The sequence below is a fragment of the Streptomyces sp. ID05-26A genome (assembly GCF_033794685.1).
Taxonomy (GTDB): domain Bacteria; phylum Actinomycetota; class Actinomycetes; order Mycobacteriales; family Pseudonocardiaceae; genus Lentzea.
In genome coordinates this window covers 284,506-342,176 of sequence record NZ_JARAYZ010000007.1, presented here as the reverse complement: position 1 = coordinate 342,176, position 57,671 = coordinate 284,506, and the positions used below count along the sequence as shown (strand labels likewise).

Sequence of the window (57,671 nt, the reverse complement as noted above, 5' to 3'; positions counted from 1 at the left end):
GTGAGCACGGCCGGGACGCCGGGGGCACCGAGGATCTCGTCGTGCGGCCGTTTGGTGCCGAAGTAGAACCAGGTCTTCGTCAGGCCGAAGTCCGAGTCGAACGAGCACGAGTGGCGCGTCCTGCCGTCGTACAACCCGCCCCATGCCCGTGCCAGTGGGAGCAGAGGGTGATCAGCGGGCAGAAGGCCTGCGGCGAGGGCGCGTTCGGTGGTGTCGATCGGTGACGTGGGAAAGATCCGGTAGGACAGCGGGGCCTGTGCCTGATCGGTGCTGCGCCACAGAACCGAACCGGAGAGAAACGGCTCGGGAAACGCGGTGAAGACGTCCGACGCCGTGTGCGGGTCGCAGGGAGCGCCGATCGCGGCGGCGGTCCTGCTGACGTCCCGCTGGAAGTCCTCGGCGGTGAAGTCGTGAAGATCGGACATGCGGCTCCTGTCGACGTACGTGCTTCAGCACGCGCTGAAACAGCATCACCAAGCGGGAAGGGAGAACGGAGACGCCGACACGTCGGATGTTCGAGAGTGCGACATTCGCGTGCGGACAGATCAAGTACCTACGCCCATGCTCCCGGAGAATCAAGGCTGCATCAACCAAACCTCAGCTTGACGTCAGAAGGTCTGTTGAGTGCGAACGATTTCGTCGATGTGTTGCGGTGGCGGCAGAAGTGCCTGCTCCGATGGGCTTGAGGTGCGGAGGCGGACAGCGAGCGTACGTACGCTGTGCTGGCGACGTATCTCGTTTGAGAGGGCGCGAGGGGAGCTCACGAGCTGTACGAAGTGTGCCCGAATTGTTCCCGGTGTTGCCTTTGTTGTCCGCCGATGGCGGCGATGTCATTGCTGAGCGAAGCCATGGGGCAACGCGTTGTGCTGCCTGCTGAGCTTGTGTGGTCCGGAGGATTCCGAGGCGGAGGGCTCGCCCGGGTCGGGTTTGGATTGCTGGGGTAGGGCGGCGTGAGGCTGTGGCGGCCCTTTGAATCGGGGAACTGGTGTCGCGCCCCGCTGACGTGGACCTGCGTGCCCGAGCTGACGGGACTTGAGCCCGGAAGAGTCTTCTGATCAGCGCGTTGAGTCCTCCGGTCCGCGTCTTAAGAAGGTCTGGAGAACCTGATCGCAGTCTTGGACCTGTCAGCCAGGCCAGACAGGCGAAGCTCAACCAGGTGAGGGAGGCGGCCGTGAAGGAAGTCCGCGTCAGAGTTCGCGCAGCCGATCCGGTCAGTGAAGCCGGTCTGGCCAGCATGTTGCGGACGCAACAGGCGATCCACGTGCTGGAGACCGATCGGCCGGGTGACGAAGCCGCTGATGTGCTGGTGCTTTCGGCAGATCGCCTGAAGCCGGACCTGGTGCTGTCGCTGAGGCGTGCGGCCCAGACCGGTGGTACACCGGTGGTGCTGGTGATCAAGGAGATCACGCAGGAGGAGCTGTTCACCGTCGTCGAGTGCGGGGTGATGGCGATCGTGCCCTGCCAGACCGTGACGGGTGAGCGGCTGGGCGACGCGGTGAGGGCCGCGGTGGGCGGGGCCGGCGCCCTTCCCTCGCGACTGCAGGGTGCGTTGATCAAGCACCTCGGGAAGCTGCAGCGGGAGGTTCTCGCTCCGCTGGGCCTCAACTCGGCCGGGCTCACGCCACGGGAGATCGACGTGCTTCGACTGATGGCGGATGGCCTGACCACCGAAGAGATCGCCGACAAGCTCTGCTATTCGGAGCGGACGATGAAGAACGTGGTTCACGGAGTGACCAGCAGGCTCAAACTGCGTAACCGCGCTCACGCGGTGGCGTACGCGATGCGAGCGGGACTCATCTGAGTCAGGTGCGGTTCGGTCAGTCGGATACTGCTGCGGCGAGAGGTTCGTGACATGAGTGAAGCGTGCGAAAGCGGGAATGACGGTCTGATCGACTCTTGGTTCTTGGCTGATCTTGGTGTGCTGATGGGCGGGGATGGCGCCGAGCAGGAGCCGGCCTCCCAGGAGTGACAGTGTGTACCGGCGCCGCGGCCAGGCGCAGTGGGTGCGGGTGGGCACCATGCCGGTCGAACGACACGCGACGGCTTCCGACTTCCGTGGATGATCGAGAAATGAGGTGGCTGCGCGAGAGAAAGTGACGAAGGCGAATTGGTCATCAGGGTGAAGTGAGTTACATCAGCAAGTGCAAGTACAGCAGGGGTGATTGAGAAATACGCCGCCGCGCTCGGCCTGAAAGGGTTGGGCGCGGCGGCGTGCTGGTGTGCTCCCACGACGAGCCGCGCCGATCGGACGGCGCCGCGTGGACGGTCTGCGTCGGCGGTTCGTCCGGCCGCGACGGGTGATGGCCCGTGCGTGCTCGGTGATGGGCGGCGCTGCCGTCCCCGGCGTTGGAAACACTCTGCTCGTGATCCTCGATAACGAGGCACTGGATCAGTAGTCTCCAGTGGAGCAGAAACGTGAGGACGCTTATGTCCGTGCGCGCGGTGAAGCGTGGGTTGTTGTCGCAGGTGCAGGTGTTCGGACCGGTGCGGGCGTGGCGGGGAAGTCAGGAGGTCGCGCTCGGTTCCGGTCAGGCCCAGGCGATCTTCGCCATGCTCGCGCTCCGCGCGGGCAGAGTCGTGCAGACCGACGAACTCGTCGCCGGGCTCTGGGGAGACGTGGCGCCGGTGTCGGGCCGGGGCATTCTGCACACCCACATCTCGGCGTTGAGACGGGCGCTGGAGCCGCAGCGCGATCGCAACGCGTCGACTCTGCTGCTGTCGGAGGGCGCGGGCTACCTGCTGCGCCTGAACCACGATCAGGTCGACGCTTTCCGGTTCGTGGACGCCGAGGCTCTCGTCAGGACCCAGCTCGCGAACGAGTCGCCGGCGGCAGCTTTGGAGACAGTGGACGCGGCACTGGCCTTGTGGAGGGGCGAGCCGTTGTCCGGTGTCCCCGGCCCCTGGGCCGAGCACGAGCGCGGCAGGCTGGTCGAGGCGCATCGTTCGATGGTGGAGCACCGCGCGGAGGCGCTGCTGGCCATCGGCTGGTGGGATCAGGCGGTACACGAGCTCACCGCGTTCGTCACGGCGAACCCGTTCCGCGACAAGCCGCGGGAGATGCTGCTGCGGGCGTTGTACGAGGGCGGAAGGATCGCGGACGCACTGGAGTTCTTCCGCTCCACGCGCACCTTCTACATCAGCGAACTGGGCGTCGAGCCGGACGCTTCGTTGCGCGAGCTTCACGAGCGCATCCTGTCCGACGACCGCGATCTCGCGATCCCGCACGCGCCGTCGGAGGCGGAAGACGACAACGAGTCTCTCGCGTTGTTCGGTCGCGTGGAGGAACTCGCGGCCGTGAGAGCGGCGGTGTGGGACGTCGCGGAAGGAACCGGATCGGCCATTTGGGTAGAGGGCGAGATGGGGATCGGCAAGTCCGCGCTGCTGAGCGCGGCACTCTCACTCGCCGCGGCGAGGTCGTGCCAACGCGCGCAGGCCGTCGCGGACGAGCTGGGACAACGGTTTCCGCTGAATCTCGCGTTCGACTGCTTCGGGATCGACGCGCACACCTCGAACGAGCACAAGCTGGCCATCTGGCGGTCGGTGCACGACGACGCGCAGAGCGTGTCCCTCGGCGGCGGGCTGCCGATCTTCGGCACCATCGACAAGATCATCGGCTTGGCCGAGAACCTCTGCGCCAGAGGCCCGCTCGTGATCGTCCTGGACGACGTCCAGTGGGCGGACGAGGCGAGCCTGGAGGTGGCGCATCGCTTGTGCTCGCTGACCACGCATCTGCCACTGCTGGTGATCTGCGCCGCTCGCCCACTTCCTGCCAGGGCCGAGGTGACTCAGCTGCGCCTGGCCATGACGTCGGCGGGTGGCACGGTGCTCGACCTCGCGCCGCTGACCGAGCAGGCCGTCGACACCATGATCGGCGACCTCGTCGGCGCGCGTCCTGGCGCGGAGCTCAGCAGGATCGTCGAACGTGCGGCGGGCAACCCGCTGTTCCTGCGGGAGATGGCGGACATCCTGCTCCGTGACGAGGCCGTGCGGATCGAGTCAGGCACCGCGGAGGTGAGTTCGGCGACCTTCGAGCACGTGCCGGTCTCGTTGGTCGCCGCCGTCTCCATGCGCCTCGACTTCCTGTCGTCTCAGACCCGTGACGTGCTGAGCTGGGCCGCGTTGCTGGGAACCGAGTTCAGCGTCACCGATCTCGCGACGGTCAGCGAGCGCGGGGTGTCCGCGTTGTTGCCCGCCATCGAGGAGGCGTTCGCGGGCAGCGTGCTGCGCGAGGCGGGAAACCGGCTCGCCTTCCGGCACCCGCTCATCAGGCAGGCGATCTACGAGCGGATGCCGCTGGGGCTGCGGATCGGACTTCATCACCAGGCAGCCGAGATGCTCGCCAGATCCGGTGCCACCTCAAGCTTCGTGGCGGAGCAGGTGCTCGCGTCCGGCGAGACGAGCGAGTGGGTGGTCGAATGGCTTTCCGGAGCCGCGCCCGCCCTGACCTACCAGGCTCCTGTGGTCTGCATCGAGTTGCTGCGCCGTGCCCTTGATGCGGACGACACTTCCGAGGTCCACCGCGGAGTGCTGGCCGCACAGCTGAGCAGCGCGCTGTTCCGCGTCGGCCGCGACACCGAAGCCGAACAGCGCGCACGCCTGGCACTCAGACTGCTGGACGACCCGCACCAGGCGGCTGAGATGCGATGGATTCTCGCCTATCTGCCTTACCGCGCGTCGCGCGCTGCGGAAGCGATCACGGAGATCGAAACCGCACTCGCGGAGCCGGCACTGCCCGATCCTTGGAGAGGAAGGCTGCTGTCCCTGCTTTCGCTGGTGCAGCGGGCAGGACTCGGTGACCTGGACAAGTCGGTCGTCAGCGCGCGGGAGAGCATCTCGGAGGGCGAACGAGCGGACGATCCGTTCTCGATCGGGCAGTCCCTTGAGGTGCTCTGGCAAGTCGATGCGGTACGCCGTGACTACGGTCGCGCCGTGGGACACCTCGACCGGGCGCTGGCGGTGATCGGGACCGACGTGGGCCTGACCGACCTTCGTCTCGTCGTACTGGACAACCGCCTGTTCACCTTGCAGTGTCTCGATCGGCTGGACGACGCCAGCGAGACGCTGCGCCTCGCGTTCGAGATCGCCGCTCAAAGGGGTGCTCCGGACGCGGGACTGCACGTCGCTGCGGCGGTGCACCATTTCTGGCTCGGCGACTGGAGTGAGTGCGCGGCCAGGCTCGGTCGGGTCATCGGCGGTTCCACCTTCACCGGGTTCGGACTGAGAGAAGGCGGTCCCGTGCTCCTCATGCACGGCGTGGGAGCGTTGATCGCGGTGCACCAGGATGACGATGCTGCGCTGAACGGGCACCTCGAAGCCGGTTTGAACCTACCGCTGGTGACGGCCGCCGATCGCGAGAACTGCGACTTCCTCATGGCCGCTCGCGCTCTGGCATCTGTGCGGTCGGGTGATCCGCACGCCGGAATCGCCGTGCTGGCGACGATCCTCGACACCAAGTACGCGCAGATGATGCTGAGGCATCAGTGGTTGCCCGACCTCGTACGGCTTTCCCTCGAAGTCGGCGACACGAAGACCGCGCTGGCGGCGGTGGAGGCCTGCGAGGCGGAGGCGACGATGGAACCGACGCCGGCACGTGCCTCCGCCGCCGCACGGCGTTGCCGCGCGCTGGTGGACTCCGACGCGCGGGAGCTCGCGTCCGTGGCGAAGCACTACCGGCAGGTGGGCAGAAAGGTGGAGCTGGGGTACACGCTTGAGGATCTCGCGGTGGTTCATCAGGCGATGGGGAACGCGGACGAATGCCGGACCGCCGCGCGGCAGGCCGCCGTCATTTACGGTGAGCTGCATGCCAGATGGGATCTCAAACGTATGCGGACCCGGCTTAACGGTGTGACGACGGCATGAGTCCGGTCATCACCTTGCCGGGGAACTGTCGTCGGTGTGGGCGTCGGCGCCTGCCGGACCTGCTGCCGCCTGCTGAACCCGCGCACGCGCCCGACTGATATCCCATGTCGCGCCGAGCTCCTCGTAGGCGGAAATCGCCTGGTGTAGCGCGGCCATCGCCTCCTGCGGCTCATCGACCTCAGCCAGGACGACCGCGATGTCCTCCGTTGCCTCGGCCGCATCGAGCCACCGGCCGGCGCCTTGGCAGTGGTCGATCGCAGTACGGAGCAGTGCGGCATCACGGTCGACAAGACCGCGGCATCGCGCGTGAGCGACGAATGCTCCGGCGGGAACCACTTCTTTCGAGGCCTCCACGTCACAAAGTTCCAGGACACGGCGGCTCACGTCGGCGGCGCCGAGGTCGAGCGCGAGTCGGAGAACGAGCGGCAGCCACTGCGCGCGGGCGACCGGCGTCTCCTCCTGGTCGAGAAGGGACCGCAGCGTGGTGAGCGCGTCCTCCTTGCTGCCCTCGAGTTCGTGCACAAGAGCCAGGGCCACCGTGGGGATGCCGTGGTGTTCCAAGACGGCCGCCGATCTCGGCCCCCGCGCGGTCGCGATGTTCAAATGGTGCAAGGCGGCAGCGTGATCGTTGCGCCGCACGGAGATGATGGACGCCATTGCGTGCGGTGTCACTGTGAATCCCGGCGCCCTCAGCTCGAGTGAACCGGACGAGGTGTCCGCGAAGTCGAACACGCGACGCCAGCGACCAGTCTGGTAGTCATGGACGATGTCTGCGGCACCAGGATCACGTTCGAGGTTGAGCAGGGAGAACCGTTGACTCTCCGCGAGACCGGCCTTCAGGTGGTTCGCGTTGCCGAGTCGATCTGCGGCGGCCAGGGCCCGTTCGATGTGGGACAGCGACGTCAGGTGGTCGCGCTGGACTGTGCGAACACACCACATCGCGTGCTCGGCGAAGACGGTCGCACGGTCGTCGGAGGCGTGCTGGATCGCGGAGGCGGCCGAGTCGAGCGCGACGGGAAGATCGCCGGCGTCGGCCGCGATCGTGGCCTTCTTGGCATGGAGCAACGCCGGCCAGGATGTTGTCTGATCCGCCTCGTCGAAGGCCTCCGTGATGAGACCGGTCGCGGCATCGAGGTCGCCGTCATGGTGACGTTCCTGGGCGAGCACCCACAGCATCTCGACTGTGAGGGCAGCGTCATGGGTGCGGGCGAGTACTTGCTGGGCGGCATCTCCGGCGGGGCGGCCGAGCTGGAACAAGGCTCGCGCGAGCACCAGCGTGAAGCTCTCCCGTTCGCCACCCTCGAGAGCCGCACTGGCAAGTAGCCTCGTCAGCAGTTCGGCGAGCACCTCAGCTGAGCATTCGAGCAGTTTCTCCGCGTTCCTCATGAGCCACGGGACCACCACCACGTTCGGCATCGTGGTAGTCGCGACGATGTGGCTGGCGATCTTGTGAGGTGGTGCGCCCATCCGCAGCAGGGCGGTCGCCGCGTCGTGATGCATGGCCTCTCGCACCGATGACGGCGTCGACTCGCGCAGACACAGCTGGACGATCGGATGCCGGAAGGCGAGATTGATTCCCGCGCTCGTCAGCAAACCCACTGCACAGGCCTCGTCGATCGCCTCCATCAGGGTGCTCATCGGGCGGGTCATCACCAGGGCTGCTTCCTTGATGGAGAACTCCGCCCCCAGAAGAGACGCGTGGCGGAGGACCTCAACGGTGCCCGGTGAGAGCGTGTCGAGGTGTCTGGTGAGGGAGGCCGTCAAGGACTGGGGCAGCCGGATCGGCGCATCGCGGGCGATCTCGCCGCCGCGAACCCCTGCCCAGGTGGGGTCGGCAAGCAGGCACCGGACCACCTCTTCGAGGTAGTGGGGGTTACCTCCGGCGAGGGTGATCGCTCGGCCCAGCCCCATGCCTTCCGTTCCCGCGATTCCGCTCGCGAGTTCCGCAATGGCGTCAGGCGAGAGTGGGCCGAGAGTGATGTGATCGCCGCCGGCGGCAGTGAACGCACGGCGCAGCCGGATGCACAGCCGTTCCCCGTGAACGAGCCTTGAGGCACACAACAACAGTATTGGCCGTTGCCCGGTCAGCCGCACAAGGCGGTGCAACACCAGCACGCTGGCCTCGTCGGCCCAGTGCACGTCGTCGATCACCAAGGCGAGTGGCTGATCCGCGCAGAGTTGGTCGACGAGATCGACGAGGCGATCGACGGCCACGAGTTCGGCGTCGGAGGCGCCGCCAGGAGAAGGAACGTTGTGGAGGGTGTCCAGGTCCCGTGCTGCCGCGACGCAACGTGGATCGGTCGATGTGGCGCTCACTCCGAGACACCGCAGGATCAAGCGGAACGCGAAGCGGTGCCCCAGTTCGTCGCCGGTCGCCGACAGCACACGAATCCCAGCGATGTCGGTAGCGGAGGTCAGGAGAGCCGTCTTACCGATGCCGGGTTCCCCATCGAGCCAGACGCATCCACCCCGTCCGCCGCGCAACCTCTCCATCGCGTCCAGCACCGGTCGGACCTCCGTGGCCCTGCCGACGAGCATCGGCCTCGTCGCAGCGATTTCGGTGGACTGCCGTGGCGGTGGAAGGCCGTTTTCGGAGCGAATCCGTTCGTAGAGGCTGGTGAGTTCCGCCCCTGGCTCGATTCCGAGCTCTTCGACGAGGTGCGACCGTGCTTGCGCGAACGTCGCCAACGCCTCGTCACGCCTGTCCAGTTGGTACAGCGCGGTCATGAACAGCGCCGTGATGTCCTCGCGTGCCGGGTGTTCGCGCACGAGCATGTCGAGGTCGGGCACAGCGTGCTCGGCCAACCCCGCGTCGAGCATGAGCTCAGCCCGCTTCTGCCGGGCCGCGAGCCGCAGGTCAAGCAGATGGACGCGGTAGACATCGGCGAACGGGCACGCGATGCCGTCGAGCGGTTCGCCTTCCCACAAGGCCAAAGCCCTGTCCAGTTCGGCGAGCGCGCCGTTCGCCTCCATGCGGTACGCGCTGTCGACGGATGTTTCGAATCGATGCGCGTCGATATCGTTTCGATCGATTCGGAGGGCATAGCCCGAACCAGCAGAAGCCAGCACAGTTGGGTCGGAACGCCGGGTGCGGTCCGGTTCGAGCACTCTGCGCAGCGACGACACGTAGGTGTAGATCGCGCTGTCGACACTGGCAGGAGCGGTGTCGCCCCACAACCCGTCAATGATCTCGTTGCGTGACACCACCTGCTCCGCGCGTGCTGCAAGCAGTGAGAGCATCGCGCGCATCCGAGGGGCGCCGAGGTCGACTGGCTCGTTGTCCCTGAACGCTCGTACCGGCCCGAGCAGCTTGATCGACAGATGCGCCACGCGTGTCAACACCTCGCCGGGGGAGAGCTTGGCGTCCAGGCCCGTCTGGCCCGACACCTGTTCCTCACCTGAAGCAGCGCCTCCAGTGACGCCCACTGGAGATAGCCACGTGTTGAGACGCTAGCCCGCTGTTCTGCGCGAATCAGGTGTCCGTGATCAGATGAACACGAACATTGCCCGAACAGTCAAGAATGGACATGGCCGGTTCTCTCGGGCCGAAACTATTGTTGGCTGTTCACCAGGTTGATGATTAGTTCGTCGATGTCTACCTGTTCGGAGCCGGGGCGGACCAGGGCGTACGTCTTGGCCAGGAAAAGAAGAAGATCCTCGGCGCGCGCGTGAAGCAATGCGTGCCCGTTGGGTGGTAGCAGCTCGACGGAGATGATCCCACGCGATAGCGGTTGCAGCCGGAAGTCACCGGCTCCTGCTGGTTCGAGCATGCCTTCAGTGAGCAGTGACCGTGCGACCAGCCACTTCACTGGTCGCAGCCGCTGAAGCGTCAACGTGAGCTCGACCGCGAAGGGGTCGCTCGCACGGTAGGCCATGTCGACGGTGATCGGTCTGGCGCCACCGTGTTCGTCCAGGAGCGTGAACTCCGCGCGATGGGTGCAAGTTTTGTCCATGAGACGCCGTTCGTCAGAGTTCAAGTACCAGTTCGGCAGCTCGGGCCGGTGAGCAGGGCCATTCGTCTCCGCACTCGTCGCACACGTCGCGGGGAGGAAGGCAGCAGTGATCGGACATCGTGGCTGCGGCAGTTCGGCGCCAACGAGCGATTCGAGCTTCCCACTCGTTGTCAGAAGACGGATGGTCCATCGTGCTCACACCTTCCGGATCGGCGGAACCGGCCCGGCGAGGTTGCTGGCCAGTCGGGTTCGGCTCTGGTGGTGACGTTCACCCCATCACCATGCGCCTTGGGTCTCCAGAGTTTCTAAAATCCGAAACTTAGGCATTCGGGCAGGTGGGAAGGCATGTCCTGGGGCCGCGGACTGCTGAGGGTGTACGAGGAAGACCGAGCTTGTGTGCTGTCAACCTTGAGGGGTCGTTGCCTGGCGCAGCGGCTCCGCGACCGCAGCACCGGCGGCTCGTCGCCGATCAGGCGCAGTTGGTTGGCAATGAATCGTTCGAGGATGTCCAGGGACAGCTGGGTGCAGCGATATGTTCGCTGCACCGTCGACTTGTCCTGGCGCTCGCCTGCGTACCGGGTTTGAGCCCGCCCGAGGCGAGGTTCGCTCGCATTGGTCTCGCCGGGCAGTGCGCTTCTCGCACCGATTGTCCGGTTCTCGGTCAAGGACGTGCTGGAGCACGCACGGGCGTTGCCACAGCCGCAGGCTGGCTTGAGCGAAGTGAGTGGTGCGGTCTGGCCGGACGTGTCTGCAGGAGGTTGTGCCGGGCAGAACGACCCAGCTGAACGGGATCTGCCAGGGCTGACCGTCGATCTGCTGCGCGGCGGCGAGATCGTGGTAAAGGTGATGACCGGTGACGACGGCCTATTCACCGCTTCGGGCCTGGCTTCCGGCCAGTACTCGGTGCGGTTGCCGGCAGATGACTTCGCGCTACCGTTCGAGGTTTGTCCTGATCGGGCCTGCGCTGATCACGCCGGTAGTCATCTCTTCGTGAAACTGGATCATGACCGGATTCGCGATCACGTTCATCGCCTCGGGGCGACGGAGTGGCAAGTGTTCAAGCGCGATATCGTGCCGCTGCTGGACCCGGTGCTGCTCACCGTGTTCATGACACTGTTGATCAATCTGTTGAAGATCTTCGAGCTGATCGCTTCGGGTTCGGTGCAGAAGGAGGCGAATGTGCTGGCGGTCGGTGCTCAACATCGAGGGGCGTGGCTTGTCGTCAGCGCGGCAGTCGTCGCGGCCTCTATGGCGTGGCAACGAGGCTGGACATGGCGATCCGGAAGGAGTAGCCGCAGCAGGAGGATCTGGTTCTGACTTGTTGCCGAAAGCGGCAGCAAGTTGAAGATCGCGATTGCGATCAGGGCCGAACGTCCAATGTGCCCGGCGATCGTCATCCTGCGCAGGCGGTTCGCACTGTTGGCCATCTTGTGGCTATCTCCGGCGACTTCCGTGAAGCGAGACCGGTCGCCACGGTCGGGGGAGGGGGTTCGTAGCGACCGGTCTCCAGGAAGGCTCGAGGCACTGTTTGGAAGAGGCGAGTGCCTGAGCTGCGAACGCGTCAAGAATATCGATTCGGCGTCGCGGCTTGCAAGGGCACATTCGCGCACATTTTTCTGTGTTAATCGCTTGAGTGGTTCGTCCGGGCATTATTGCTGGTGCGATCGGGTAGTTTTTCGTCAAAACTGGCTCGATCGTGGTTAGGGTGAGATCCCTGTGTGAGAAATTTTCGTGGAGGATGAGCGATGTTGAGCGCAGAGGGCTCGGCCGACCGATCCGTTGGCGAACTTATTTGCCGGGTCGCTCTGCTGATTGCGGTGGCAACAATCCCGGCGTTCGCTACGGTCGCAATCCTTGGATGGAGCGGGCTGCTGCTTTCCGTCCCCGCCGTGGTCGCGACGGCGACCATAGTGGAGATGCTCGGCGGCCTTGTGCGGAAACGGTCGTGAAGGTTGGTGCTGCAGGCAGGAAACGGCCCTGTTCGCTGAGATAGTGGCGCAGATCGTCTTTTGGTGCTCCTCGCGATGGTTGATCAGGCTGCGTGGATTCGCGTCGTCGGTATTCATGCGGCTGGGCGCAGGTCTATGCGTCTGCTTCTGGACTAAGGTTTTGTGATTCGCCATGCGTTTATGTGGGCAGGGCCATCCGCCATCGAATCATTGCCTCGTAGTGGTGTAGTCGTTCGTAGTCCTGGATATGGGGGAAGCGGTTGGTTATCCGTGCCGGAATCCGTTCCGCTACTCACCGCCTTGGTGGCACTGTGAGTCCGGTCATTTCAGTGGTTGTCTCTCGATCGAGCCATGCCGCTGCTTCGTGTTGCGAAACGAACGGGCTGTCGGCAGGCGTCGGGTTGACAGTCGGGAAGAACCACTGGCCAGCCGCAATGCCAACGCCCAGGACGTGGACGTACAAAGCCTTGCGCATCTGGTCAGCCTTCTGGTCCTGCGCGAGGCACTCGCGGGCGAAGAGTCTGATCAGGTCATGGAACTGCAGGCGTTGCGGTTCAGGCGTCACTGTCAGCAGTGACGCGCTCACCTGTTCGTGCAGCGCCGCGCCGATCTCCAGTGGTGACACGTCTGCCGCGACAGCGGCGAGGTCAGGGCCAAGGGTCGCACCGGGTATGAGCGCAAGACGCCGGAATACGCGCTGCGCAAGCGGGGGTCAGCCTGGGCAGCGACACCTCGAACGCCGACCGCAGGTGCAGGTCCCCCACAGACAACGAGTCCAGACGCACCCGTTCGTTGCGCAGTTGCCGCACCAGGTACGTGAGAGACCACGTTCGCCTGGTAGCGAGGCGGTTGCCGACGATCCGCAGCGCGAGCGGTAGGTTTCCGCACAGCGTTACGATTTCGCGGGCTGCCGTAGGATCTGCGCGCACGACCTCTGTGCCGACGATGGATGCCAGTAACTCCTCCGAGTCTTCTTCTGGCAGGACGTTCAGTGTGAGCCTGCGCGTGTTCTCGAGCCCCGCCAACACACGCCGACAGGTCACGATCGTCAAGCCGTGCTCGTCGGTGCAGATCAGCGGCCGCACCTGCTCCTCGTCGGCGGCATTGTCCAACAGCACAAGCATTCGCCGATCCCGCAGCAGCGTCCGGAGGAGCGACGCACGTTCGGTGAGTTTGGCAGGCAGCCGGTCGGGGATCACGCCGAGCGCGGTCAACATCCTTTCCAGCGCAGTGGCGGCGGCGACCGGTTGCTCGTCGACTCCGCGCAGGTCGAGTGCCAGGCAGCCGTCAGGAAAGCGGTCGGCGAGTCGATCGGAAGCCGCAACAGATCATTGGAACAGCCGCGCTGGTGATCCGCATCTGCACGCAGCGCTGGGCGTCCGCGCTCAACAAGGATCGCAACGGCGGCCGCACCAGCCACGACGTTGGCCCCGGTAGTGCAGCTGCGTATGGCACCGCCGTGCCCGCCGGCCTCACCTACAAGGTCAAGTCGGGTTGTCCTGACCTGCTGAAGCCCGAACCGCTCGCAGCTATTACCAAGGGTTCGTGGTCTCGGAGGTGAACTCCGTCGAGACCAACGGCCGCCATGTCTTCGTTTCGAGCGGAGGCAAGGCGCTCAGCGTGGGCATCGTTGCCTACGCGAGCGAAGAGGTGTCGGAGCGGCTGCCGCCGATGCTCTGCACCGGCGGCAAGCTGGATGTCGAGACCAAGGCAGGCGCGGCTGGCACAGTCGAGGATCAGACGTACTCGCTGCACGCCGTGGCGGGGCGGCGGAATGTGCGGAGTCGGTATTCGAAGTTGTTGTGGGACGGAGCCTTCGCGGCGTGCCGCGTTTCAGGACCAGCGCCATCGGAAGCCGACGACTGTGTTCTCAATAGACGGCAGGTATTTACGGATGAAGCCGTTCTGGACCAACACCCGTTCCTCATGGACCGGTTCCCCCTCGAACTGGTCCGCCCAGACGCACCACCACGCCGACGCGGGGGCAGGACCGGTGAACTCGACGGAGATGTCCACGTTCTCGCAGCGGGCGAACGCGGTTCGGCGCACCTCGGTGGCTTCAGCGTGAGTGTCGAGGTCCAGACCAGATATCGCCAACGGCACGGCGGCGGACAAGACACATGACACGGCGGCCAAGGCGAAGAACCGACCTGACGGTGTCGATGCGGTGTCGGGTTACGAAGGAAACAAGTGATGGGCTGGCAAAACGGTAGAGTTGCCTGGTGGGGCATATCAGGAGCGGGATGTGAAAGTGATGGTGGGCGGCCTGTTGTCGCCACTGAGCGATGCCGATGCCTTGGTTGGTCGAGAGTTCTTCCCGTTGCTCGTTTCGCTGCTCTGTGAAGCTGCCGAGCGAGCCAACCTGATCCGCGTTCAGGCTTGCGGCCGGCGGCCGCAAGCCTGGCGAAGCGCTCGGGGACGTTCATCGATCTCGTCGAGGGATGCCGTCGTGCGTCAGGACGTCCGCACGATCAGGCCGGTGTGCGGCCCGCCAGATGGTGCGCGGCCAGGTAGGCGGCGGTGAGGGCCGGTCCCAGGGTTGCCCCCGGCCCCGCGTACCCCCACGGGACCGCCGCCGCCGCGACGTTGCCCACGGCGTACAGGCCTGGCACCGGAGCGCCGGTCGCCGCCGAGAGGACCCGTGCCGTGGTGTCGACGTGCAGTCCACCCTTGGTGCCCAGGGCGCCGGGGTGCAGGCGGACGGCGTAGAACGGCGGCTTCTCCAGCGTTCCCAACGAAGGGTTGGGGCCGTGGCCGGGGTCGCCCCACTCCCGGTCCCAGCTCGTCGATCCCCGGCCGAAGTCCTCGTCGACCCCCGTGGTGGCGAAGTGGTTGAACCGCGTCACGGTCTCGCCGAGGGCGTCTGCGGGGACGCCGATGGCCTCCGCCAGTTCCTCCAGGCTCGCCGCCTGGACGAGCCAGGACGGGTCGGGTTCCGCGAGGCCGTCGGACGCCGTGCCCACCAACGGGTAGGTGTCGCGGAAGCACTGGTCCAGCACCAGCCACGCGGGCAGGTTGGGGGCGCCGTTGCTGTGCGTGCCGAAGGTCTCGGGCAGGTCGTAGTAGTTGAGTGCCTCGTTGGCGAACCTGCGGCCGTGCGCGTTCACGATGATCGCGTGCGGCAGGCCGCGCTCGACACGGCACATGATGTGTTTCGTGCCGCCGCCGCGCGGGGACTCGTGGCCACCGAGGTCGATGGCCGGGGTCCACCAGGCGTCGGCGAGACCGCGCACGTCGGCACCGGCGGCCTGGCCGGCCAGCAGTCCGTCGCCGTCGGCCACCGGCGCGCTGACCGGGTGGGTCAGCGGGCGGTCGAGGTGCTTGCGCTTGAGTTCCTCGTTCCACTCGAAGCCGCCGGTGGCGAGCACCACGCCCCGCCGTGCGCGGACCCGGCCGACGGACGCGGCGCGCACGCCCGTGACCGCGCCGGAGACGACGACGAGTGCTTCCAGGCCGCTGTTCACCCTGACGTCCGCGCGGGCTTCGAGGCAGCACGCGAGCAGCGCTCCGACCAGCGCGGCTCCCGCGCCGACCACGCCGTCGGCCAGGGGACGCAGGGCACTGCCCGCCTCCGGCCGCTTCAGATAGGCGCGGTTCCGGTAGAACGCCTTCTTGTCGGTGACCCAGGCCGCGGTGGTGCCCTGGCGCAGCGAGCCGGCCCAGGCGCCCAAGCGGGACAGTTCGAACGGTTCGGGGGTCAGCGAACGCCCGCCGTGCTTGGCTCCCGGCGCGGTGAAACGGTAGTCGAGAGTCGGGCCGACCGACGGGAACGGCTCGAACCGCAGCCCCTCCTCCCGTTCCAGGAAGGCGATCATCCGGTGGCCGTGTTCGGCGACCATGTCGAGCAACGCCGGGTCGCCGAGACCACGGGAGACGGCGTCGAGGTAGGCGCGGGTCTCCTCGACCGAGTCGTCCACCCCCGCCTCCGGCATGTGGTGGTTGGCCCCGATCCACAGGGTTCCCCCCGACACCGCCGACGTGCCACCCACCAGTTCCGTCTTCTCCAGCACGAGAACCGACAGGCCGGCCCGCGCCGAGACCAGGGCCGCGGTCAGTCCGGCCGCGCCGGTGCCCGCCACCACCACGTCGTACTCCGCGTCCCAGGCGGCGGGCGCGGTGTGCTCCACCCGTTCGACCATCACAAGGCTCCTCTCAGCGAGCGGACTGCCACATCACGAACGCCCCCGCCGTCGCGGCCACCGCGACGGCCAGCCAGGCGGCGCGGAAGCCGCTCTGCTCGACCAGCAGGCCGAACAGCAGCGGACCGGCCGACGCCCCCACCCCGGTGCCGAACTGGATCAGTCCCGTCGCCGCGCCGGAACCGGCCGGCCGCAGCGCGACCACGCCGACCAGCAGCAACGCGGGCCAGCCCCACACTCCCGCCGCGCTGAGCATCGCCCCCGCGATCCCGGTGGCCGGACTGCCTGCCGACAGCAGCACCAGTCCCGCCACTCCGGCGAGCAGCAGCACCGCCGCCGCGCGCAACGGCGGAAGCCCTCTCGCGTCCACCAGCCAGCCCGCGCCGACCCGTGCCAGCACGGCCGACCCGCCCGCCAGCGCGAGCACCAGGCCCGCTGCGCCGGCGGAGAGTCCCGACTCGGTGAGCGTGCGGACCGAGAACGTGGTCAGCGCACCGGTCGCGAGCGTCGCGAGGCTGGCCGCCGCCATCAGCGCGGCCATCCGCCGGGAACCGCCCGCCCGTCCCGCCGGCGCCGTGGGCACCGCCGTTCCGGTCGTCCTGCCCGCCGCGCCCGCCGCCAGCAGGACGGGCAGTGCCGCGAGGACGTACACCCAGCGCCACCCCGCCGTCAGCGCGACCAGCGGGACGGCGATCCCGGCGAGCACCGAGGCCACCGGGGACGACGACTGCTTGAGCCCGAACGCCAGCGCGTGCCGTGCGGGCCGCACCTCGTGAGCCAGCGCCAGGTTCGAGGCGGGAGACGCGAAGGCGTAGACGATCCCGCCGAGCGCGAGCCACACCAGCAGCTGCCCGTAGGACTCCGTCCACGCCGCCGTGGCGAGCAGGCAGGTCGCCGCCGCGAGACCGCCCCAGCGGGTCGCCGTCCGCCAGCCGAGCCGGTCGGCCAGGCGCCCGGCCAGCGGAGCGCTGACGGCGGTGGCGGCCCAGAACAGTGCCGCCGCCGCGCCCAGATCCCGGTCGCCGTACCCCAGCTCGCGCTGCATCGGCACGGCGAGCGCGCCGAGCAGCAACGGGACGAGGACCGCGCCGCCGAGCAGGGCGCTGGCGGCCAGCATCGCCCGCAGCTCGGCCCTGGTCACCAGCCTGTGCCGCCGGCCGTCTTCTCCGACTTCCAGGACAGCAGCTTGCGTTCCAGCCAGTGCACGACGGCGGTGAGCACGAGGGCCAGCGCCATCAGCACCGCGATGCCGCCGAACACACCCGCGGTGTTGAACTGCCCGGACGCGCGGATGATCAGGTACCCCATGCCCCGGTTGGAGGCGACCATCTCACCGGTCACCGCCGCCACGAGCGCGTAGGGCACCGACACGTGCAGGCCGGCGATGATCCAGGTCATGGCGGACGGGATGGTGACCTTGGTGTGGACCTGCCAGCGGCTCGCCTTCATCACCTTCAGCACGCCGACCAGTTCCTGGTCCACGTCCCGCACACCGCTGTGGGTGTTGTAGAAGACCAGGAAGAACACGACGGTGATCACCAGGGCCAGCTTGGAGCCGAAGCCCAGACCGAACCACAGCATGAACAGCGGGATCAGGGCCAGCCGGGGAATCGCGTAGAGCGCGGCCAGGATCGGGCTGAGGATGTCGCTCAGAGTGCGGCTGGTACCCAGCACGAACCCCACGACCAGGCCGAGCGCGGCGCCGATCACGAACCCGACGAGGGTCTCCTGGAGCGTGACCGAGATGCTCGACAGCAGTACGCCCTGCTCGATCCTGTGCTTGCCGAAAATGCCGTCCGTGCAGGTCAAGCAGCATGGTGGTACTCGTTGAGGATGCCGCCCAGTCGCTGGTGTCGGCGGATGTCGAGCTGGGTGACTGCTGTCTGATCGGTGGTCGGATGTGGGAGCGCGTGTAGGGGTCGGGCGTTAGCGATGCCCTGGTGGGGTCGATGCGTGTTGTGGAACTGTTCGTACTCCCGCAGGGCGTGGAGCAGATGCTGTTGGTTCCAGACGAGGGTGCGGTCGAGGAGTTCGCGGCGGCAGCTCTGGATCCAGCGTTCCATGATCGCGTTCATCCGCGGAATGCGGACTCCGCTGAGGACAACCTGGATATCCGCATCGACGAAGATGGCATCGAATAGGGCAGGGAATTTCCCATCGCGGTCTCGGATCAGGAACCGTGCGGAGCTGCCCGCGTCTTCGAGGTCCATCACGAGGTTCTTCGCTGCCTGGGCGACCCACGCTGCGGTCGGGTGCGCCGTGGCGCCCAGAACGCGTATCCGGCGACTGCTGTGTTCGATGACCGCGAGCACGTACAGGCGGGTGCCGCTCAAGGTCGCGACTTCGAAGAAGTCACAGGCCAGCAGGGCTTCGGCCTGGGAATGGAGAAAGTCTGCCCAGGTGGTGGAGGTGCGATCGGGTGCCGGGTCGATGCCAGCGTCCTTGAGGATCTGCCACACCGTGGATGCGGCGATCTTGATGCCGAGTACGAGCAGTTCGCCGTGGATACGGCGGTAGCCCCAGGTGGAGTTCTCCCGTGCCAGACGCAATACCAGGAGCCGGATCGAGCGCACGGTCGGTGGACGGCCGGGGCGTTTGGGGCGAGATCTGGCCGCGTGGCTGCGGGCGAGCAGGTTTCGATGCCAGCGCAGCACCGTTTCCGGGCGTACCGGCAACTTGAACTGACGAAGCACTTTCGCCGGGAGCCGGTGCAGCAACGCCGCGAGGAACGCTCGATCGGCGGGGGAGAACCGAAGTTGAGTTTTGCCCAGTTGGCGTTCCAGGACGGTGATCTGGTGCCGTAGCACGAGGATCTCCATGTCCTTGTCCTGGTCGCTTATGGGTAGCAGGCGCAGTAGGGCGAACGCGTTGGTCACGCTGAGGTAGGCCAGTCGAGGCAGCATGGCTGGTCATCATGCCGTGCTCATCCGCAGCGGCATGATCACGACTGCATCCGCGCATGGGTCTCTGTGGACCCTCTGTCACCTGCATGGATGAGGTTTTCGGCAGGCACAGCGTCCCGCAGCGAGCTCACGGCGAGGTGGTTGGCGGTTCGGCGGCGCTGCCGAAAACGAGTCGGTCGTGTCGTCGGCACAGGAGTCAGGCCTTGTGTCGACGGCCGGGAGTTTCTCACCGGCTACCGCTGATCCGCGGCACAGCCAGCACTATCCGCCGGACGCGGACACCCGCACGACTCCTACCTGCACCTTTTCGCTGGCGCAGTGTCCCAGCGCGAAGCGAGATTCGCTCGGCGATGGCGGGTGCTTGCGGACCGGTGTAGCACCCTGGACAAGGTTGTGCGATGCTCGGAACAAGGTCCGGCCCGCACCCCCCCAGGCGCGCCGGACCTTCCTATGTCGGGCCTACGGTGAGCCCCATGTGGTGGTGGCGACGGAACCGGCTCGGCGGCGACGACATGGGCAACGAGCAGGAAGTTCAACGGCCTGGGCTGCCGCAGTTGTCCGCGCGGGCGATGGCGGAAGACTGGCTGCGGGCGCTGACGATCACCCACGAACCTGGGATCGACCCGAAGCAGGCGATGGAGGCGGTAGCGCAGGTCAACCAGCCGGAAACCTTGCGCCTGACGATCCGCACCCCGTTGCCGGCGGCGGACCGGCAGGTCCTGGACGACATGCTGGCCTGGGACACCGAGGCGCGCAGCCGCCAAGCCGGTGTGCATCTGCTGCTCGACGGCATCCTGATCGACATGGTGGCCGGGGCTACCGGTCAGGACCGCGCCGCGGTCATCCAGCGCCTGGCAATCGCCGTCGAACGCCTGTTGCCACCGGAATAGCCGCGCGGTTCATCTGCTCGTTTCCAGGTGCAGACAAAGGCCAGAGACGAGGCGATTATTCACCTGTTCGTGTGGGAGCCGCTGGTGGTGATGGCGGAGGCTGAACTTGACCTACCCGCCCGGCGAACGTACTGAGCTCAGGTGACTGATCAGTTCAGCGTGTTGGTCGCCGTGGTCGTGGGGTCGCGAACAGGACGGCGGGATCGTCGGTCAGCCAGAACGCGAGGGTCTTCCGGAGGCAGGGGAGAGCGCGGCGAACGTGAGGCCCCATTTTGCCTCTTGGGTTCTGGTCCACGGCATCGGCGGTCTCGGAGACTTCGACGCGGGGCACGTAGAGCCGGCGGTGGTAGATCTCGATGGCTGTTGCGGGCCGACCGGCGCATAGGTGAACAGTCGCCGGCGTGTGATCTTCGGCTGACGGCCGGTCTCGACGGGTTCGGTGCTGGTGTGCGGCTGCACGTAACCGCGAACGTCCCGGCGGGGTGCGGCGGGGCCGTAGTCGGGTGCGGGGCTGGGGTTGCCGTACTGGTCTTCGACTTCCAGGGATCGACGAGGGTCACGAGGTGCGGAAGCTGCGATGGGCTACGTCCTTTACGTAACCAGTACCGCCTACCAGGCGATACATCACCTACTGGCAGGTAGGGATGAGGTGTGTGATGGGGGAAGGGGACGTGTCGGGCGCTGGGGCGCGGACCGTGCTGGTGCTGGCGGTGGGGGTGCTGCTGGCGGTCGGGGTGGTCAACGTGCTGATCGCGGTGACCGAGTCGGTGCTGTGGCCGGTGTTCGTCGGCGTGGGCTGGGTGGGCGTCGCGGCCGGCGTGACCATCTGGGCTGACGCGGCGGCTACATCCAGGTCGAGAAGGCCACGTGCGGTACCGGTATCGGTGGCCGCAGAAGTGCCAGCTCATCGGGTGTGAAGTACAAGCCGCTGCTGTCGTGGGCCAGCGTGCGGGCGTGCCCGCCGATCGCCTCCTCCCTCAGGCCCTCCGGTGGAGTGGCCAGCGCACGCAGGGCGGCGGCGCTGAACCACTCCGTACCGCCGTGGCAGGCGGTGGGTCGACCATCGAGGAGGCGTCCGCGCACAGCACCGTGACGCGGGCGCGTTCGGCTTCTGCTCCGTGCGGGCTTGTACGTCATCGGCGGTGGCCAGCGGAGCTGGTGCGGGTGTGGTGACGCGACCACCACCCGCAGAGACGATCAGCCGGTCAGATCGGGGGGCGCGGGGCGGGACCAGTCGGTGCGGTGGTCCAGGTTGGCGGCGGCGACGTTGCCCGCCTCGGTCACCTCGGCCGCGCCGGCATCAACGACGGTGCCGCGTTCGGCGGCAGGAAGCTTGAACCAACCCGCGCAGCCGTTCACACACGGGTGCCTCATCTCGGTCAAGGACAGCGCGCCACCCGGACCGGGCACCGGCTGCTGCCAGGTCATCGTGCCCGTGTCATCGCACAGGTCACAGGCTTGGTCGCGCTCCACACCCCTGAGCATCCCTCAATGATCACTTTTGTCCGAATCGCGTCACCCGATCGGGCTAACAGCCGGTTAATGGCTCGTTTAAGGTTGTTCGCCTCCCGTAGGCGCATGGCGAGCGCGAGCAGCATGACGGCCACGGGGCGGATATGGCGTGGCGCCCGTCCCAGCACGGCGAGAATTCGCCTGAGCGGCGTACCGGATTGACGCCCCAATGCCAGCCGCCATTTCGGCGTGCCCGGTGGTCCTGGAGACTGCTCTCCGGGGCCACCATCCCTTTCGTGGTCAGGCCGGGGGCTGTTCCTTGGCCGGCTCGGCCGCCGCCCGTGCGCACGCCGTATTCGGCGGGCAGTCCGCGCAGCCCGTCGGCAGTGGCCTTGTCAGTCACCTCGGCCTCACCGTCCATCAAGACGACGCCGAGGTCGTGCACAACGAGTTCCTTGTAGACCCTGGAAGTTCGATAGGTTTGCCCCGGGAAACTGGCCCACCGCCACGCCGTCTTCCTTGGGTGGCTTCGGAGACGCCCACAGCACGCCAGCCACGGACTCCCACGGCGTGAGCTGACGTCCCTGCGTGTCAACGAAATCGTCTTTGTCCAGCCGAGCGCGTACCGGCGCGGCATCGCGTGATATCCGGCACTGATCATCATGTCCGTGGCGATCTTGCACGTTGCGTCGGACAGCGGGAGAACGCTGATCAGCTTGCGTGCCGACTCGATTTGGCCTCGCTGGTCACCGAGGTGAGCGAGGACTGCACGTCGTTGACGTATACCGGGAGATCGTCGAGCTTAGCCATCAACTCCACGGCCGTACGGACGTAACTGGCATTACGGCACAGTTGAGTCTGGTGACGATGCTCGTGCGGCGCGATGACAAGACGTGCGCGATCGAGCTGCTGAAGCTCCTGACGATGGTTGACGAAATCGTGGCTACGCCTGATGAGGCACAGCGGCTGCCGTTCAGTGTGGAGTCCACATAGTTCGTGATCATGAAGCTGCTGCAGCGCCATCTCAGCCGATGGCGTTTTCTGTAATGGTGGCAGCTAGATCCGCTACTCCTTCGGATGGCGGCATCGCCCTTGGCGGCTCTTGAGCGCTTCTTCTGCCTAGCCAGCGCGAGCCAACTAACTCAGCGGTGCGGATGCATCTGAAGGCGGAACGGGTTGTAGCGGCGGCTCGGCGGAGTTGTACGGAGGTGTCAGCTCGGCGGAGACGTCGGGAGGTGCAGGGTCCACAGGCGCGATCGCTTTCGGCTGTTCGCGAGCGGCGGTCGCCTGGATCGGCGGATCTGTAGGGGAAGGACGACCAGGCTCGCCGACGTCAGCGCGTCCTTCCGCAATCGCGATTGCCCGCGCGACAGTGAGAGCGCCTTCGGGGCCGTGAGTTTTCACAACCTCGCGCAGAAACCTCCGTCGACCGGCGTTGTCCCACCAGTCGACCGTCCGGGTCAGGAACCCGCGCCCACCAATCAGGCCGCCAAGGGCCGTCGTCCACCAAGGCATCCGAACGCACACTCCACCTGCGCCGGCCCCGAGTGGCCAGCGGTGACGTGTCATATTCGGGTCTTGGTCTTGGTCTTGTGCAGGTGGTAAGGCTGCGTAGCCGCTTCTACTCGGCGAAGCGGGTGGAGCTGGAGTGGGTGGTGAGCCACTTCTCAGGGCGTGGTGCCGAGCTGGGACGTCTTTGGCGTTCCGCCCTACGCGGCTTCCCGTTTGGTGAAACGGGAGCCCTGGTCACGGCGAGGGTACCGCGCAGTTCCGCATCGCACCTCAGCCCGGTCATCAGCGCCGAATGGATCTGCAGCTGTTCAGGTCCTGCCATGGGCAAGGTCCTTTACGTAACCCGTGCCGCTCACCAGGCGATACACCCCTATACCGGCGAGTAGTGGAAGGGGCACGGGATGGAGGAAGGGGTCGTGTTCGGGTGCCTGGGCGCGGACCGTGCTCGTCTTGGCGGTGGGCGCGCTGCTGGCGGCCGGGGTGATCAACGTGCTGATCGCGGTGACCGAGGCGGTGCTCTGGCCCGTGGGCGTCGGCGTGGGCTGGGTGGTCGTGGCGGCCGGCGTGAGCACCTGGGCCGACACGGCGGCTACGTCCAGATTCAGAACACCCCGCGCGGCACCGGAAGGGGTGGCCGCAGCAGAGGCAGTTCGTCAGCGGTGAAGTACGCCACGCGGTCTGTGCATGATTGGCGACGGCGCGGACGATGCGCTGCTGTGCGGTGTAGAGCTGGGCGTTCATCGGCGTGGGTGCGGTGCGGTCACGGGTACCACCGCCAGGTCACCCGGTCGGGGACTTGCCGTGCCGGAACGCGGTGGGGGTCGCAGAATCCGTGGGGTGGAAGCCTCTGACCGCGTGTTGCTGATCGACCTGGAGAACGCCGTGGGCACGATCCACGTGCGTTCGCGCATCCTGCGTGCGAAGGTCCACGCCCTCCTACAGGCGGTCGGGCCGGTGCACCACGCCCTGGCCAGTTACGCCCAAGCCGATCCGGTCGGAGACACGGTCGTGAGCGTGCTCGCCGAGCTGGGTGTTGCGGCCTGGCGGGTAGAGCAGCACGACAACGCCGCCGAATTCGCACTGATCAGCCACGCGCGCTACGCCTATCAGCAGGGTTGCCGCACGTTCGCTGTCGCCTCAGCGGACCGTGCGTTCACCGCGCTGGCCGATCTCGGCGCGTTCGACGTCCTCGCGTGGGAGGGACAGCAGGTGTCGGCCAAGCTCGAAGACCGAGCCCAGAGCGTGATCCGCGTAGCGCGACCGACACCTATTGATCCCGTACCGGCTCAATGAACTGCGCGGAGGGAAGACCCGCCCGCCCAGTCCAGCAGTTCGAGTTCGGGAAGTTGCTTGTTGTGCAGCCGGGTGAGCGGGGCACCCACTGCTCGGGAGTCAGTTCGAATTTTGTGGAAATGGCTAGTACCTCCACAGGGCTGACGTCGATCGAACCGCTCAAGTGACAACATGTCCGATCACTTTGCCGCTTGGATCGAACCTGGACTGTCGTTCGTCGGACGCAATTGGCGCTCGGGCTCGCGCTCTGAGCCTGGGAAGCGCCGCCTCTCGGGCTGCCGTTGTCGGCGCTGCGACATCAAGCTGTCGCAGGGCATCCGCAGGGGGAAGCCGCGACGGAGCAGGTCGACTGAGAAGTAAGCGTTGAGGTTGAGTCTCAGCCGTACTACACGTGCGCGCCGCCCATCGGACCCGGCGCCACTGTCACGGTGCTGCCAACGGCGGGCAGGGCCCCCCTCCTCGGGGGTGTCACGTCGCCCGTCCGGATGTGTCGGGGGTGCCCGGTAGCGTTGCTGCTTTCGGTTTCGTCGAACAGGAAGTCATGCCGATGCAGGTCAAGCTTCGCGACCACGAGTGGTCGATCGGAGATCGGATCGGGGAAGGCGGCTACGGCCAGGTCTACGAGGCGACGTCGGCGCAGGGTGAGCAGGCCGTCGCGAAGCTCGTCCCCAAAGAGCCGGGTGCGGAGCGCGAAGCGCTGTTCGGCAACGACCTGTCCGGTGTCCGGCACGTCGTGCCCGTGATCGACCAGGGCGAGACCGAGAACCACTGGGTGCTGGTGATGTCTCGCGCGCAGAAGTCCCTCAAGGAGCACCTCGACGAGCGCGGCGGGCCGTTCGACACGGCCGAGGCGGTATCGATCCTGACCGACATCGCCGAGACACTGGCCGACCTGGACGGCCGCGTGGTGCACCGCGACCTCAAGCCGGCGAACGTGCTGCTACTGGAGGACCGCTGGTGCCTGGCGGACTTCGGCATTGCCCGGTATGCCGACGCCGCCACCGCGACGGTGACGCGCAAGTACGCGGGTTCGCCACCGTACGTCGCACCGGAACGGTGGCGTGGTGAGCGTGCGACGAGCGTGACCGACGTCTACTCGTTGGGCGTGATCGCCTACGAGCTGCTGGCGGGCAAGCGGCCGTTCGTCGGCACGGACGACGAGGTGCGGCGCCAGCACCTTGAGGAGATGCCGGCCCACCTGGAGGCCGTTCCGGCGCTGCTGGCGGCGCTGGTGGAGGAGTGCCTGACCAAGGCTGCGGCGGCTCGTCCGAGGCCGGCCAACGTGGTGACCAGGCTGACGAAGATCGAGCAGCAGATACCCGCCGGTGGCTTGGCTCGTCTGCAGGAAGCCAACCGCGCCGAGGCCATCCGCCGCGGCGAAGCGGCCCGCGACGCGTCACGAGCTCGCACGGAAGCGGAGAGCAGACAGGAGCTCTTCGCCGCGGCCAAGGCGAACCTGGACCGGGTATCGGCGATGTTCAAGGAGGCTGTGCTCGACGCCGCCCCCACAGCGAGGCAGATGCGCCTCATAGGCGACGGCAGGGCACTCGACGCCACCCTCACCTCGGCGGAGGCGCGTTCTATCGGCGGCGGCTGGGCGCTGAATCTGGGCGACGCCGTGCTGAGCATCTCTGATGCCACAGCGACCTCGGCGAACCCGTGGGGCAAGTGGCAGCCGCCGGCGTTCAGTGTGATCGCGCACGCCGAGGTCACCATCCGGATCCCCCCAAGCCGGTTCGAGTACGAAGGCCGTCAGCACTCACTGTGGTACTGCGATGCCCACGAGACCGGCTACTTCCAGTGGTTCGAGACGGCGTTCATGGTCGCCGCGCACGTCCCCAAGCGTGGTCGGCTTGATCCGTTCGCGATAGATCCCAGCGAGCACGCGGCCAAAGCGATCGGATCCGGCATGGCCGAGTGGCAGTTGGCGTGGCCGTTCACCCCGCTGGGAGTCGGCGACATGGACGAGTTCGTGACTCGGTGGGCCGGATGGTTCGGCGATGGCGCGACCGGCCAGCTTCGGCACCCAAGCCACATGCCCGACCGTTCGCCGGACGGCAGCTGGCGCAAGAACTAACGCAGCGATCGACCCCGTGCGGACGGCCGCAGCAAGTCGCTAACCGCGCCGGGGGACCGGGCATGACGCACCCTCGCGGCTAGCCCGACCAGGTCTACACGTCGTACATCCCCGGCGGTGGCGCTGTAGCCCCTCTTGCGCAGCCTTTGATCTGCACAAATTGAGTTGTCCACAGATGGCGATTTATCCACAGATCGGCGATCGGTCCCGCCATCCTGTCGGGTTCCTGCCCAACACTGCAAAGGCTTGAAGGGGGTCACGCGCCCGGACTGCTGTCGTCTGGCAGGATTGGGCGTGGGGAGCTTCGAGGTCGCCTTCTTATGCGTAGACGCATCGTGACGATGTGAACGCGCTTGGTGATAACCGCAGCTAGTCCCCCTTCAACGCCTGCCGCATTGGGTTGAAGGGACCGTCCATGAAGGACACGTTGATCTTTAGTGTCGGCGCTGTCTATGCGCTGCTCGTCGGCTACTCCGGCTACAAGGCCGTATCGGCAGCGAGCAACGAGGAACGAATTGCTGCATATAAGGTGCTCAGGCTTGCCTTGGCGGCAGGGACCGGCGTCAGCGTCGTAACTCTGGCTGTGCTTCACCAGGCGGGCGTGCTGTGACGTTAGCCTGCCGTGGAATCGGGTCTTGGTTTTGGTCCTTCGGTGAGTGTCTGCCTGCGGCGTGCGTTGCGAGGTCCGCGGGCATGGATCGACGCCTCATCCGTGTAGGTTTCATGCCTCTCGTGATTGCCTCTTGTACTCCTACGTGGTGATCCGGCTACTAAGGGCCTCGTTGAGGTCGGTGATTGCTGAGGAACATGGTCTGGTCTGGCGTTTCATCTTTCTGTCGGACCCCACCGCTATCTTGCACACTCGTAGTAGCCAACGGTGATCGGTAGATAGCACGAGCGTGCAAGCAGACTATGTCTATGTGATTGGCGGCGAGGAGTGCCCGCGGGTCAAGATCGGGCATTCCAAGGCGCCTGAGCATCGTCTAGAACTCCTTGGGGACTCCGAAGTCGTAGAGTCGGTGCGCCGTCTCGTTGCCGAACTTCCAGATGAAGAGGGGTAACGACGTCGACTTGTGCCCTGCCTGGGCCGCGCTGATAGAAGGACGGTTGATGAAGTTGAAGCGGCCGGTCAGGTTGTCGGAGCGGGATGGCGGAGAGTGATCCGACTGACAACCTGAGTGTGCACTTACCGGTCGGCACTCGGGCTGACTGGCCACACGGTGCGGTTACCTTCGTGGCGGCGCAGCCGTACCGTGCTGAAGTCCGGTCGACTGGCGAAGGAAGCGTTCTCGAAGCTGGCTTCGCCGGCGAGCGTGGTTATCCGAAACCACACATCATCGGAGAACGCCGCGCCCGCAAGCCATAGGTCTGCGGCGAACACCGCTAGATCGAACGATGTCGTCCGACCGAATCTGGCCATGCGGAACCATGCGTGGTGACCGAAGCGAGCCCTCGAGAATTGGACGTGGCTGTGAAACAGCGTGTCGCCGAATCCTGCGATCAGGTGAAAGTTCGCTTGAATGAAACTTGCGGAGCCGGTGAAGACGGCATCGTTGAACGCTGCAATACCCCTGAATTCGGCTGATTCAAATATTGCGCGCCCTGTAAAACTCGTCTCGCAAAACCAAGATGTACCTGCAAAGACGGACTGTCGGAACGAAGCGGTGTGCGCGAATAAAGCGTTGTCGAACGACGCATCGGTGGGGAAGGTTGCGGAGTCGAAGTACGCATCGCCCTCGAAGGTAGCCTGTTCGAAGTTCCCGGCGCCAATGAACGCAGCCTCGCTGAACCAGGAATCGCCCGTGAAAGTCGATTCCGTGAAGTCTGCAGACCCGGCTACCTGAATTCCGGTGAAAGAAGTGTCGCCGATGAACCGAGCCCTAGGGAAGATGGCATCGTGCACCACGCAGTCCCGCATATCCCACCCCACGAGCGTGGCGTCACTCAAGTCTAGAGATGAGCCTTCCCAGAAAATCTCCGACGGCCGCAGGTGCTTGACGAGGATGCGCTGTGCGGTCAGTCGAGCCTGGAGTTCTTGCTGGGAATCGACTAATGGGGCCGACTGCAATGGCGGTGTAAAAGGCATGCGAAGATATGCGCAGAGAACATTTACGATCGTTTTTCTGTGCGTCTTATACTCTTCCGCGAGCCGCTCCAGCGCGTACAAGCCACCTAGTCGAACCACAGCCTGCGTTGACCCGAGCTGTTCGACAGCCTTGGTATAGAGCTCGGTTATTCGCCGCTGTGCAGCGTCCTCTTCGTTCGCTAACGCGACCCGTTCCTGTAGTTCGTGGGTGCGGGCAACGTCCGCCTGGTCCCGTTCTTTCTGCTTAAGCGTGATCTCAGCGGTCCGCTGCTTCCGGGCTGCCAGTAGCAGCGCGGCGGCACCGCCCGTACCCACCACGATGGTGCCGGCTGTCCTGATGGCATCAAGCTGGTTACGCTGCTGGTCGCCGCCGCTCCCGTAGGAAGTCAGCAGCCACACTGCGATGCCGACTCCACTCAATAGCGTCACTGCGGCTGCCAACCAGATAGCTCGTGCTGAAAGCACCTTGTAGCTGATCTCGTCGGAGCGCTGTCGCATCGTGTCATGATGATCGACGGCAACGAGCTAGTGCTGTGAGAATAGGTGGAGTTCCCCCAATCGGCTCCACGGGGACACATCATCGCCCACCGCTCGCGGGCCTGCTCTGAGTCTGTCACCGGCTAGGCGGGCCCGTCGGGCCGACGGCGAGCCGGATGACCGCGAACTTGGAGAAGAAGGTCCGATCGAGTGCCGAACGTTCACGGTCGCCTCAGCGGATCGCGCGTTCACCGCGCTGGCCAACCTCGGAGTGTTCGACGTCCTCGCGTGGGAAGGGCTGCAGGCGTCGGCGGAGCTCGAAGATCGGGCTCAGAGAGTGATTCGAGCGCCTCCTGGCCATAGAGCTCGCCGGGCTGACCGGTGCGACGGCCGCGGAGGCGGTCGTCCAGATTCGGGATCTGGCGACCGCCTTCGACAGTACGGTCCTACACCCTGGTGGGAACTTCTACAACGTCGCGACCGGAACCATCAGGATCGGCCGAACGATGACCGGCGCTGCCGAGCGGATCTGGCTCAACGATCCGGAAACCGGCGTTGTCGATCACGTCTGGATATTCGGTGACGGCGACGACGGGAAGTCCAACGTGCTGCGGGTTGTGCTGATGGAGGCGGTCGGATCCGGGTTCTTCTGCATCTTCCCGTCCGACCTGCGCAACGAGCACGGCTTCGATCGCTTCTGGGATCAGGCGGTAGATACTCCGGCGTGGATCGCGACCAACGTCGCGGACACAGTGAGAAACCTCGAAGCGGCGGTGAGGATCGTCAAAGGGCGGGCCGCGTCGGAGAACGTCCCGAGCCCGACCGCGGAGCGTCCTGGAGTTGTGTTCGGCATCGACGACGCGGATGACGTGCTTCGGCTGCCGCGCGATCGAGAGTTGATTGACTTCATCGTGACGCACGGTCCAGCTGTCGGTGTCGGGCTGGTTGCGGTCATCCGGGACCTCGACTGTGTTGACGGCGACGAGGTCCTGTGTCGGGCGATCGCCGACGCACGCAGCACGGTCTTCGTCGGCCCCGTCATGTCTGACAGGTGGAACGAGTTCCGATCGGAGCACCGCAGTCGCCCCCAACACGAATGAGCTGGGCGGCTGAGACGAGCGCCGGTCTGATGCCGGCGCGGCCACTTCGTGTCTGTCCATGACGTGCGGCGATCACGCCTGCGGGCTAGCTCGATGGCTCGTGACTGACGTTCATCGAGTGGGCGCAGGGACGCGCGCCGACGAGTGGGGTCGAGCCAGAAGCCTCGCGATCGGCTCGCCCGGTGTGCATCGCATCGAGCCGGCCTGCCGGTCATGCCAGCGTGGCGATGGCGTCCGGACACCAGACTCGACACCGGTCGGGCGCCCGTACCCGCCGATGGTGCACGCGATCCCGTCTTGACTGCCCAGGCGCGCCGGGGTGCCCACAGTGGATGATCGACGACGCCAGCGGCAGGCAACTCAACCCAAACCACAGCCGGACGAGAGGAAAGAGGCATGGCTGACCGAGTCGGGATTCCCGTTGCACGAGATACTCGTGGATTGCTTCACGCGCGAGCCGCAATCGACGTGGTCCCGCCACCGTACGAGGCACACAAGCCGCTGACCTGTGGCGGTTGCGCAGTCGGAGTCGTGGGAACTCGATCGCATCCACGTCGTACACCCGGTGGCGGCGTCACCCAGGTCATGGCGCACTACGCGGTGACCAAGCACGGGGAGCACCACTCTGGCTGCCGCTACGACTTCAAAAACCGTGCCGACCACCTCATCCGGGACAGCCGCGGAACGATCGTCCGCGAGGGCGAAATTTACGAACTGCGCCTGCCGGACCCGGACAAGATCGAGCCACCGGACCAACTGCCACCCAGCGGCGCCGGACGCCCACAGGCCCGACTTCAGGTCTCTACCTCGGACCGCACCCTCACACCCGCACTCGGCAGCGCCGCCCGCATCGTTCGGCTGCTGCGCGACTTCGACAACGATCCCGATGCCGCCAGGCGGTTCCGTGCTCGCTACGCGGCCATGAAGATCACGTGGGCTCACTTCTGCCGCAGCACCACCGAGGCCGCAGCCATCGCATCCCACCTCGACGAGGCCTTTGTCGATCAGCACCCCCTTGCACTGCATGGCACCGTCGGCACCGCCGGTCCGGCTGGCAAGGGCGGCACCTACCAACTACGCGACGACCACGAAAGCCTCCTCGATCGCGTTGATGGGCCCCGGCGCTTGCGAGTAGTCGTTCGATCCAAGAACACCGACACCTTCAACCAGTTGAAGTCGGGTGACAAGTGGCTCGGCTACGGGCACTGGCGCTTGTGGATCGCGGCCCGAGCCCCGATCGCCGAAGTACAACTCTGGATAGACGGACCCTGGTCGCTCGCCACATGGCGTGACTGAACCACTCGCTCGAACGGTGTTGTCCGTCGCGTGCTGTGAACTTCTCCAAAACGGCCCAGCGTAGGTTTGCTCGACTGCGCTTGCGGGTGGCTCGGGCCCGTTGAGTTGCGTCCAGTCTCGACCATACCGCGGGATCAAATACATGTTCGATGATGTGCGGTGTGTGCGGGAGTCGCTGGTCCACGTCCACGACGGCCCCAATCGGAAGAACGTCGACCTGGCGGCTGTGTTGCGCGCGCCGTACGTGCGCCTGCGGACCAGCCGCTGGCGTCGGTTCACGGGGCGCGGATGAGCGGGCTCGTCGCGGCCGAGGTGCCGTTGCGCGTGCGCATGGCGCCCGAACTTTGGCTAGGGCTGACTTCTTATGAGCTCACCGTTCCAGACTTTGGCACGGTGCCTATCTGCCAGTTCTTGAGTATCCGGCAGACGGCGGATGCGCCTCAGGAGTCCGAAGGCGTCGAGGGCGTTCAGAAGTCAGAGGACACCGTGGTGTTCGCTCCGGAGGCTCTCCACGGCTACCAGGACGGTCCTAAGCCTGTGTGAGTAGATTTGGACGCGATCTGGCGCGGGCTCGTCGGCGGGTTCGGCCCTGATCAGCCAGCGCCGACGCGCGGGTTGAGCATGGACGGCCTGGTTGTTGCTGAAGTGTCTTTCGCGGTGCGTATGGCACCGACGCTGTGGCTCGGTCTGGCGTCCTGCGTGCTCAGCGCCTATGGCCTTCAGACGATCGCGGTTCAGCACTTCGTCTCTGACGCGCACACCTGCAAGCGGGAACGGGTGAGCTTGAGCCTCCGTTCTGAGCGAGGTTGAGGGCGGCGTCGCACGTAGCGCGATTAGGGATGATTGCGCCACGCTTGGTGTGCCGCTGCCCGCGTGGTGAAACTGTCGGCCAGGACGAGCATCGGGATCTGGGGCTCAGGGCATACGGGTGTCTCTCTGTCGCTGCGTTGGCTCAGGGAAATAGCAGATCTGCATTTCATCACTCGCGATCGCACGCGCCGCTCTCGCGCTCATCCACGTCATCACCATCGGGCTGGAGTGCGGGGTCGACTATGGAGTCAGGTCCAGTAGCTGTGCAACAGCCGACTCATGCGGAGAGTTGATGCTCTTGTAGTGCTGGAGGGCCTGGTCCCATGCCTTTCTGGCCGAGTCGTGTTCCCCCGAGGCCTGATAGACGTGACCGAGGCCGTGTAGCGCGTCGGCGATCAACGCGGTGTTGTTTGCCTTGTGGGCGAGCTCGAGCGCGTTGTTCGCGTAGTGACTCGCTTCGGTGAAGCGTGTGATCGCGGCGTAGGCCCTCGAGAGGGTCAGCTGAGTCTTGATGATGTAGAGGACGTCGTTCGCGGGCTGGTGGATCATCAGGGCCGTGTTGGCGGAGTCGATGGCGCGGAGCGGGTCGCCGGTGGCGAGCCGGAGATCTGCCAATGCTGTGAGAGTGACGGCTTTGCCGTACTCGCAGGCGATGGGTGCCCAGGTTGTGAGCGCGAGTTGGTGGTGGTGCTCGGCCTGGTCGTACCGTTGTGTGGCGCTGTAGGTGAGCGCCATCGAGTGGTGGGTGAATCCGAGCCCATAGACGTCCTCTGTGGACTGCCGGACTTGCAGTGCTTGGTGGAAAAGGTCGAGGGCGTGGTCGTGTTCGCCGGTGTTGCGATGGCAGACGGCGAGGTTGTGCAGGCAGGTCGCCTCGGTGTGATGATCTTTGATGTTCCTGGCCAGAGTGAGCGCTTGGGAGAACAGCGCGCCTGCCTCGGCGATGTCGCCGATGTGCAGGTGTGCCAGTGCCAGGTCGTTGAGGCCTGCGGCTTCTCCTCGTTGTTCTTGTGCGATGCGGGCTGAGGTGAGAGCGAGCGAGGCGACGGTTTTGCTGTCGCCGTAGCGGGCGTGTCGCCCCAGTTGATCACGAGTCGCTGCCGCCAGCCGCCAAGTAAGTCCGTGTCGGCCGGCGGCATGGGCTTGGTGGACCGCTTCGACGAGGTTGGTGCACTCGCTGGCGAACCACGCGATCGCGGCGTCGGCCGATCGGAAGCTGAGCGGATGAGCTGCCGCGGCGGGAGCGGACAGCGGTAGTGGATCTTTGCGTGGTGCGAGTGTCATGTCGGCGTTGTTGGCGGTGTGCAGGTACCAATCCATGAGCCGATCGAGCGCGTCGTCGTACTCGTCGTGTTGGCGTAGCAGACCAGTGGCGTAGGCGCGGAGCAGGTCGTGTGCGCGGTATCGGTGAAGCTCGGTGGGCTCGACCAGGTGGGTTGCCGCGAGGTGTTCCAGGGTTCTCTGGGCATCCGGGTACTGGAACGCGGAGGCGGCCGCGGCGGCGGCGGTGTCGAAGTCTGGTCCACTGTGGACGCCGATGTGCCGGAACGCGAGTTGTACGTCCGGGGGAAGCTGGTTGTAGGACCACGAGAACAGCGCGTTGATGCTGGGGGAGTCACCGTCTCCGCCGCTCCAATCAGCCAGCCGGTCACGCAGCGAACCGACCAGCTCGTGCAGCGGTGTCGCGTGGTACTCGTTGAGTCTGCTGGCCGCGATGCGCACCGCGAGCGGGAAGCCACCGAGCAGCGTGAGTGCCTCGTCGAGTTGGGTGGTGCTGTCACTGCGTTTGGGGGTCAGCCGGGCCAACAGGGATTGCGCGTCGCCAGGCGGTAGCGGCCGGACGTCGATGTCGTGAGCGCCGGTCTGCTGGACGAGTCTGTGCAGCCGGCTGCGGCAGGTGATGATCACCATGCAGCTGGCGCTGGACGGAAGAAGGGGAAGGACTTGTTCGGAGCCGGCGGCATTGTCGAGCACGATGAGCAGGCGCCTGTCCGCGGTCATTGTGCGTAGTTGCGCGGTTCGTTCCGCGGAGGTGGCCGGGAGATGGTCGGCGGGGCAGCCCAAGGCGACGAGTAGATTGCCCAGCACCTCGGCGGGGTCCGCTGGTCGGGTGGGACCGTGGCCGTGGAGGTTGAAGAAGACCTGGCCGTCGGGGAAGCGGTGGGCCGCTCGGTGCGCCCAGCGAGTAGCGAGCGCGGTCTTGCCGATCCCAGGCGGTCCGTGCAGTACGGCGATCGGTATGCAGTCGTCGAGGCTTGTGTCTGCGGGAGCGAGTACGTCGAGGGCACACAGCTGCTCCGCGCGGCCGATGAAATCACGCAGATCTGGCGGAAGCTGGCGAGGTGGCCGCGCAGCCGTCACCTGCCCTGCGATGAGGGGCGCGCTCGTGACGACGCCGTCTGCGTCGACCAGCTCTGCAGGGCGGGGCTTCGGTGTTTTCGTGAGGTTGATGATGTGCTCGTAGTGCTCGTTGAGATCAATGCCCGGCGGAACGCCGAACTCCTCGACCGTGCGCCGATAGACGCTGCGGTAGTAGTCGGTGATCTCTCGATACGTGCCGAAAGCGGCGAGGACGTCGAGCTTGAGGCGCACGAGCCGTTCATTGAGCTCATCGTCCTCCAGTAGCTCCTCGATGTGCTTGAGGGCGAGCTCATAGCGGTGCAAGCGCATCTCGTTGCTGAGGCGTTCACAGCGCACGGTGAGATGGTCGCCGTTCATGGCCTGCCGGCGCCGGTCGGCCCACAGCGTGCTGAGGCCTGTGAACGGCGTGTGCTGCCACTGGCGCAACGCGTCATCGAACAGTGCGGCTGCCATTTCGAAACGGCCACGGTCGACCTCAGCGCGTGCCTGCGCGTGCAGGTCGAGAAAGCGGTGGTAGTCCACCAGGATCGGGTCGATCTCCAGCAGGTACGACTCGGTCCTGAAGACGATCTTTGCGGGAATGTCGTCGGTCCTGAACTTCCCGCGGATCCTGCTGATGTAGCTCTGCAAGCTCTTGTGCGCCTTGTCCGGGGCGGCGGGTACGTCCCAGACGGCGTCGATCAGCGTCGTCACACTGACGGGCTTGTTCGCCATGAACGCGAGCACCGCGAGCACGTAGCGCTCCTTGCTCGAGGTGAACACGACAGGTTCGCCGTCCAGCACGAGGCCGACCTCACCCAGCAGCGTGATCTGCATGCGAGACCCCCTCTCCATGCCCAGCTGTTCACCGTGCCCGCCGCATGAACGCCCAATCCACAGTAGCCGCGACCAGCGATGATCACGCTAGGAAAAGACGAAATTACTCCTAGTGGGCGGTTTGGAGGGTGTCCAACGAGCTGTCCAGCGCTCTGCAACCGCTCAGTCCAATCAGGCCAGGACTCTTCGATCCAGAGGGGACAACCAGAGGAACAAGGGGGCGCAATGGGAGAAGCGGGCTGGGTCAGGGTGCCGATAGGTGTAGGCGCGGAACGCTGGGTCACACTGGCCGGGCTGCGTACGGTGCTCGTCGTCGTGCACACGCTGCCGAGCGGCCAGCGGCTGCTCGACGTGGTCGAACACATCGAGACCGATCAACGCATTCAGGTGGTCTTCACACCGGCGCCGGACGTGTTCGACTCCGGCGTCATCGACTGGTTGAGGTCCCTGGGAGCCCTGGTCGTTCCGTGGCAGCAAGCTATCCAGCAACGCTTCGACCTCGCTATCACCGCGTCCTACGGCGGGCTCAGCGAGATCCACGCGCCGCGGATCGTGCTTCCACACGGCGCCGGCTACGGCAAGCTCGCGCCGCAAGCGACCGGTAAGGGTTCGCGTGCCCGTCGCTATGTGTACGGATTGGACGCTCAGCGCCTCACGCGAGACGGACGCGTCCTCGCCGATGTCCTTGTTCTGTCTACTAATGCGCACAAGTCGATCCTGCGAGCCCAGTGCCCGGAAGCTCTGAGCTCGGCCCTTGTCGCTGGGGATCCTTGCTACGACAAGCTTCTCGCGAGCATGCATCTGCGCAAGCTGTACCGTGAGGCGCTGTGTGTGGAGGACGACCAGCAACTCGTGCTCATCGCCTCCACGTGGGGAGCGCAATCATTGTTTGCGCGTAGCGCCGAACTCATGCCGCGGCTGTTGCAGCAACTGGACAATCGCAAGTTTCGTATTGCAGCTTTGCTGCATCCTGGCGTGTGGTTCGGGCACGGCAAACGTCAAGTCCTGGCCTGGCTGTCGGAGTACCGGCGAGCCGGGCTGACCGTGCTGACACCCGAGGTCGACTGGCGTGCCGCGGTGATCGGCGCTGACATCGTGATCGGGGACCACGGCTCCATTCCGGTCTACGCGGCATGCGCTCGCGTACCCGTGCTGACTGTGGACGGTCTGGGCACAGACGTAGCTCCCTTGTCCGCCAACGCTCTGCTCGCGGACCGCGCTCCACGCCTGCGGCTCACAGACCCCATCGAGCCGCAGCTCCACTCGGCGGCCGATCACTTCGGCGAAGACGACTATGCCGCGATCACGGCAGCGGTGACATCGAAACCAGATCAAGCGGTCCGCATACTCCGCGACGCGATCTACCGCCAGCTCTGCCTTCCCGAGCCGGGACGGCATCGCCAGCTCGAACCTGTCGCCGTGCCGCAGAGACAAGAGTGAGTGATCACGGCTCAGCTCGTCACTCTGCGGCCCACCCTTGTCCTCATCGTCCCTGCCTGTCTCCTTCTACTCGGCGCGACAACGCTGTCACGCCATCACATTCGCCTGCCACTCGTCTCGTGCACACGGTCACCACGGCGGACGGCGACACGCACCGCCAACACCACAGGAGATGACGCCATGCCCCGCATCGCCGTCGCAGGCATCATCAACGTCCGTCTCGCCGTCCCCGTAGACGAGTTTCCGATTCCGCTCACATCGAGCCGCCGCCTTCCCGGACAGATCGCGTTGCGCCTATCCGGCGTCGGTTGGACCATCGCCAACACACTGCAGGCTTTGGGAAGCGACGTTCTGTTCGCCACCTACATCGGCCGCGATCCCGCCGGGCAACTAGCCGAAGCAGGACTGCGCAGCGCAGGGCTTCTCGGGCCTGTCACCCAGGTGTGCGACGCTCAACCGCGCGCCGTCGTGCATTACGACCGGACCGGTACACGCAGCGGAGCCACTGACCTACGCGATGCCGTGAACCGCCGCTACCCAACCGAGGTCTTCACTCACGCGCTGGATGCGGCCGGGGGCGCCGACTTCGCGATGCTGTCCAACATCAACTTCACCAGGTCGCTGGTCGGCGCCGCGGCCGATCGAGCGATACCGATCATCACCGATCTGCACGTCATTGACACCGTCCAGTCCCGGCACAACGAGGAGTGGATGCGAGCCGCACACGTGCTCTCGTGCTCGCACGAGAAACTGCCGTGCTCGCCTGGCGACTGGATCCGGCGACTGTGGTCGCGCTACCGCACACCGGTTGTCATCGTCGGCATGGGCGCCGCAGGAGCACTTATCGGGCTCCACCACCACCACCGTGCCGTATGGCACGTGACCGCCGCAGCGCCCCGGCTGGTCCGCTACACCAGCGGTGCTGGGGACACGCTGCTCGCCACGTTCGCCCACCACTACGCGCTCGGCGGCAATCCGGTGGACGCCCTGCGCCACGGATGTCTCGCCGCAGGCTGGAAGGTTGGAGCCGGGCCCGATGACGATGTTCGCGACGCCGCAACCATGCTTCCCCACCTTGTTCGCAGCCAAGGGTTGCCGGCCGTGCACCGGGTCTAGAAGCATTGTTCTGTATGAAGATCAGCTGTCCATACCCTCGATCTTGTCCGCGATGCGGTCCGCCTGCACGGACCCCAAGGTGCGCAAAAGAGTGGCTGCCGTCGTCAGATGCCGACGCGCCCCAAAGACGTCGCCGCGAGCCAGATCGAGATCGGCTAGCGCCTCGTGGACCAGCGCCTGTTCAAACCGCGAGCCGAGCCTCACCAGCACGGCGAGCGCCGCTGCCAGGAGCGCGGCCGCGACCTCGAGATCGCCGAGGGCGGCACGTGCCTGGCCCAGCTGTGCGCGCGCCCGCGCCAGGTTGTACTCGTCGGGCGGATCAAGATCGCTCAGCAACTCGACCGACGACGCCAGAAACGGCACCGCCTCGGCAGGCTGGCGCAACGCCAGCAGCACCGCGCCCAAGGTGATCTCAGTCGTGGCGCGGCTGCGAATCCTCCCCAGCGCACGATAGGAGTCCACGATCTCCCGCAGCCGACTCTCCGCCTCGGCATACTGGCCCTGATCGACCAGAAGCAGCGTCAACGCCTTGCGTGCGCTCGTGGCTCCGCGGGAGTCCTGGTCGGCCTCGGCAAGCCGCAACGCCTTCCGCGCGTACCCCTCTGCCTGCGCGTAGTCACCCAGTTCACTACAGGAGCGGGCGAGCCGTTTCAGCATGCTCCGCTCAGCCCGCCTCTCACCCCACGCCCGCGCCGCGGCCAAGCCCTCGCGCTCCACCTCTTGAGCGAGCTGGAAATCCTTGCGGACACGCAGCAACGGCCGCGTCACGTCCGCGAGATGCCAGGCCAGCTCGGGGCGCCCCGCACTGCCCGCCGACTTCAACGCGGCCACGATGTTGCCCTGCTCCACATCGAGCCACGCCCAACTCCCGTCCACCGACTCCAACTCCTCCGGAAGCGCGAACGTGGGCGCAGTCGTAGTGAACGTGTACGCCTTGCGACGCCGCAATCCTGTCGCGGCCAATACCGCGGCCCGGGCCGCTCGCAGATACCACTCGCAGATCCGCATTGGCGCCGTCGCGGCGGAATCGGCCTCGCCGGCTGCCTCTGCCTGTTCGTGAGCATGCTGCCGAACAAGATCGTGAAACTGGTAGCGGTCTTCGCTGGTTTCCTGCAGCAGGTTCGCGTCCACCAGGACATCTATTAGCCGCGTCACCACGGAGACCGGAGCGTCGGCCAGCACCGCCGCCGCATGAGAGCTGAAAGCGTCCCCTGGGTGCAAGCTGGCCAGCCGGTACAACCGGGCAGGCTCGGCGGGAAGGTCGTGGAAGGACGAGTCGAAAACCGCGCGCACCGAGAGCTCCTCACTTTGCGATAGCGCGGTCAGCCGCGAGCCTCGCCGTGACAGGTCGCGTACTGCCCCCTGGATCGACCGCACCGGTCGCGACGACAGTTGCGCCGCCGCGACACACACCGCGATCGGCAGACCGCCGCACAGACTCACCAACCGCCGCGCCTGATCAGGCTCACGTTCAACGCGAGGTCCCCCGATCGACCGGCGCAGCAACTCAAGTCCCGACCGCAAATCCAGCGGCACCACCTCGATAGTCCGCGCACCACCTTGTGCCAGGCCCGCCAATCGTTTCCTGCTGGTCACCAGCACCACGCTCGCTGCCGAACCGGGGATCAACCCACGTACCTGCGCCGCAGAATGAGCATTGTCGAGAACCACCAACACCGCCCGCTGAGCCGTCCACGAACGCCACAACGCCGCGCGCTCCGACTCATCGGCCGGAATCTGATGCGGCGGGAAGCCCGCAGACCGCAGGAACGCGCCGAGCGTGCGTGACACCGATACTGGCTCCACCACCACGACACTCGCCAGATCGGCGAACAGTTGCCCACCCGTGAACCGATCGCGATGCGCGGCGGCCCACCGTAACGTCAGCGCCGTCTTGCCGACACCGGCAAAACCTGTCACTACAACAACCTCAGGCGCTAACCGCGATGTAACCGGATCCAGGAGCAAATCCAGCGCCGACAACTCTGCTTCCCTGTTTGTGAAATGTGTAGGCGGGGGCGGAAGCTGCTGCGGCACACGAGGTTCGAAGCCAGGGCCAGCGCCGAGATTGATGTCTCCATGGATGACGCCGGCCTGGACGACGCCCCCGCTGACAGTGGATCCGGCCAGCTCGTTGCCTACTTTGATCTTCGGAGATCGCCCGTACTGGTCATCTGACTCGACACCCGCCATCGTGTCCTCACCGCCCCGCACAGCGCTCTGCGGTACGACCGTACGGTATTCCTGTTCCTTGAAACACTCATTTGGGCACGTCTCACCCGGCTGACCTACCAGCCTCAAGCGTCGTGAGCTGGTGTTAGTCCGATGAGTCACTGCTAGAAGGTGGTACTCGCGATTTGCGTGAGGACCCAGGTTTGATCCGGTCTTGGCGGCCGGGCCAGGCGGTTGTGTCGATCAAGCTTCGGGTGTGATCGGTGGACAAGGCCGTGATCGGGATGTCGAGGATCGCCTGGGAACTCGACCGCATGAAGATCCGTCACGGGAAGGGCTCTAGCCAGGAGCTAGTCTTCAAGGCCGCCTGTTCGAGGAGTCTTCGGCCACGGTCGGAGGCACCCCGTAGTCCACGGCGCCGGTACCGTTTCGTGGTGTGACCGCCGAGAACACTTCCGCCGAAACGACGCGCTGGACGATCCACGAAGAACGCCTCGTGGACGATACTCGCAAGCTCAACATCAGCATTGCGCATGTTGAGCTCCCAGACGGTGTTCACTTCGAGCAATGGGTTCTGCGGATGCCCAAGGCCGTCATGACGCTGGTTTTGGACGATGCTCGTGAGAACGTACTGATGATCTACCGGCATCGCTGGATCATGGACCAGTGGACCTGGGAGCTCCCCGGCGGCTACCTGGACCCGAACGAGGACCCGGCTGCCTGTGCTGAGCGTGAAGCCGTCGAGGAGACGGGCTGGAAGCCTCGCAGTGTGCGCCTGTTGACTACATTTCAGCCACTCACGGGAACGGCTGATTTTGAGAATCTGATCTACCTCGCGGAAGGCGCGGAAGACACCGGACAGCAAGCTGATATCAACGAGTCCGAGCGCGTGGCCTGGATTCCGCTGTCTGCGATCAAGGACATGATCGCGAAGAGGGAGATCATCGGGGCCGCCGCCCAGGTCGGCCTACTTCACGTCCTTGCGTTCGGATAGCACGATGCCGGCCGCTGCCATCTCCACGTAGAGCGTCTGCACCGCAGGCTCCGCACGGAATGGGTGGAGCCTGCGACCTATGTCCTTCAGGTATGTCACCGTCCGCACTGAGTTCATGTTGCCTGCCATGTGCAAGGCCGCGGTGCCGACCTCACATGCTTCCTCGACCCGCTGTTGATCGGCGAGTATCGACGCGAGCAATGCTGTGTTGAACAGCCGCCCGCGATCGTATCCGTCGGTCATTTCCAAGGAGCGCCTGGCGAATCGCTCTGCTTCCTTCGGTCGGCCTAGGTCTCGGAAGCAGTGCGCAAACTTCGCAGCCATGTATGCGGCGTCGAAGTACCGCAACCACTCTGGTATATCGGGCCCTGTCGACGAGAATGACGCCTCTGCATCCCCGAGCGCGGCAAGGCATCCGCTCGTGTCGTGTCGCAGCGCAAGTCCGTGAGCTTCCATTACCGCAGATTCAGCCATGAGGGCGGCGATACCGGTCCTGGCAGCGTTGTCGCGCGCTGCCCGCGCCAAGTCGACGGCCACGATCGGCGCACGAAAGAACGCCGCATGGTGGCTCAGCCCAGCCAGCATTTCAGCGGTGAGCGCGTTGTCTCCAACATTTTGGCAGAGCTGGAGTGCCTGGCGGAGATGCTTGCGTCCAGAACCGAGATCCCCGACGTCGTAGGCCATCCATCCGGCAAGCTGGTTGAGTTCCGCGACCGCGCCGAAGAGCTGGCGCCTCATACCCTCGTGGAACCGGCCATCGCGTAACAATGGCGCTGCCTCGCCGACGAGATAATGACTTACGGTTGACCGGGCATGTCCACCACCGAATCTGTTGTCGAGCTGACGGAACGTTCGTGTCATGGCTCGCAACGTCGCGACGTCGGCAGCACCAACAACACGCGCAACGATGCCTGCCGGTGGAGCGGTGAACCAGCCAAAGTCAGTATCAAATGTCGCGGTTGCGACACCGCGAACATGGTTATAGGCGACCTGGAGAGCAGGCTGTGACTCAAGGCCGCGATTTCCTCGAGGCTGCGACATCTTGAACCACAGAAGGTCCGCGGGGATAGCAAGCACCCCCGCGATGTGGATCAGCTGATCGAGCTTCGCGATTGGCTTGCCGGCTTCGAGCCGTGACAAGCCAGACTGGCTCATGCTTAGCCATCCCGACACAGTGTCCTGGTTGATGTCTGCCGGGTGATCGGGATGAGTTCGATATGCGCGGACGACCTGGCCCATGTGTCGCGCGTGCAGCGCTCGGCTGATCGCTGGGTCGTCCCAAAACGATCGATCAACCTCTGGAGGTCCTCCGAGAAACTCCGCCAACCTCTTCGTGCAAGCGGTGCAGGTCGAACCACGGTTGTCACGGGAAAGCTGCGTGCCGCAGCGGCACCAGCGCTTGCTGACGTGACCGTTCATGGATCGCTCCCCGACTGCGTTCCCCGACTACATGCCGCAGCAGCCCGCTAACGCTACGCGCCTGCAACCTACCCGCTTATGCAACTTCGGCATACGAGGGCACCCACTTTATGGCTGAACGTTTCCGCAGCTCAGGGGCACTCTGATCTAGGTCAAGCTTCACGGAATCGAGGAGATCAGCATGCGAATCGCAGGATTGAGGTGCTACCGGTGACGTGGTTTTGGATGGCCGCGATGTTCGGTGTACTCGGTTCAGCGATCACCTGCGTCAGCTGGATCGCTCATGCGTCTGCGGGCTGTAACGCCTGCTTCCGGCGCTCGCTCATGAACCCTGGGTGGAACGTGGTTCGCGCTTGGGTCGGACGCGCGTTGTGGGCCACGGCCTTGCGGGTAGTTGATTGCGCTTTCGGTGGCGAGCGCGCCAAGGAGGCCACAGCATGACGGTCGATTCGGTCTTCGTCGAGCCCAGTACAAGACGGTCGCCAGGTGGAAGGCGAGTTATCGGCTACGTCCACGCTCGCACGCCCTTCCAGAGCGCGCATGGGTTGAAGTCGATCACTGACTATTGCCAACGCGAGTGCCATGAGCTGGTCCACAACATCGAGGACGACTGCCCGCAGGACCACAATTTCGTGGATTGCCCGGCTTTCCTGGAGCTGATCGAGTACCTGACTCGCGACAGAGTCGACCTCGTGTTGCCCGCCCTGGGCCACCTCTCGACCAACGCGCTGGTGATCAGTTTGAGGCTCGATCGGATCGACGCGACTACTCGGCAGGTGTTGATAGTGCCCAACCAGCATGCCGACTTCCACGAGATGGGGACGTGACGGGTATGGCTGCTGCACGAAGCCTTGAGCAACGGCGCCCGCTCGTCGGCTACACCTCCGGGAAACGCGGGCGCGGTACCGGAGTTCCTGGCGGGCAGCGACGTTCTGAGCGCGGTGGGCCAGCGCCTCGCGCTCCGTCGTGTGCCCGCCCTTCAGCGGCGGCGAGGCCGGCAACCCCCGTGAGCCGACCTCGCCGTCTTCCACCCATACAAACCGAGCCCGAAGCGGGGAAGTTGACCATGTCCTTGCTACCCGACGATCCGCCGTGCTCACCCGATGGCACAGTGGGACTCGTTGCGCTCGCGACCGATCCGGGCTGGTTGGCCGCCCGTGACCGGCTTTCGGCGGCGCTGCGCTCAACCAGCCTTCCGACCTATGGCACGTCGGCTCGTCGCCGTCGCGGCGCGGCGCGGGAGAACCGGTGAGCAAGCACGCCTGGTGGGTTCATCCAATGGACAACCTCTCGCACGCCGTCTCGGACACCACCGGTCCTGGCGACGGCACGGTGGACGCCATGTGCGACCTGGTTCTCAACATCGAGAAGGCGGGCAAGTCGTCCAACGGGAACTTCTGCGTCCCGTGCTTGCGGGCTGTCGGCGAGACCGTGAACGACCACCGCTGGCGGTGACGGCCTTGGTCGCCCAGCACGTCTTCCGTGAGGGCAACGAGTGGGGCATGACCGTCGCCGAGTTGCTCGAGAACGCCGTCGCCGAAGGCCGGCCGCTGTATCTGAAGTGGAACGAGGAGGGCGCCGCTTGGGACTGGCCCGGCGGCTACGACGTTGCTGCCGAGACCATCGTGATGCCCGCGATCATCGACGGCACCGAATCCATTGCTGAGACCTCCAGACATCGCTTGGAGGAACAGTCGTGACAAGGCTGCACGCTCGCTGCGCCAGCCTGCGCGAGATCACCATCTTCGCCGCCTACCCCGCACTGGCGGTCACATAGATCGCGGGGACGCGCCACCCCTTCGCCTGCGCGGCGCGTCTCCGCCTCTCCATCTCCACCACACCACGGGTGTCTGCGGCATCCGGCGATCTCGGCTGCCCTGAACAACCCTGCTCACACCGGAGGTTTCGATGCGCGACCGGCTCTCGACGCCGCGCGACCGGCTGATGTACGCCGTTGGGAACGTCATCAACCACACGCCTGCATCGCGATCGCCACTGTGGACAGTCGATCTGGCTGATCCCAATGCGGTCCAGCGTGTCCTCAAGGACCATCTGGGGGATGACCATGCTGTTGTTGTGACGGGGACTCTGGATCGGAGACTTGTGCTGATCGAGCACGAGCCCGCAGGCGGCTCGTGGACGGTAGCCGACCTGTCTGGTCGTCCTCACGTTGGTCGCGACTGGCCACATTGGACGCACGGCAACGGTCTTCTTCTCGACACCCCTGGCGAATGGATCTCTACCGCGCAGGTCAGCGTGGAGGTTCAGTACCGGCTGCAGAGGCCGCAGCTGTTACTGGCTGCGCTCTACCACCCCGAATACTTCCCTCTGCCGCGGTTTCCGTTGGCGATCTCCGACCTTGCCCGCTCCGCCCGTGCTGCGCTGCTCGGGCAGGTGGAGCTCATGGACATGCAGCTCGGTGCGCAGCTGCACCAGATTGCCGAGCGAGTCGCCTCCGGTCAGGTCGACATCCTCGGGATCTCCGCGACCTTCGGTCAGCACGATCTGATGACCGAGCTACTGGACGCAGTGGCGGAGCTGGAAGCCCCGACGATGTTGGTGGCCGGTGGCAGTCTCACTGTGCGCAACGAAAAGATGCTGCTGGAGCGCTACCCCGACCTGATCATCAGCCGCGGGGCGGGAGAGGCAACCATCGCCGACGTGCTTGCGCATTGGCATAACGACCTCGATCTGGGACATGTGCGAGGAGCGGGCTACACAGGCGCGGTGCGCGGCGAGGGAGTGATGGCGATCAGCCGCCGCCGCAACGCGATCGTGCCCAATCTTGCGCAGGAGGACATCCTGCCCGAGCTTGATCTGCTCGACCGAACACTCGCCTGCAACGGGGTCGCGCAGCTGGAGTTCAGCAGGGGCTGCACCAATTTCTGCTCCTTCTGTCCCAGAGGCCATAAAGGACAGTGGTTCGGGGCAACCCCCGAGTCGATGCCCTGGATGCTGAAGGAGATCGGTGCGGTCTTCGACCGGCACCCTCATCGCAGCCGAACCCTCTACCTGGTGGACGAAGAGTTCATCGGCAGGGGTGAGGACGCGGTGCCCCGTGCGCTGCTGGCCGCAGACCTGCTGGCCGAGGCGGATTTCTCCTGGGAGACCTCTTGCCGTGTAGACCAGGTTGTGCGGCTGGACCGTGACGACGCCTGGCACAGGGAAAGGGCAGCAATGTGGCGCGGCCTCGTCGCCCGCCGACTGCGGCGCTGTCTATTCGGGGTGGAATCCGGTGTTACCTCGATCCTGGCGCGGTTCAACAAGGAGACGACAGGGGAGCAGAACGCCCTGGCGATTCGCACGCTGACAGCGCTGGGAGTACCGCCGCGGTTCACCTACATCACGTTCGACCAGCTCATGTCCGCGGATGAGCTCCGCGCGACCTACGAGTTCCAGGGCCGCACCGACCTACTGATGAAGCCGCAACCGCACCTCACGGTGGAGGAGATCGTCGATGGCGTGCGCGGCGACCTGTGGGTCGCCGAGCACACGACCGGCCGCCCGTTCCACACCGGAATCAGTTACATGCTGGTCGGGATGGAGTGCTTGATCGGCGCCGCTTACACCCGCCAGGCGGAGAAGGAGGGCCTCACCGGTCGAACTGATCCGTCGATGGGCCGAGTCGATGCCCGCTACAAGGACTGGCGCATCGGAATTCTCGCCCGTTGGTCGCAGCTGTGGATCGACCGGAACTTCCCGCTCGACTACACGCTCAAGAGCCTGGAGAAGATCCTCGACGGACCCGCCTACCGCAGTGTGCGCGACCTGCGTCGCGTACTCAAAGAGACGGCCTACTTGGTGCTAGGTGGCATGCTCAACGCCCTTGAAGCCACCGATATGGATGTCGAGGACCGGCAAGAGCTTGACGAGGTGTGCGCCGCGGTGGTCGACACGATGATCCGCCACCTGCGCTCCACGCTCGAACCAATGGTTACCGCCGTGTGCGACGACCTTCCCCCTGAGCAGCGCGACATCCTGGCGCGTGAGCACGACCGCTGGACCCGCAACCACGAGTGGACGCTCATCAACGCCGGCGACCCGTGCGGAACCTGACAAGGAGAACCACCACCTTGCCCACCCTGGAACGTCGGGTGCTTCCCGGCTTGAACAAGGAAGTCGCCACGATCGGCGCTGGATGCTGGACCATCGGTGGTCCAGCTACCAACAACGGCGTGCCGATCGGCTGGGACGGCGTCGACCCGCACGAGGCCTTCACTGCTCTGCTCAAGGCACATGAGCTCGGGGTCGACTTCTACGACACCGCGGACGTCTACGGCCTGGGCCGCTCGGAACGCCTCCTTGGCTGCTTGGTGCGTGAGGTTGGTCGCGACAAACTCGTGCTCTCAAGCAAGGTCGGATACTTCGCTGGCACCGGCCTGCACCCGTACCACCCCGACCAGATGCGCCACCAACTCTTTACGACGTTGGCCAATCTCGGCACGGACCGCCTTGATGCCTACTTCTTCCACAGCACCGACTTCGGCGAGAACGACCAGTACCTGAGCGACGCGGTCAAGCTCATGAGCGGCTGGCACGCGGACGGCACCATCGGCGCGATCGGAATGCGAGCGCCACACGTCTTCGCCGAGCAGTGGGCCGATGGCGACGGACCGCATTCCGCAGAGTCGGCTCGGTTTCTCAAGCTGTTCGAGGAGATCGCACCCGATCTCGTTCAAGCGCGGTTCAACCTGCTTAGCCCGCTCTACGGCCCCGACGAGACCGACATCTTCGAATTCGCTCGCCGGCATGACGTTGGCGTGCTGATCAAGCAGGCACTCGGCCAGGGCGTGCTCCTCGGCGGCTACGACCCTGACAGGCCGCCGACGTTCAGCCACACTGATCACCGCAGTACCGACCGAGCGTTTACCCCAGAGGCGTTGAGTGCTGCGGCCAGCAGGCTTGACCCGCTGCGTGATCGCTTCGGGCGCAACCCTGCAGCGCTGGCCCGCGTCGCGCTGCGCTACGCCCTGCACCACGCACCCGACTCGATCGTGCTCGCAGGCTTCCGCCACGCTGCACAGATCGACACGAACGTCACGTGCCTCGGCGACCCGTTGACCGACGATGAGCTCGCCGAGATCCGGACAATCCTGCACCCCACCACGAGGAAGGCGACCTGAAGTGAAGTACATCGAGGTCGAGAAGAAGTTCGTGCTGCCGACCCCGGACGCCCTCAAAGAGAAGCTAGTCGACCGCGGAGCCAAGACTGGCGAACCGACCAATCAGGTCGATGCCTACTACAACGCGCCGCACCGCGACTTCACCGCGCCTGAAGCGATCTCTGAGTGGCTGCGCGTGCGTACCGACAACGACGGCAACGCCTCCGTCAACTACAAGCTCTGGCCCACCGGCCGTCCGCACGCTGACGAGTTCGAGTCCTCGATCGGTGACGTTGAAGCGGTCCGCCGCCTGTTCAAAGCTCTCGGCTTCACCTCGCTGGTCACGGTGAACAAGACCCGCGAGGCCTGGACCCTCGACGACGTTGAGATCGCGTTCGACCACGTCGAGGGCGCGGGGACGTTCGTCGAGTTCGAGTACAAGGCGGAGACAGGGGCGCAGACGCCCGAGGAGGCACTGGCGTACCTCGACCAGTTCATCGCCGAGCTTGATGTCGAGCTCGGCGAGCAGGTCAAGCGCGGATACCCGCACATCCTGCTCGGTCGCGAGCGCTGATCAACGACATCCATTTCGGCCCTGCCTGCGGTACAAGGCGGGCCGAAATGTGTCAGGCAGCAGATCGCCCGTGACTTCGCGACTAGCGACGCCGACCCGTGCGACTGGCCGAGTTGACCCGTAGTTGGCTCGTCGAACAGGGCTTGCCAGTGGGGGAGCTGTTGATGCAGCCGCACGGCGACAAGAGACCGGCTCGGTTGGTGAAGCTGGAACGCCTGTTGGAGCTTCGACGGCACCGCACGATCGCTCTGGTCGTGGACGACGATCCCCGCGTGGTCAGCCAACTGCGAGAGGCCGGGCTCTCGGTTCATCACGCCACCTGGTCGCCCGGGGCTCCAGCGCTGGGCAATCAGTAGATCGTTCGAGGCAGGTACGTCCGGCTCGACCCGATCAGTAGCCGGGTCGAGCCGGACAGGTCAGAGCTCGGCTGCTTCCGATTGAGGTCCGTTCACCCAGGACCTGAACTGGCCCCACGCGATTGTCCCGAAAGCGAGCTGACCTCCGCTGGGAGCCTTGGAGTCACGTACACCTGCCTGGTCAGCTCCGAACCTGACCTCGACGCAGTTGCTCTCCTTGGGCTGGCTGTAGGAGGACTTGAACCATGGCGTGAACGCGATATCGGGTTGTACTGATGGCCCGTTCATCTCGTGAGCCGTTCCTTCCGCTGTTGCCGTCACCAACCGTCACAACGGCAGCGGCCCGCCCACGAAGTTGAGGAAGCTCAGCGCTTGATCCGACTCAAGTGCGATCTTTTCCTGCACGCGCCAGAGGTCCAGGTACCTCTTGACGATCTTCGGGTCATGAAGGACCGCCTGCTCGTCGTACCGTTCAGCGTAGACGAGGTGCAGCTCCGGTTCAGCTTGATATGTGGCGAGCTGGTAGTCGGCTTCCTGACCTTCGTAGAAGCCGTGGCTGAACGGTATGAACCGGAGACTCACGTTCGGCAACACCGCAACCTCAGCGAGGCGGGTGAGCTGACCTGCCCAGATCCCGGTGGTGTCCGAGATCGGGCTGACCCGAGCCAGCGCTGCCTGGTCAACGATGAACTCGAAGCGCTGGTCGGTGTTGGCGAGTACGTCTTGGCGGCGAACACGAAGGTCGACCAGACGATCGATCTCTTCAGCGGCGAGCCCAGCCGCTTCCATGAGGTAGCGCATCAGCTCGGGCGTCTGGAGCACACCCGGAATCAGCATGCTCGCCTTGCTGCGGATCAAGGTTGCGGTGCGGTCCATGTCGACCAGCTTGCGCATCGCCTCGGACTTGAACTTCCAGCGCAGGTCGGACTTCTTCGCCTGGGCGGCGCCGAGTTCGGCGTGATGCGCGATCTGCGTCCAGGTTGCCGCTTCGCCACCCAGAACGGATCGAAGCTTCTGCAGGAGTTCGGTCGTGAAGTTTTTCTGGCCGCGTTCCAGTTCGGCTTGCGTCGGCTGACTCCATCCGCATGCCGTTGCGACTTCGCGTTGCGTGCGTTCGCCACGCAGCGCTTCGAGCAGTCGACCGCACTGGATGTTGTGGATGAAGGCTGGCATCTCTGCGGACGCCATGCGTGTACCTCCTGAACAGAGCATCGGGCCCGACACGGGTACTACGGACAGTAGCAGGGCAACCATCACCGTATTGGGGCATTATCGGATTCCGATATCGGATTATAGACTGGCGATGCCAAACGTTCAGCTGGGCCTATGTGACGGAAGGTGGCGGATGATCTCCGATATCGAAAATTTCCAGCTCGGATCCCGCTGCCTCACGGGTGACTGGACCCTTCCAAGGCGCTCGCTGGTTGAGCGGCACGCCGGGAACCGGGCCTTGTTGCCGGCCCTTGTTCCCTCCACGCATGGCGTTGCCGCTATCCGATCCCAGCGAGCGGGGCGCGCCACGGCATGGGTTTCCCCGGCCCGGCCGTGGCGCTGCCTCAACGACGAGTGGAGGCGCGCGCATGGCGGGACCAACGGGAACAGTTTGCGTGGTCGTAAAACTGACCTTCGCGCAGGCCTCAGTGCTTGCGCGCGCGGCGGTAGTCGTGACGTCGGCCTTGGAGTGCAAGGAGATCAACGCTGCGGATCAAGGGCTGCGCGCGTTTCGTTGCGCAGTGGCCCTGGCTCTGTCACAAGACGTTGTCTGCGAAGCGGGCAGTCGCAGCCACAACCCTGAGAACGGCTCAGGCCTTCGGGTCAGTTAGTCCTAGAGGGAGGTCGCGGATGAGCAACCACGTGTTGTTCGGAGGACTTCGTCGGAACCTCGATGATCACCTCGAGCGGGTGTTGAGAGTCGCGGTCGACGGTGACGCTGGGGCGGCGCTAGCCGTGATGCGGCAGGACGTTCCGGGCATCGTCGCCGCGTTGCGAGCACTTGCGGAGGGGCATCAGGCGGACGAGAACGGCTATTGCGAGAAGTGTCGGAGCGGACCGTTCTGGCGTCGGGTGGCGGCGCCGTGTCGGATGCTGCTCGACGTGCACCTCGCGGTCACGGTGGCGGCGACGGCGCGCAAGTGTTCTGGCCCGCAGAGCCACAGACTCCGCTCGTCCTCTTAGGACCAATATTCCTAATAGCGTAAGGGAATGACATGCCAAGAAGGGTCTCCACCACACGCGGGCGCGAGTTCGGTGAGGGTGTGCGCGCGGTGGTTGCAGGCTCGGGACTGAGTTCGCGTCAGGTTGCCGAGCTGGTCGATTGCGACGAGAGCAAGGTCTCGGAGGTGTTGAACGGCAAGGTGTACCTCAGCAGACTGGAAGTTGCGGTGTTGCTGAGCGTATGCCGCCCGGAGGCTGCTGAGCGTAATCGGCTGCTCGCGTTGTATCCGACTCGGCACGTGCTGGGGTGGTGGCAGCAGTACGGGAAGTCCGCGCCGATCCGGCCAGGCACCGTGCTTGCTCACGTCGCCATGGCGAATGAGCTGATCGACTGGCAACCGCACGCGTTGCCGGTGTTCCTGCGGACCGATGACTACGCGCGTGAGCTGATGATCGCTTCCGCTACCGTGCCGCAGGAGGAGATCGACGAACGGTTGCGTGTGCAGGCTGAGATGAGGGACTTGCTCCGCGACCGTCTGGACTGCACCTTCTTCATCCACGAATTCGCTCTGCGGCTTCAAGTAGGGGAGCCTGCGGTACAGGCCGAGCAGATGCTTCACCTGACGATGATGGCGAACTGGTCGCACGTGAAGATCCGGGTTGTGCCTGCCTCGGTCGGCGCGCATGCCGGGATGACTGGGGCGTTCACGCAGTTGAAGTTCCCGAAGTACGAGCCTGTGGTCTGGCTGGAAGCCCTGAACTCACAGACCTTCGTGGAGATGAAGGATTCGATCGCCGGCTACACAGCGGTTGCTGACAAACTCGATGAAGTGAGCCTGTGCGAGCAGGCATCACTCGACATGATCAACAGACTTCAGTGCTGGTGATCTCCTTATGCCGAGGGATTTCCGGGCCACGACGCTTGAACGCGCCATCGGGCGGCAGCTGGCCGGATGGCGTGCCGGGCGCGACCTGAGCCTCGCCGAGGCCGGTCAGCGTGTGGGCTTCAGCAGTGCCAAGCTGTCCATGATGGAGAACGCGGTGCAGCCGTCGGCGCCCGTGGACGTCATGGCGCTCGGCTACGTCTACCAGGTGCCGACCCCGGAATGGCAGGCAGTGCTGCTTCGCGTGCAGCACGCGGAACAAGCGCGCGTACGCGTGCAGGACAACGGCCTTGACTTCGATCCGGCGGAGGACTTCGTCAAGCTGGTGTACGAGGCGACCTCGCTACGAGTGTTCACGACGGACCTTGTTCCGACGGTGCTTCAACTTTCCGGCTACACGAGCTGGGTTATGCAGAACGACGATCCGGTGCGGACAGCGCGGCTGGCGATGGTGCGCGAGGCCTGGGCGGCACGCCTGAATGACAGGGACCCGCTGACCGTCCACGCAGTTTTCCCGGAGGCGGTACTGCGGCAAGCGATCGGCGGGCCGCGGGTGATGAAGGCGCAGCTGCTGCACCTGATGGAGGTTAGTGACCACGAGGCGGTGAGCGTGCAGGTCGTGCCGCGCGATGCGGGAACGTATCCGGCGATGGGATCACCGTTCACGTTGCTGGGGTTTCCGCATCGGCAGCACAACGACGTGGCGTATCTGGAGACGTTCATCAAGGGCGAATACGTCGAGGAGCCGGGGCTGACCGAGCGGTGCGCGCAGCGGTTCGCGAGCCTGCAGGACGTCGCGTTGGGCGCAGGCGAGTCGCTCGAACTCATTGTCCAAGCGATAGCTGAGTTGGAACAGGTGGCATGTACCTGTTCATAGCGGAGTCGCATCGACCGAACGCCAGTGGTCCACCCTTCGTAGTAGGCGTAGACAATGTGGAGATCCGGCTCGGAGCTGACCGGGTCGGTGGTCGCGGCTCCTCAACCCCGCAGTAACGCGGCATGGCGTTGCACCTGGATGCCTGGGCCGCCTTCACGACTTGGGTGAGCGGCAGCGGTCACGCTGACGATGATCATTCCGCCTAAACGATTCACTCGGCGGCATGAAAATATCGCCGCTTCGTTGCCATCTTGGAGGGGCTCCAAGCGCTGCTTCTGCGGCGAAGATAGTGTGCCTGAGCAGGCCTATCTTCGACCGGGGGACGAGGCGATGGCGGCTGACTGGCTGTTGGTCGAGACGTTCGGTGGTCTCCGGCGCGAGCCGACGGTGCTGGCGGCCGGTAGCAGCCCGAAGAACATGGTGTCGATTCGGTCGGTTCTCGGTCGCGGCCCGTTCCTGCCCGATGTCCAGGGTGTGATCGTGCGCGTAGTGCAGAGCCGCGAGGCGATTGAGGCTCGAACGACAGTCGGCAAGCGGCGGGTGATCGCCCACCCGCTGCAGACCTACGGTGGCGTGATTCACGGAGTGCACGTGTGGGTGGGGCCGCTCGACGAGGATCCTCCTGTACGTGATGCGGCAGGTGCATGGCACATCAACCTCAGCCGGCACGTCAGCAGCAGGTCGGATGATCTGCTTCGGCTGTATGGGACGAGGGCCGACAAGTGGCGCAACGAGCACGACCTGGCTGAGCTCTTCACCTATCAGCGACTGCAGACGAACTCGGACGAGGCCAAGGCATTGGCGCTCATCGTCAACGCTAAAGCGGGTGCGGAGCACCTGGCCACGTGGACGGTGAACCGGGACGACGGTGTTCGGCGTGCGGTGCATTTCGCGTGCCGGTGCGTCGAGGTGAAGGCGCCCAACGGCCGGGTTGAGCTCATCGTCCGGGGGATCACCCACGACATCGGCCCGGCGGAGAGCGTGCCGGCCGCGCCTCCGCCCATTCCGGTCCTTCTCGCGCAGCAGGTACTCGCAGCGGAAGCGACGCCTGGGCGTTGGCGTGCGATCGTCGACCTGCGCACGATGCGGTTGCTGAAATGGCTCGACAACCCCATGCCGGGCGTGGCTTGGACGCTCGGTGCACCGCATCGCCCAGCTGTTCATCGAGCTGATCTGCGTATAGCGGTCGGCCTCTCCAACGACCTCGCGGTGAGCGGACGCGCCGAAGGCGTCTTGCGGGTTCGTTCCGAGGACGGAGGGTGGATGAAGGTCGCCGTCTCCGCTGCGCTCATGGCGCTTGATCAACACACCACCGCAGCGCTGGTCACCCTGACCGAGCCTGAACGTGGAATGGTCGGCTGAGTTGCCGGCCGCGGGAAAGGTGCTGGTTCGTGAGCAGCTTCGAGGGCAAGGTCGCGGTGATCACCGGGGCCGGTGCGGGCATCGGGCGAGCGCTGGCGATTGAGCTCGCGCGACGGGGCGCGCGGCTCTCACTGCTCGATCGCGATGCTGCCGCTTTGGAAGGCGCGGTCGCACGCTGCGAAGCGCACGGCGCACGAGTGCTGGCACAGGTCATCGATGTGACGGACTGGGACGAGATGCGGGCCGCCGCGAGCGCGGTCAACTCCGAGCTCGGCGGCGTCGACTCCGTGTTCGCGGCCGCTGGCATCATTCACCGTGGCAGCCTGCTCGACTCCGACGTGGCGGACATCGAGCAGGTGATGGCGGTGAACTGGCGGGGATCGATGTACACCGTGAAGGCCCATCTCCCGTTCGTCGCCGGTTCGGAGGGTGGCCGGATAGTCACGTTCTCCAGCGCGTTCGGTCTGGTGGCGACCTCGAAGTACACCGCCTACAACTCATCGAAATTTGCTGTTCGCGGCTTCAGTGAGGCGCTGCGCCAAGAACTCGCCGCGGCTGGCAGCGACGTGTCGGTGACGTGCGTCTTCCCGGGAGGCGTCCGAACCTCGATCGTGCGCAACGGCCTGTTCGCGGCAGGGGAGAACCGTGAGGCTGTGATCCGAGGCTTCGAGAAGCACGTCGCGCGTACCGACCCCGAGAAGGCGGCGGTGACCATCCTCAGCGGAGCTGAACGCCGTCGGGCGCGCGTCTTCGTCGGGACGGACGCACGTCTGGTAGCTGTCGTTGCACGCCTGCTCGGCGGCCACTACCAGGACTTGCTGCCTGCACTGGAACGACTGCATGAGCGAATGCGACCCCGGCGGCGATGACCTGCGAATCATGGTTCCGGTTGACGTGATCGGCACCCCTACCTAGGCTACTCCAATCGGACTATTCCGATTGGGTTGGCTTTGTCGCTATCGAGCTGATCCCTAGAACGCAGCGGTGAGGCAGTCGTGGGCTGCCCTCGAACGCGATCGGGGATCGACATGGCTCGGCGAACATCCTCTGTGAAGGCTTTCCCGCTGCCAGTGCGGCGTCGACTGATGCTGCTGGCTACCGCACCTCCTTGTGACGCACTTCGGGGTTCCGCCGGGGGAGGAGCGTCTCGATGAGCGGAAGCCGGCACGCGAATCCGCAGACGTTCGGGCAGGAACTGCGCACGCTTCGCGCGGAGCAGCAGAAGTCCTTGGCAGCGCTCAGCGCGGACTCGAACGTGAGCAGGAGCTATCTCGGCAACCTGGAGCATGACCGAAGCGTGCCGGGACCGGAGATCGCCGCCGCGATCGATGCCGCCTTGGGCGCAGGCGGTCGGCTCATCGAACTGGCCGCACCCAAGCCACGCACTCGACTAGCGCGAGATCGCGTGCGTCCAGACCAGCTGCCCGTGGCGATCCGCGGATTCACCCCTCGAACCGAGCTGATCAAAGAAGCGGAAGAGGCGCTGGCGGCGCACGCGGGGGTGATCGCGTTCGACGGTCCGGCGGGTGTCGGTAAGACTGCTTTCGCGGTGACCTGGGCGCACTCGATCGCCGACGCTTTTCCCGACGGTGTCCTGTTCGCCGACCTGCGCGGTTATGCAGCCGACCCGCCCGAGGCCCCGGCCTTCGTCCTCGGCGGGTTCCTGCGCTCGCTGGGTATCGCGCCGTCGGGCATACCGAGCAACCTGGCAGAACGGGCCGCGCTGTACCGAACCCTTCTCGCGGGCACCCGGACGCTGGTGGTGCTGGACAACGCCGTTGACGACGAACAGGTCAGGCAGCTTCTGCCGGGTTCAGCGTTGTCCTTGGCGGTGATCACGAGCCGCAACCGCTTGGCCGGTGTGGTGGTGCGGGAAGGCGCCGTGCGCATCACCGTGCAACCTATGACCGCCGACGAAGCGCATGAACTTCTTCGGTCGGTTGTCGGGCCCCGCATCGACACCGACCTCGACGCGGCACAGGTGATCGCGGATCGGGCTGGCCGGCTTCCCCTCGCGCTCCGGATCGCAGCGGAACGGGCAAGCCGCTGGCTGACCACACCCCTGCGGACGCTCGCCGACGAGCTTGCTCGACGCCAGCCACTGGACGTGTTCGCGGTCAACGACACTCTTGCCGTGCGGACCGTCCTGTCGTACTCGCATGACGCGTTGCCCCCGAAGATGTCCAATACCTTCCGGTTGCTGGGCCTGCATCCAGGCGGACCGGTTCGAATCGAAGCCGCGGCGGCTCTCATGGACCAGCCGCCTTCCCAAGCACTGGGCCACCTGTCCGCGCTGGCCAGCATCCACCTGCTCGACCAGACCACCGAGGACAGGTTCGTGATGCACGACCTTGTCCACTCATACGCCCTCGAACTCGCGCGGAAACACAACTCGCACGAAGACAACGCCGCAGCCCTGGAGCGACTGGTCCGCTCCTATCTGACCACCGGTGCCGCTGCCACCCGGATTCTCTGGCCGTCGCGTCCGAGAAGGGGGCTCAGTCTGCCCAAGAACGACCTGACAACACTGATGTTCCGCGACCCGGAGCAAGCGCTCAACTGGTTCGAGGAGGAGCTGCGTCTTCTGGTCCAGCTGGTGCGCTGCGGAGCCCGGTGGAATGTCACCTCTGTTGCCTACCTGCCTGTTGTGATCAGCGAGATGCTGTGTCATCGGCGTGCATGGTCCTGGTGGATGCCCGTGCTTTGGGAGGCGCTCGCGATGGCCCGCCAAGGTGGCCACCGAGACGCCGAAGCCTGGATCTTGGAAACGCTGGGCGACGCGAGCATCGACGCCGGCGACAAAGCGGCTTCGATTAATCTCTACCGGGAGGCCATGGCCATCCGCACCGAGCTGGATGACCGCGGAGGGCTCGCTATCGGGCACGTGGGGCTCGCCAAGGCATTCTCCAAGGTTGGCGCCTACGACGCCGCGATCGCTCACTGCGAAAACGCGCGGAAGATCAGCGTCGAAGTCGACGACATGTGGCAGTACTCGGTGGCGACCGCGCATCTCGCCATGGCGCGCGCTGCTCTCGGATTGGTTGGAGAGGCACGCGATCTGCTCAGCGCGACGCGAGCAGCGCTAGACGACGCCGGGGATCTCATGTCGTCGGGACGTGTGGCGATGTTGCAGGCAAAACTTGCTGAGACGGTCGGTGAACATGGCCTGGCCGTTCGGCACCTGGACGATGCGCTGAGGATCTTCGGCCGCGTCGGCGACGTGTGGAGCCAGGCGCACATCCACAGCCGCCTCGGTGCTCTGCATGCGGACTGCGGAGATCATCGGGCGGCACGCCGCGCGCGGGTTACGGGCGCCGAGCTGCTCACCGGCAACATCGAGCCCGCCGCCACGCGACTACGCGAGCAGGTGATCAGCAGCTTGGAAGAGGAGCGGTAGGGGACTTTCGCTCAGTTGGGCCGCAAGCAGTGATGGCGGAAGGGTGCGATGCGACGGTGGTAGCCGCGAACCACGGTTCATCAACAAGTGTTGGCGTAGTTGGAAGATTGAGTCCTATCACGACTTGTTGTGGAGTGAGGGCGCGCTGCGGAGTAGGTGCGCGGCGCGCCTGTTCTCACGCTCGTGGTTGACCGGTCGAACACATCTGGTTGCCGGGCGGGCCGGTGAGGTTCGGTCGTGTGGTGACGTAGTAGGCGTTGACGATCTCGTGCGGTCCATCCTTGAAGAACGGACGGCTGCCCCAGGGCGGGATGCAGGACGTCCCGGTGGTTCCTGTGCTCCAGTGGAACTTGATGAGGATGAAGCCGTCGCCGCAGTGCACGTAGCCGCCGGTCTGTTCGCCCTGCGGCAGGTCGAGCGAGTAGAAGCCGCAGGGTCGAGGAGAGATCGCGGATGCGGTGTTGCTGGGGGTGTCGATCATGCCGACGGCTGTCGCGGCGAGAAGCATGCCTGCTGCGGTGAAAGCGCGGGCGATGTTCGCGTTCACGGGGACTCCCTTGCGTTGAAGTGGTTGATTCAACTCAGTGTTGGGAGTCCACAGTGAACAGAAAAGGTGTCTTCTGTATCGCGGTGAACGCGAGACAGAAGACGGTCTATGGCAGCGGATCGAGATAGAGCCGTCCGCTCGCCTGGAGAGTCTTGGTGACGAGGACGTCGTTTGCCGTGTGCATCGCGGCCACGACCTGAGGGGCGCCCGCTGGTGCGTAGCGCAGCGCCGCGACAAGGAAGACGATGTCGTCGTGGGGCAGCATGAGCCGTGGTGTGGTGATGTGGTCGGTGCGCAGCGGGTA

General features: G+C 65.4%; 49 protein-coding genes (2 of these 49 only partly in view). 30 read left to right on the top strand and 19 right to left on the bottom strand.

What is annotated here, in order from left to right; genetic code table 11:
- Positions 1-425, bottom strand: the beginning of a protein-coding gene (locus PV646_RS41330; RefSeq protein WP_500348243.1) for an aromatic prenyltransferase. The gene continues 466 nt to the left of window position 1, outside the view; only the first 425 of its 891 coding nucleotides appear in the window; the start codon lies at positions 423-425; its stop codon lies beyond the left edge, outside the window.
- 638 nt (positions 426-1,063) lie between these two features.
- Between PV646_RS41330 and PV646_RS41325 the strand changes: the two genes are divergently transcribed.
- Together PV646_RS41325 and PV646_RS41320 are read left to right on the top strand one after the other, a co-directional pair.
- Entirely contained in the window at positions 1,064-1,801 is a 738-nt protein-coding gene (locus PV646_RS41325) for a helix-turn-helix transcriptional regulator (RefSeq protein ID WP_500348241.1), read from the top strand.
- Positions 1,802-2,433: 632 nt separating this feature from the next.
- On the top strand, positions 2,434-5,859 hold the full coding sequence (locus PV646_RS41320; protein ID WP_500348239.1) for an ATP-binding protein: 3,426 nt from the start codon (positions 2,434-2,436) through the stop codon (positions 5,857-5,859).
- A gap of 9 nt (positions 5,860-5,868) precedes the next feature.
- Here the strand turns inward: PV646_RS41320 and PV646_RS41315 are convergent, their stop codons facing one another.
- Both PV646_RS41315 and PV646_RS41310 read right to left on the bottom strand, forming a co-directional pair.
- Positions 5,869-9,246: an ATP-binding protein gene (locus PV646_RS41315; protein WP_500348238.1), complete on the bottom strand. Its 3,378-nt coding sequence runs from the start codon at positions 9,244-9,246 to the stop codon at positions 5,869-5,871.
- Positions 9,247-9,410: 164 nt separating this feature from the next.
- A complete protein-coding gene (locus PV646_RS41310; protein ID WP_500348237.1) occupies positions 9,411-9,836 on the bottom strand; it encodes an SsgA family sporulation/cell division regulator in 426 nt (141 codons plus the stop codon).
- A gap of 588 nt (positions 9,837-10,424) precedes the next feature.
- On the opposite strand from PV646_RS41310, the gene PV646_RS41305 reads away from it, so the two are divergent.
- Positions 10,425-11,129, top strand: a complete 705-nt coding sequence (locus tag PV646_RS41305) for a carboxypeptidase-like regulatory domain-containing protein (RefSeq protein ID WP_500348235.1) — start codon at positions 10,425-10,427, stop codon at positions 11,127-11,129.
- A 924-nt stretch (positions 11,130-12,053) separates the two neighbouring features.
- Here the strand turns inward: PV646_RS41305 and PV646_RS41300 are convergent.
- Both PV646_RS41300 and PV646_RS41295 read right to left on the bottom strand, forming a co-directional pair.
- The gene (locus PV646_RS41300) at positions 12,054-12,386 is read right to left on the bottom strand and encodes a hypothetical protein (RefSeq protein ID WP_500348233.1); all 333 of its coding nucleotides are present in this window, start codon (positions 12,384-12,386) and stop codon (positions 12,054-12,056) included.
- Positions 12,387-12,408: 22 nt separating this feature from the next.
- Positions 12,409-12,978, bottom strand: coding sequence for a hypothetical protein (locus PV646_RS41295; protein ID WP_500348232.1), 570 nt, complete (start codon positions 12,976-12,978; stop codon positions 12,409-12,411).
- 340 nt (positions 12,979-13,318) lie between these two features.
- Here PV646_RS41295 and PV646_RS41290 point away from each other — a divergent pair, with 340 nt between their 5' ends.
- A complete protein-coding gene (locus PV646_RS41290) occupies positions 13,319-13,885 on the top strand; it encodes a hypothetical protein (RefSeq protein ID WP_500348230.1) in 567 nt (188 codons plus the stop codon).
- A gap of 347 nt (positions 13,886-14,232) precedes the next feature.
- On the opposite strand, the gene PV646_RS41285 is transcribed toward PV646_RS41290, so the two are convergent.
- From PV646_RS41285 to PV646_RS41270, 4 genes are read right to left on the bottom strand one after another with little or no spacing between them, the layout of a single operon-like run.
- Complete coding sequence (locus tag PV646_RS41285; protein WP_500348229.1) at positions 14,233-15,900, bottom strand: FAD-dependent oxidoreductase; 1,668 nt, start codon at positions 15,898-15,900, stop codon at positions 14,233-14,235.
- Positions 15,901-15,913: 13 nt separating this feature from the next.
- Positions 15,914-17,041 carry an MFS transporter gene (locus PV646_RS41280; protein WP_500348228.1) on the bottom strand — a complete coding sequence of 376 codons (1,128 nt, stop codon included), beginning with the start codon at positions 17,039-17,041 and terminating at the stop codon, positions 15,914-15,916.
- Positions 17,038-17,709, bottom strand: a complete 672-nt coding sequence (locus PV646_RS41275) for an ABC transporter permease (protein WP_500348226.1) — start codon at positions 17,707-17,709, stop codon at positions 17,038-17,040. Before PV646_RS41275 ends, PV646_RS41280 begins: the two co-directional genes overlap by 4 nt.
- Entirely contained in the window at positions 17,706-18,803 is a 1,098-nt protein-coding gene (locus tag PV646_RS41270; RefSeq protein WP_500348224.1) for an integrase core domain-containing protein, read from the bottom strand. The genes PV646_RS41275 and PV646_RS41270 overlap by 4 nt, the downstream gene beginning before the upstream one ends.
- A 473-nt stretch (positions 18,804-19,276) precedes the next feature.
- On the opposite strand from PV646_RS41270, the gene PV646_RS41265 reads away from it, so the two are divergent.
- Positions 19,277-19,693: a hypothetical protein gene (locus PV646_RS41265; protein ID WP_500348223.1), complete on the top strand. Its 417-nt coding sequence runs from the start codon at positions 19,277-19,279 to the stop codon at positions 19,691-19,693.
- Positions 19,694-20,349: 656 nt separating this feature from the next.
- Positions 20,350-20,610, top strand: a complete 261-nt coding sequence (locus PV646_RS41260; protein WP_500348221.1) for a hypothetical protein — start codon at positions 20,350-20,352, stop codon at positions 20,608-20,610.
- A 280-nt stretch (positions 20,611-20,890) separates the two neighbouring features.
- Here the strand turns inward: PV646_RS41260 and PV646_RS41255 are convergent, their stop codons facing one another.
- Positions 20,891-21,178: a hypothetical protein gene (locus PV646_RS41255; protein ID WP_500348220.1), complete on the bottom strand. Its 288-nt coding sequence runs from the start codon at positions 21,176-21,178 to the stop codon at positions 20,891-20,893.
- Positions 21,179-21,856: 678 nt separating this feature from the next.
- On the bottom strand, positions 21,857-22,168 hold the full coding sequence (locus tag PV646_RS41250) for a hypothetical protein (RefSeq protein WP_500348218.1): 312 nt from the start codon (positions 22,166-22,168) through the stop codon (positions 21,857-21,859).
- 930 nt (positions 22,169-23,098) lie between these two features.
- Here PV646_RS41250 and PV646_RS41245 point away from each other — a divergent pair.
- The 4 genes from PV646_RS41245 to PV646_RS41230 all read left to right on the top strand — a co-directional run bounded on the left by PV646_RS41245 (position 23,099) and on the right by PV646_RS41230 (position 26,637).
- Positions 23,099-23,320 (top strand): hypothetical protein, encoded by a 222-nt coding sequence (locus PV646_RS41245; RefSeq protein ID WP_500348216.1) that lies wholly within the window; start codon positions 23,099-23,101, stop codon positions 23,318-23,320.
- Positions 23,321-23,512: 192 nt separating this feature from the next.
- Entirely contained in the window at positions 23,513-23,950 is a 438-nt protein-coding gene (locus PV646_RS41240) for a hypothetical protein (protein WP_500348214.1), read from the top strand.
- A gap of 547 nt (positions 23,951-24,497) precedes the next feature.
- Complete coding sequence (locus tag PV646_RS41235) at positions 24,498-26,027, top strand: serine/threonine-protein kinase (RefSeq protein WP_500348213.1); 1,530 nt, start codon at positions 24,498-24,500, stop codon at positions 26,025-26,027.
- Between the two features lie 415 nt (positions 26,028-26,442).
- Positions 26,443-26,637, top strand: a complete 195-nt coding sequence (locus tag PV646_RS41230; protein WP_500348211.1) for a hypothetical protein — start codon at positions 26,443-26,445, stop codon at positions 26,635-26,637.
- Between the two features lie 576 nt (positions 26,638-27,213).
- On the opposite strand, the gene PV646_RS41225 is transcribed toward PV646_RS41230, so the two are convergent.
- Positions 27,214-28,611: a pentapeptide repeat-containing protein gene (locus PV646_RS41225; protein ID WP_500348209.1), complete on the bottom strand. Its 1,398-nt coding sequence runs from the start codon at positions 28,609-28,611 to the stop codon at positions 27,214-27,216.
- Between the two features lie 485 nt (positions 28,612-29,096).
- Here PV646_RS41225 and PV646_RS41220 point away from each other — a divergent pair, with 485 nt between their 5' ends.
- The 4 genes from PV646_RS41220 to PV646_RS41205 all read left to right on the top strand — a co-directional run bounded on the left by PV646_RS41220 (position 29,097) and on the right by PV646_RS41205 (position 31,529).
- Positions 29,097-29,690 carry a hypothetical protein gene (locus tag PV646_RS41220; protein WP_500348206.1) on the top strand — a complete coding sequence of 198 codons (594 nt, stop codon included), beginning with the start codon at positions 29,097-29,099 and terminating at the stop codon, positions 29,688-29,690.
- 585 nt (positions 29,691-30,275) lie between these two features.
- The gene (locus PV646_RS41215) at positions 30,276-30,986 is read left to right on the top strand and encodes a hypothetical protein (protein WP_500348204.1); all 711 of its coding nucleotides are present in this window, start codon (positions 30,276-30,278) and stop codon (positions 30,984-30,986) included.
- 142 nt (positions 30,987-31,128) lie between these two features.
- The gene (locus tag PV646_RS41210) at positions 31,129-31,278 is read left to right on the top strand and encodes a hypothetical protein (RefSeq protein ID WP_500348203.1); all 150 of its coding nucleotides are present in this window, start codon (positions 31,129-31,131) and stop codon (positions 31,276-31,278) included.
- A complete protein-coding gene (locus tag PV646_RS41205; RefSeq protein WP_500348201.1) occupies positions 31,275-31,529 on the top strand; it encodes a hypothetical protein in 255 nt (84 codons plus the stop codon). The genes PV646_RS41210 and PV646_RS41205 overlap by 4 nt, the downstream gene beginning before the upstream one ends.
- Before the next feature lie 507 nt (positions 31,530-32,036).
- On the opposite strand, the gene PV646_RS41200 is transcribed toward PV646_RS41205, so the two are convergent.
- Positions 32,037-34,973 carry an AfsR/SARP family transcriptional regulator gene (locus tag PV646_RS41200; RefSeq protein ID WP_500348200.1) on the bottom strand — a complete coding sequence of 979 codons (2,937 nt, stop codon included), beginning with the start codon at positions 34,971-34,973 and terminating at the stop codon, positions 32,037-32,039.
- Between the two features lie 303 nt (positions 34,974-35,276).
- On the opposite strand from PV646_RS41200, the gene PV646_RS41195 reads away from it, so the two are divergent.
- Positions 35,277-36,413, top strand: coding sequence for a hypothetical protein (locus PV646_RS41195; RefSeq protein WP_500348198.1), 1,137 nt, complete (start codon positions 35,277-35,279; stop codon positions 36,411-36,413).
- 180 nt (positions 36,414-36,593) lie between these two features.
- Positions 36,594-37,529 (top strand): carbohydrate kinase family protein, encoded by a 936-nt coding sequence (locus tag PV646_RS41190; protein ID WP_500348197.1) that lies wholly within the window; start codon positions 36,594-36,596, stop codon positions 37,527-37,529.
- A gap of 21 nt (positions 37,530-37,550) precedes the next feature.
- Here PV646_RS41190 and PV646_RS41185 read toward each other — a convergent pair whose 3' ends face one another.
- Positions 37,551-39,722 carry a hypothetical protein gene (locus PV646_RS41185; protein WP_500348195.1) on the bottom strand — a complete coding sequence of 724 codons (2,172 nt, stop codon included), beginning with the start codon at positions 39,720-39,722 and terminating at the stop codon, positions 37,551-37,553.
- Between the two features lie 415 nt (positions 39,723-40,137).
- Between PV646_RS41185 and PV646_RS41180 the strand changes: the two genes are divergently transcribed.
- Entirely contained in the window at positions 40,138-40,695 is a 558-nt protein-coding gene (locus PV646_RS41180; protein ID WP_500348193.1) for an NUDIX hydrolase, read from the top strand.
- Here the strand turns inward: PV646_RS41180 and PV646_RS41175 are convergent.
- Positions 40,669-42,114, bottom strand: a complete 1,446-nt coding sequence (locus PV646_RS41175; protein WP_500348191.1) for a helix-turn-helix domain-containing protein — start codon at positions 42,112-42,114, stop codon at positions 40,669-40,671. The two genes, PV646_RS41180 and PV646_RS41175, sit on opposite strands and share 27 nt — an antisense overlap.
- Before the next feature lie 437 nt (positions 42,115-42,551).
- Here PV646_RS41175 and PV646_RS41170 point away from each other — a divergent pair, with 437 nt between their 5' ends.
- From PV646_RS41170 to PV646_RS41140, 7 genes are all read left to right on the top strand, one after another.
- The gene (locus tag PV646_RS41170; RefSeq protein WP_500348189.1) at positions 42,552-42,941 is read left to right on the top strand and encodes a hypothetical protein; all 390 of its coding nucleotides are present in this window, start codon (positions 42,552-42,554) and stop codon (positions 42,939-42,941) included.
- Between the two features lie 421 nt (positions 42,942-43,362).
- Positions 43,363-43,569, top strand: a complete 207-nt coding sequence (locus PV646_RS41165) for a hypothetical protein (protein WP_500348187.1) — start codon at positions 43,363-43,365, stop codon at positions 43,567-43,569.
- 47 nt (positions 43,570-43,616) lie between these two features.
- Entirely contained in the window at positions 43,617-43,814 is a 198-nt protein-coding gene (locus PV646_RS41160; protein WP_500348185.1) for a hypothetical protein, read from the top strand.
- A 208-nt stretch (positions 43,815-44,022) separates the two neighbouring features.
- Entirely contained in the window at positions 44,023-46,170 is a 2,148-nt protein-coding gene (locus PV646_RS41155; RefSeq protein WP_500348183.1) for a B12-binding domain-containing radical SAM protein, read from the top strand.
- 17 nt (positions 46,171-46,187) lie between these two features.
- The gene (locus PV646_RS41150; RefSeq protein WP_500348181.1) at positions 46,188-47,237 is read left to right on the top strand and encodes an aldo/keto reductase; all 1,050 of its coding nucleotides are present in this window, start codon (positions 46,188-46,190) and stop codon (positions 47,235-47,237) included.
- A gap of 1 nt (position 47,238) precedes the next feature.
- Positions 47,239-47,790, top strand: a complete 552-nt coding sequence (cyaB, locus tag PV646_RS41145; RefSeq protein ID WP_500348179.1) for a class IV adenylate cyclase — start codon at positions 47,239-47,241, stop codon at positions 47,788-47,790.
- Between the two features lie 98 nt (positions 47,791-47,888).
- Positions 47,889-48,146: a phosphatase domain-containing protein gene (locus PV646_RS41140; protein ID WP_500348177.1), complete on the top strand. Its 258-nt coding sequence runs from the start codon at positions 47,889-47,891 to the stop codon at positions 48,144-48,146.
- A gap of 60 nt (positions 48,147-48,206) precedes the next feature.
- Here PV646_RS41140 and PV646_RS41135 read toward each other — a convergent pair whose 3' ends face one another.
- Together PV646_RS41135 and PV646_RS41130 are read right to left on the bottom strand one after the other, a co-directional pair.
- On the bottom strand, positions 48,207-48,434 hold the full coding sequence (locus PV646_RS41135; protein ID WP_500348293.1) for a DUF397 domain-containing protein: 228 nt from the start codon (positions 48,432-48,434) through the stop codon (positions 48,207-48,209).
- A 39-nt stretch (positions 48,435-48,473) separates the two neighbouring features.
- A complete protein-coding gene (locus PV646_RS41130; RefSeq protein ID WP_500348176.1) occupies positions 48,474-49,334 on the bottom strand; it encodes a helix-turn-helix domain-containing protein in 861 nt (286 codons plus the stop codon).
- Positions 49,335-49,988: 654 nt separating this feature from the next.
- Between PV646_RS41130 and PV646_RS41125 the strand changes: the two genes are divergently transcribed.
- The 6 genes from PV646_RS41125 to PV646_RS41100 all read left to right on the top strand — a co-directional run bounded on the left by PV646_RS41125 (position 49,989) and on the right by PV646_RS41100 (position 56,820).
- Entirely contained in the window at positions 49,989-50,321 is a 333-nt protein-coding gene (locus PV646_RS41125) for a hypothetical protein (protein ID WP_500348175.1), read from the top strand.
- A gap of 32 nt (positions 50,322-50,353) precedes the next feature.
- Entirely contained in the window at positions 50,354-51,187 is an 834-nt protein-coding gene (locus tag PV646_RS41120) for a helix-turn-helix domain-containing protein (RefSeq protein ID WP_500348173.1), read from the top strand.
- 7 nt (positions 51,188-51,194) lie between these two features.
- Positions 51,195-52,061, top strand: coding sequence for a helix-turn-helix domain-containing protein (locus PV646_RS41115; protein WP_500348171.1), 867 nt, complete (start codon positions 51,195-51,197; stop codon positions 52,059-52,061).
- Between the two features lie 330 nt (positions 52,062-52,391).
- Positions 52,392-53,423, top strand: a complete 1,032-nt coding sequence (locus PV646_RS41110) for a GAF domain-containing protein (RefSeq protein ID WP_500348169.1) — start codon at positions 52,392-52,394, stop codon at positions 53,421-53,423.
- A gap of 29 nt (positions 53,424-53,452) precedes the next feature.
- On the top strand, positions 53,453-54,292 hold the full coding sequence (locus tag PV646_RS41105; RefSeq protein WP_500348167.1) for an SDR family NAD(P)-dependent oxidoreductase: 840 nt from the start codon (positions 53,453-53,455) through the stop codon (positions 54,290-54,292).
- Between the two features lie 281 nt (positions 54,293-54,573).
- A complete protein-coding gene (locus tag PV646_RS41100) occupies positions 54,574-56,820 on the top strand; it encodes a helix-turn-helix domain-containing protein (protein ID WP_500348165.1) in 2,247 nt (748 codons plus the stop codon).
- Positions 56,821-56,995: 175 nt separating this feature from the next.
- Here PV646_RS41100 and PV646_RS41095 read toward each other — a convergent pair whose 3' ends face one another.
- Together PV646_RS41095 and PV646_RS41090 are read right to left on the bottom strand one after the other, a co-directional pair.
- Positions 56,996-57,367 carry a DUF6355 family natural product biosynthesis protein gene (locus PV646_RS41095; protein ID WP_500348163.1) on the bottom strand — a complete coding sequence of 124 codons (372 nt, stop codon included), beginning with the start codon at positions 57,365-57,367 and terminating at the stop codon, positions 56,996-56,998.
- A gap of 106 nt (positions 57,368-57,473) precedes the next feature.
- Positions 57,474-57,671 carry the 3' end of an FAD-binding protein gene (locus PV646_RS41090; RefSeq protein ID WP_500348162.1) on the bottom strand. 1,023 nt of this gene lie beyond the right edge of the window, so only the last 198 of its 1,221 coding nucleotides appear in the window; the start codon falls outside the window, past its right edge — the gene reads right to left on this strand; the stop codon is at positions 57,474-57,476.

Coding starts and splice junctions, on each gene's coding strand:
- PV646_RS41265 (WP_500348223.1), top strand. CDS start 19,277: ATGTGGTGGTGGCGACGGAACCGGCTCGGCGGCGACGACATGGGCAAC.
- PV646_RS41155 (WP_500348183.1), top strand. CDS start 44,023: ATGCGCGACCGGCTCTCGACGCCGCGCGACCGGCTGATGTACGCCGTT.
- PV646_RS41130 (WP_500348176.1), bottom strand. CDS start 49,334: ATGGCGTCCGCAGAGATGCCAGCCTTCATCCACAACATCCAGTGCGGT.
- PV646_RS41225 (WP_500348209.1), bottom strand. CDS start 28,611: ATGCGACAGCGCTCCGACGAGATCAGCTACAAGGTGCTTTCAGCACGA.
- PV646_RS41125 (WP_500348175.1), top strand. CDS start 49,989: ATGAGCAACCACGTGTTGTTCGGAGGACTTCGTCGGAACCTCGATGAT.
- PV646_RS41135 (WP_500348293.1), bottom strand. CDS start 48,434: ATGAACGGGCCATCAGTACAACCCGATATCGCGTTCACGCCATGGTTC.
- PV646_RS41190 (WP_500348197.1), top strand. CDS start 36,594: ATGCCCCGCATCGCCGTCGCAGGCATCATCAACGTCCGTCTCGCCGTC.
- PV646_RS41110 (WP_500348169.1), top strand. CDS start 52,392: ATGGCGGCTGACTGGCTGTTGGTCGAGACGTTCGGTGGTCTCCGGCGC.
- PV646_RS41270 (WP_500348224.1), bottom strand. CDS start 18,803: ATGCTGCCTCGACTGGCCTACCTCAGCGTGACCAACGCGTTCGCCCTA.
- PV646_RS41175 (WP_500348191.1), bottom strand. CDS start 42,114: ATGAACGGTCACGTCAGCAAGCGCTGGTGCCGCTGCGGCACGCAGCTT.
- PV646_RS41220 (WP_500348206.1), top strand. CDS start 29,097: ATGACCGGCGCTGCCGAGCGGATCTGGCTCAACGATCCGGAAACCGGC.
- PV646_RS41210 (WP_500348203.1), top strand. CDS start 31,129: ATGTTCGATGATGTGCGGTGTGTGCGGGAGTCGCTGGTCCACGTCCAC.
- PV646_RS41100 (WP_500348165.1), top strand. CDS start 54,574: ATGAGCGGAAGCCGGCACGCGAATCCGCAGACGTTCGGGCAGGAACTG.
- PV646_RS41230 (WP_500348211.1), top strand. CDS start 26,443: ATGAAGGACACGTTGATCTTTAGTGTCGGCGCTGTCTATGCGCTGCTC.
- PV646_RS41215 (WP_500348204.1), top strand. CDS start 30,276: ATGGCGCACTACGCGGTGACCAAGCACGGGGAGCACCACTCTGGCTGC.
- PV646_RS41115 (WP_500348171.1), top strand. CDS start 51,195: ATGCCGAGGGATTTCCGGGCCACGACGCTTGAACGCGCCATCGGGCGG.
- PV646_RS41160 (WP_500348185.1), top strand. CDS start 43,617: ATGACCGTCGCCGAGTTGCTCGAGAACGCCGTCGCCGAAGGCCGGCCG.
- PV646_RS41255 (WP_500348220.1), bottom strand. CDS start 21,178: ATGCTCAGGGGTGTGGAGCGCGACCAAGCCTGTGACCTGTGCGATGAC.
- PV646_RS41235 (WP_500348213.1), top strand. CDS start 24,498: ATGCAGGTCAAGCTTCGCGACCACGAGTGGTCGATCGGAGATCGGATC.
- PV646_RS41285 (WP_500348229.1), bottom strand. CDS start 15,900: ATGGTCGAACGGGTGGAGCACACCGCGCCCGCCGCCTGGGACGCGGAG.
- PV646_RS41260 (WP_500348221.1), top strand. CDS start 20,350: ATGGGGGAAGGGGACGTGTCGGGCGCTGGGGCGCGGACCGTGCTGGTG.
- PV646_RS41170 (WP_500348189.1), top strand. CDS start 42,552: ATGACGGTCGATTCGGTCTTCGTCGAGCCCAGTACAAGACGGTCGCCA.
- PV646_RS41205 (WP_500348201.1), top strand. CDS start 31,275: ATGAGCGGGCTCGTCGCGGCCGAGGTGCCGTTGCGCGTGCGCATGGCG.
- PV646_RS41200 (WP_500348200.1), bottom strand. CDS start 34,973: ATGCAGATCACGCTGCTGGGTGAGGTCGGCCTCGTGCTGGACGGCGAA.
- PV646_RS41295 (WP_500348232.1), bottom strand. CDS start 12,978: ATGTTGACCGCGCTCGGCGTGATCCCCGACCGGCTGCCTGCCAAACTC.
- PV646_RS41185 (WP_500348195.1), bottom strand. CDS start 39,722: ATGGCGGGTGTCGAGTCAGATGACCAGTACGGGCGATCTCCGAAGATC.
- PV646_RS41120 (WP_500348173.1), top strand. CDS start 50,354: ATGCCAAGAAGGGTCTCCACCACACGCGGGCGCGAGTTCGGTGAGGGT.
- PV646_RS41250 (WP_500348218.1), bottom strand. CDS start 22,168: ATGGCGCTGCAGCAGCTTCATGATCACGAACTATGTGGACTCCACACT.